The sequence below is a fragment of the Sorangium sp. So ce693 genome, from assembly GCF_051521375.1.
Classification (GTDB): Bacteria; Myxococcota_A; Polyangia; order Polyangiales; family Polyangiaceae; genus Sorangium; species Sorangium atrum.
Genome location: NZ_CP150347.1, coordinates 2,592,239 through 2,649,613, shown reverse-complemented (window position 1 = coordinate 2,649,613; position 57,375 = coordinate 2,592,239). Strand labels below are relative to the sequence as shown.

Annotated in this window: 45 protein-coding genes and 1 tRNA gene (2 of these 46 only partly in view); 17 read left to right on the top strand and 29 right to left on the bottom strand. The window is 72.3% G+C overall.

Features of this window, described 5'->3' with window-relative positions:
• Together WMF14_RS10165 and WMF14_RS10160 are read right to left on the bottom strand one after the other, a co-directional pair.
• Positions 1-37, bottom strand: the 5' portion of a protein-coding gene (locus tag WMF14_RS10165; RefSeq protein ID WP_272101433.1) for a rubrerythrin family protein. The gene continues 392 nt to the left of window position 1, outside the view; the window shows 37 of its 429 coding nt (coding positions 1-37); it begins with the start codon at positions 35-37; the stop codon falls past the left edge of the window.
• Positions 38-119: 82 nt separating this feature from the next.
• Entirely contained in the window at positions 120-806 is a 687-nt protein-coding gene (locus WMF14_RS10160) for a Fur family transcriptional regulator (RefSeq protein ID WP_437800420.1), read from the bottom strand.
• Between the two features lie 309 nt (positions 807-1,115).
• Between WMF14_RS10160 and rpsU the strand changes: the two genes are divergently transcribed.
• The 3 genes from rpsU to WMF14_RS10145 all read left to right on the top strand — a co-directional run bounded on the left by rpsU (position 1,116) and on the right by WMF14_RS10145 (position 2,970).
• Entirely contained in the window at positions 1,116-1,340 is a 225-nt protein-coding gene (gene rpsU, locus WMF14_RS10155) for a 30S ribosomal protein S21 (RefSeq protein ID WP_012234386.1), read from the top strand.
• 217 nt (positions 1,341-1,557) lie between these two features.
• Positions 1,558-2,688, top strand: a complete 1,131-nt coding sequence (locus WMF14_RS10150) for a glycosyltransferase (protein ID WP_437800418.1) — start codon at positions 1,558-1,560, stop codon at positions 2,686-2,688.
• 207 nt (positions 2,689-2,895) lie between these two features.
• Positions 2,896-2,970: transfer RNA gene (locus WMF14_RS10145), tRNA-Pro, on the top strand.
• Positions 2,971-3,117: 147 nt separating this feature from the next.
• Here WMF14_RS10145 and WMF14_RS10140 read toward each other — a convergent pair.
• Positions 3,118-4,722 (bottom strand): amidase, encoded by a 1,605-nt coding sequence (locus tag WMF14_RS10140; RefSeq protein WP_272101430.1) that lies wholly within the window; start codon positions 4,720-4,722, stop codon positions 3,118-3,120.
• A gap of 89 nt (positions 4,723-4,811) precedes the next feature.
• Between WMF14_RS10140 and WMF14_RS10135 the strand changes: the two genes are divergently transcribed.
• Positions 4,812-7,535, top strand: coding sequence for an ATP-dependent RNA helicase (locus tag WMF14_RS10135; protein WP_437800416.1), 2,724 nt, complete (start codon positions 4,812-4,814; stop codon positions 7,533-7,535).
• Between the two features lies 1 nt (position 7,536).
• Here WMF14_RS10135 and WMF14_RS10130 read toward each other — a convergent pair whose 3' ends face one another.
• From WMF14_RS10130 to WMF14_RS10120, 3 genes are all read right to left on the bottom strand, one after another.
• Positions 7,537-8,574 (bottom strand): hypothetical protein, encoded by a 1,038-nt coding sequence (locus WMF14_RS10130; RefSeq protein ID WP_437800414.1) that lies wholly within the window; start codon positions 8,572-8,574, stop codon positions 7,537-7,539.
• Positions 8,574-9,671, bottom strand: coding sequence for a bifunctional chorismate mutase/prephenate dehydratase (locus tag WMF14_RS10125; RefSeq protein WP_437800412.1), 1,098 nt, complete (start codon positions 9,669-9,671; stop codon positions 8,574-8,576). The genes WMF14_RS10130 and WMF14_RS10125 overlap by 1 nt, the downstream gene beginning before the upstream one ends.
• 123 nt (positions 9,672-9,794) lie before the next feature.
• Positions 9,795-10,136: an FmdB family zinc ribbon protein gene (locus WMF14_RS10120; protein WP_272101426.1), complete on the bottom strand. Its 342-nt coding sequence runs from the start codon at positions 10,134-10,136 to the stop codon at positions 9,795-9,797.
• Between the two features lie 263 nt (positions 10,137-10,399).
• On the opposite strand from WMF14_RS10120, the gene smc reads away from it, so the two are divergent.
• The 3 genes from smc to WMF14_RS10105 all read left to right on the top strand — a co-directional run bounded on the left by smc (position 10,400) and on the right by WMF14_RS10105 (position 16,415).
• Positions 10,400-14,005 carry a chromosome segregation protein SMC gene (gene smc / locus WMF14_RS10115; RefSeq protein WP_272101425.1) on the top strand — a complete coding sequence of 1,202 codons (3,606 nt, stop codon included), beginning with the start codon at positions 10,400-10,402 and terminating at the stop codon, positions 14,003-14,005.
• Entirely contained in the window at positions 14,002-14,583 is a 582-nt protein-coding gene (locus WMF14_RS10110) for a hypothetical protein (RefSeq protein WP_272101424.1), read from the top strand. The genes smc and WMF14_RS10110 overlap by 4 nt, the downstream gene beginning before the upstream one ends.
• Positions 14,584-14,765: 182 nt before the next feature.
• Positions 14,766-16,415 (top strand): ATP-binding protein, encoded by a 1,650-nt coding sequence (locus WMF14_RS10105; protein ID WP_437800409.1) that lies wholly within the window; start codon positions 14,766-14,768, stop codon positions 16,413-16,415.
• A gap of 68 nt (positions 16,416-16,483) precedes the next feature.
• Here the strand turns inward: WMF14_RS10105 and WMF14_RS10100 are convergent, their stop codons facing one another.
• The 4 genes from WMF14_RS10100 to WMF14_RS10085 form a co-directional block, all read right to left on the bottom strand.
• Positions 16,484-19,732, bottom strand: coding sequence for an error-prone DNA polymerase (locus tag WMF14_RS10100; protein ID WP_437800407.1), 3,249 nt, complete (start codon positions 19,730-19,732; stop codon positions 16,484-16,486).
• Entirely contained in the window at positions 19,729-21,594 is a 1,866-nt protein-coding gene (locus tag WMF14_RS10095; protein ID WP_437800405.1) for a DinB/UmuC family translesion DNA polymerase, read from the bottom strand. Before WMF14_RS10095 ends, WMF14_RS10100 begins: the two co-directional genes overlap by 4 nt.
• A gap of 13 nt (positions 21,595-21,607) precedes the next feature.
• On the bottom strand, positions 21,608-22,408 hold the full coding sequence (locus WMF14_RS10090) for a recombinase A (protein ID WP_272101420.1): 801 nt from the start codon (positions 22,406-22,408) through the stop codon (positions 21,608-21,610).
• A gap of 273 nt (positions 22,409-22,681) precedes the next feature.
• Positions 22,682-23,830 carry a citrate synthase gene (locus tag WMF14_RS10085; protein WP_437800403.1) on the bottom strand — a complete coding sequence of 383 codons (1,149 nt, stop codon included), beginning with the start codon at positions 23,828-23,830 and terminating at the stop codon, positions 22,682-22,684.
• Positions 23,831-24,045: 215 nt separating this feature from the next.
• Between WMF14_RS10085 and WMF14_RS10080 the strand changes: the two genes are divergently transcribed.
• Entirely contained in the window at positions 24,046-25,335 is a 1,290-nt protein-coding gene (locus WMF14_RS10080; protein ID WP_272101418.1) for a citrate synthase family protein, read from the top strand.
• Between the two features lie 132 nt (positions 25,336-25,467).
• On the opposite strand, the gene WMF14_RS10075 is transcribed toward WMF14_RS10080, so the two are convergent.
• Positions 25,468-27,414: a potassium transporter Kup gene (locus tag WMF14_RS10075; protein ID WP_437800401.1), complete on the bottom strand. Its 1,947-nt coding sequence runs from the start codon at positions 27,412-27,414 to the stop codon at positions 25,468-25,470.
• A gap of 57 nt (positions 27,415-27,471) precedes the next feature.
• Positions 27,472-28,134: a UdgX family uracil-DNA binding protein gene (locus WMF14_RS10070; protein WP_437800399.1), complete on the bottom strand. Its 663-nt coding sequence runs from the start codon at positions 28,132-28,134 to the stop codon at positions 27,472-27,474.
• A gap of 149 nt (positions 28,135-28,283) precedes the next feature.
• Here WMF14_RS10070 and WMF14_RS10065 point away from each other — a divergent pair, with 149 nt between their 5' ends.
• The 4 genes from WMF14_RS10065 to WMF14_RS10050 all read left to right on the top strand — a co-directional run bounded on the left by WMF14_RS10065 (position 28,284) and on the right by WMF14_RS10050 (position 33,857).
• Entirely contained in the window at positions 28,284-29,015 is a 732-nt protein-coding gene (locus WMF14_RS10065) for a TetR/AcrR family transcriptional regulator (RefSeq protein ID WP_437800397.1), read from the top strand.
• A gap of 475 nt (positions 29,016-29,490) precedes the next feature.
• Positions 29,491-29,874, top strand: coding sequence for a hypothetical protein (locus WMF14_RS10060; protein WP_272101414.1), 384 nt, complete (start codon positions 29,491-29,493; stop codon positions 29,872-29,874).
• Between the two features lie 54 nt (positions 29,875-29,928).
• Positions 29,929-30,606: a hypothetical protein gene (locus WMF14_RS10055; RefSeq protein WP_437800395.1), complete on the top strand. Its 678-nt coding sequence runs from the start codon at positions 29,929-29,931 to the stop codon at positions 30,604-30,606.
• 155 nt (positions 30,607-30,761) lie between these two features.
• Entirely contained in the window at positions 30,762-33,857 is a 3,096-nt protein-coding gene (locus WMF14_RS10050; RefSeq protein ID WP_437800393.1) for a CheR family methyltransferase, read from the top strand.
• Positions 33,858-33,862: 5 nt separating this feature from the next.
• Here the strand turns inward: WMF14_RS10050 and WMF14_RS10045 are convergent, their stop codons facing one another.
• The 3 genes from WMF14_RS10045 to WMF14_RS10035 all read right to left on the bottom strand — a co-directional run bounded on the left by WMF14_RS10045 (position 33,863) and on the right by WMF14_RS10035 (position 35,479).
• The gene (locus WMF14_RS10045) at positions 33,863-34,222 is read right to left on the bottom strand and encodes a gamma-glutamylcyclotransferase family protein (RefSeq protein ID WP_272101411.1); all 360 of its coding nucleotides are present in this window, start codon (positions 34,220-34,222) and stop codon (positions 33,863-33,865) included.
• Positions 34,219-34,590 (bottom strand): response regulator, encoded by a 372-nt coding sequence (locus WMF14_RS10040; RefSeq protein WP_012234363.1) that lies wholly within the window; start codon positions 34,588-34,590, stop codon positions 34,219-34,221. Before WMF14_RS10040 ends, WMF14_RS10045 begins: the two co-directional genes overlap by 4 nt.
• Positions 34,591-35,083: 493 nt before the next feature.
• Complete coding sequence (locus tag WMF14_RS10035; RefSeq protein WP_272101410.1) at positions 35,084-35,479, bottom strand: response regulator; 396 nt, start codon at positions 35,477-35,479, stop codon at positions 35,084-35,086.
• A gap of 507 nt (positions 35,480-35,986) precedes the next feature.
• On the opposite strand from WMF14_RS10035, the gene WMF14_RS10030 reads away from it, so the two are divergent.
• Complete coding sequence (locus WMF14_RS10030; RefSeq protein WP_437800390.1) at positions 35,987-37,693, top strand: B12-binding domain-containing radical SAM protein; 1,707 nt, start codon at positions 35,987-35,989, stop codon at positions 37,691-37,693.
• A 40-nt stretch (positions 37,694-37,733) separates the two neighbouring features.
• Here WMF14_RS10030 and WMF14_RS10025 read toward each other — a convergent pair whose 3' ends face one another.
• From WMF14_RS10025 to WMF14_RS10010, 4 genes are all read right to left on the bottom strand, one after another.
• Complete coding sequence (locus tag WMF14_RS10025; RefSeq protein WP_437800388.1) at positions 37,734-39,143, bottom strand: adenylate/guanylate cyclase domain-containing protein; 1,410 nt, start codon at positions 39,141-39,143, stop codon at positions 37,734-37,736.
• Positions 39,140-41,146 (bottom strand): hypothetical protein, encoded by a 2,007-nt coding sequence (locus WMF14_RS10020; RefSeq protein WP_437800386.1) that lies wholly within the window; start codon positions 41,144-41,146, stop codon positions 39,140-39,142. The genes WMF14_RS10025 and WMF14_RS10020 overlap by 4 nt, the downstream gene beginning before the upstream one ends.
• On the bottom strand, positions 41,143-41,364 hold the full coding sequence (locus WMF14_RS10015) for a Franean1_4349 family RiPP (RefSeq protein WP_272101405.1): 222 nt from the start codon (positions 41,362-41,364) through the stop codon (positions 41,143-41,145). Before WMF14_RS10015 ends, WMF14_RS10020 begins: the two co-directional genes overlap by 4 nt.
• 121 nt (positions 41,365-41,485) lie before the next feature.
• A complete protein-coding gene (locus tag WMF14_RS10010; RefSeq protein WP_437800384.1) occupies positions 41,486-42,553 on the bottom strand; it encodes a geranylgeranyl pyrophosphate synthase in 1,068 nt (355 codons plus the stop codon).
• Positions 42,554-42,690: 137 nt separating this feature from the next.
• Between WMF14_RS10010 and WMF14_RS10005 the strand changes: the two genes are divergently transcribed.
• Complete coding sequence (locus WMF14_RS10005) at positions 42,691-44,694, top strand: C1 family peptidase (protein ID WP_437800382.1); 2,004 nt, start codon at positions 42,691-42,693, stop codon at positions 44,692-44,694.
• Positions 44,695-44,705: 11 nt separating this feature from the next.
• On the opposite strand, the gene WMF14_RS10000 is transcribed toward WMF14_RS10005, so the two are convergent.
• The 6 genes from WMF14_RS10000 to WMF14_RS09975 all read right to left on the bottom strand — a co-directional run bounded on the left by WMF14_RS10000 (position 44,706) and on the right by WMF14_RS09975 (position 50,992).
• Positions 44,706-45,503: a TetR/AcrR family transcriptional regulator gene (locus WMF14_RS10000; protein ID WP_437800380.1), complete on the bottom strand. Its 798-nt coding sequence runs from the start codon at positions 45,501-45,503 to the stop codon at positions 44,706-44,708.
• Between the two features lie 162 nt (positions 45,504-45,665).
• The gene (locus WMF14_RS09995) at positions 45,666-45,950 is read right to left on the bottom strand and encodes a hypothetical protein (protein WP_437800378.1); all 285 of its coding nucleotides are present in this window, start codon (positions 45,948-45,950) and stop codon (positions 45,666-45,668) included.
• Between the two features lie 196 nt (positions 45,951-46,146).
• The gene (locus WMF14_RS09990; RefSeq protein ID WP_437800376.1) at positions 46,147-46,593 is read right to left on the bottom strand and encodes an NUDIX hydrolase; all 447 of its coding nucleotides are present in this window, start codon (positions 46,591-46,593) and stop codon (positions 46,147-46,149) included.
• A complete protein-coding gene (locus WMF14_RS09985) occupies positions 46,590-48,239 on the bottom strand; it encodes a transglutaminase-like domain-containing protein (protein WP_437800374.1) in 1,650 nt (549 codons plus the stop codon). Before WMF14_RS09985 ends, WMF14_RS09990 begins: the two co-directional genes overlap by 4 nt.
• A 134-nt stretch (positions 48,240-48,373) precedes the next feature.
• Positions 48,374-49,624 (bottom strand): polynucleotide adenylyltransferase PcnB, encoded by a 1,251-nt coding sequence (gene pcnB, locus WMF14_RS09980; RefSeq protein WP_437800372.1) that lies wholly within the window; start codon positions 49,622-49,624, stop codon positions 48,374-48,376.
• Positions 49,625-50,029: 405 nt separating this feature from the next.
• Entirely contained in the window at positions 50,030-50,992 is a 963-nt protein-coding gene (locus WMF14_RS09975) for a serine/threonine-protein kinase (RefSeq protein WP_437800370.1), read from the bottom strand.
• Between the two features lie 443 nt (positions 50,993-51,435).
• Here WMF14_RS09975 and WMF14_RS09970 point away from each other — a divergent pair, with 443 nt between their 5' ends.
• Complete coding sequence (locus WMF14_RS09970; protein ID WP_437800368.1) at positions 51,436-52,470, top strand: site-2 protease family protein; 1,035 nt, start codon at positions 51,436-51,438, stop codon at positions 52,468-52,470.
• 11 nt (positions 52,471-52,481) lie between these two features.
• On the opposite strand, the gene coaD is transcribed toward WMF14_RS09970, so the two are convergent.
• From coaD to WMF14_RS09955, 3 genes are read right to left on the bottom strand one after another with little or no spacing between them, the layout of a single operon-like run.
• Positions 52,482-52,979, bottom strand: a complete 498-nt coding sequence (gene coaD, locus WMF14_RS09965; protein ID WP_272101394.1) for a pantetheine-phosphate adenylyltransferase — start codon at positions 52,977-52,979, stop codon at positions 52,482-52,484.
• Between the two features lie 5 nt (positions 52,980-52,984).
• Positions 52,985-54,478, bottom strand: coding sequence for a tetratricopeptide repeat protein (locus WMF14_RS09960; protein ID WP_437800366.1), 1,494 nt, complete (start codon positions 54,476-54,478; stop codon positions 52,985-52,987).
• Between the two features lie 7 nt (positions 54,479-54,485).
• Positions 54,486-55,382 carry a 3'-5' exonuclease gene (locus tag WMF14_RS09955; protein ID WP_437800364.1) on the bottom strand — a complete coding sequence of 299 codons (897 nt, stop codon included), beginning with the start codon at positions 55,380-55,382 and terminating at the stop codon, positions 54,486-54,488.
• Between the two features lie 318 nt (positions 55,383-55,700).
• Between WMF14_RS09955 and WMF14_RS09950 the strand changes: the two genes are divergently transcribed.
• The gene (locus tag WMF14_RS09950; RefSeq protein ID WP_437800362.1) at positions 55,701-56,369 is read left to right on the top strand and encodes an HNH endonuclease; all 669 of its coding nucleotides are present in this window, start codon (positions 55,701-55,703) and stop codon (positions 56,367-56,369) included.
• A 96-nt stretch (positions 56,370-56,465) separates the two neighbouring features.
• On the opposite strand, the gene WMF14_RS09945 is transcribed toward WMF14_RS09950, so the two are convergent.
• Positions 56,466-56,936: a hypothetical protein gene (locus tag WMF14_RS09945; RefSeq protein WP_437800359.1), complete on the bottom strand. Its 471-nt coding sequence runs from the start codon at positions 56,934-56,936 to the stop codon at positions 56,466-56,468.
• A gap of 95 nt (positions 56,937-57,031) precedes the next feature.
• Between WMF14_RS09945 and WMF14_RS09940 the strand changes: the two genes are divergently transcribed.
• On the top strand, positions 57,032-57,375 hold the 5' portion of the coding sequence (locus tag WMF14_RS09940) for an AgmX/PglI C-terminal domain-containing protein (RefSeq protein WP_437800357.1). The gene runs 328 nt beyond the window's last position; only the first 344 of its 672 coding nucleotides appear in the window; the start codon lies at positions 57,032-57,034; its stop codon lies off the right edge, out of view.

The window sequence follows — 57,375 nt, the reverse complement described above, 5'->3', positions numbered from 1 at the left end:
GGTGCGTCTTCGTGCCCGTAAGCTGCTTGGTTGTCATGGGTCGCTCTCCTTCGGTTGAACGGCTGCGATGATAGGTCCCTGATGCCCGCGCAGGTCAGCTCGGCGGTGCGGTGGATCCGCTAGACACGTCCAGGGCGCCGCGCCCCCCGAACCCCCGCGGGGCGAAATCGACTGTTCGCCGCGCTTCGCCCGGCGTCCTGCGCCTTGCCCCGCGCATTTTCGCCACCCCGGGTGTCCTTCGCGCAGGCAGCGCAGAGCCCCCGGTAGATCCGCTCGACGGCGCGGACCTCGAAGCCGGGTGCGGCCGCGAGGGGCGCGGGGACGATCTCGTCCGAACGCTCGGCGGACGGGTCGCTCGGCTGGCACGGCACATCGCGGACGAGCCCGCAGCGATCGCAGACCGCGTGATGATGCGCCGCCATGTTCGGGTCGAAGCGCGAGGCGCCTGGCGACAGCGACAGCGCGACGCACAGCCCCGCGGACGCCAGCGCGTCGAGCGTGTTGTAGACGGTGGCGAAGCTCATGGTCGGCAGCGCCGGCCGGAGCCGCTCGAACAGCTCCTGCGCCGTCGGATGCGTCGGATCGGCCGCGAGCTCGCGCACGATCGCCAGGCGCTGCGGCGTCAGCTTGAGCCCCGACGCTCGCACGCACGCCAGCATGGAAGCGATCCGGGTATCCTCCTCGACCGCCCTGCGCTCGAAGCCGACCGCGCGCCCCCGGGCATCGCGGGGCGCGGCCCCCTTTGCAGCAGCTATCCGCGAGGTAGCCACAGCGAGATGTGTACTTAGAAGGTTTCTCAGCTGCAAGTCCTAATAATTGCCGACGGACCACCAGAAAAATCCGGGGCTGAGGCGGATTTGGGCGAAGCTTGGCGAGCCGGATGAGCTTGGCGAAACTGTCGGGGCTGACGAAACTGTCGGGGCTGACGAGACCGACGAAACCGACGAAACAACCCGGACGTCGCGCCGCGACGCGATGCTCTGCGGCCGCCGGGAGGTCTTGCGAGGCTAGAAGGCCTCTGCCATAGTGCGCGCCCCGCGCTGCCGGCCCCCGCCGGCTTGCATTCTGCCCGCCAACTGGGCCAGTTTTTTTCCCAGCAGAGGACGCTTCTAGACATGCCGACCGACGCCATTCAGTGCAAACCGCTCGAGGTCGCCGTGGGCGACAAGGGCATCGAGCGCGCCATCAAACATCTCAAGAGGAAGATGGCTGCCGAGGGGATCCTCCGCGAGCTGAAGCGGCGTCGGCACTACATGAAGCCGTCCGTGAAGCGACGGAAGAAGGCCTCGGAGGCCGCTCGTCGCCGCCGGAAGCGGTCCAAGATGGACATGGTCGCCTAGCGCGACTGGAGCGACCAGAGCGACCGCCCCGCGCGAGAGCAGCCGGCCAAGACGCAGAAGACGCACACGGACGCTTGATTCGAGCGTCCGCGGCGTGCTCTGCGTCTTGTCATTTTGTTCGTCCAGCCGTCGCCCCGGCGGCATGGTGCAACCGCGGCTGTGCGCCTGAGCGACGCGGAGGCGGTGCCCGCGCCGCGTCCAGCCTGGCGAGGTCCCGATGCGCGCCGTGGTGCTCACGACGTCCTATCCGGTCAGCGACGAGGATCCTTCCGGCCACTTCGTGCGGTCGTCGGCGGAGGCGCTCACGCGCAGCGGCGACGAGGTCCACGTGATCGCCGCCGGGGGCTCGGTCCTCGATCCGCCTTCTCGAGAGGGCCGGCTCGTCGTCCATCATGCAGGCGGGGGCGCGCTGTTCTCGTGGCCCGGCGCCGTGGCCCGCGCGCGCGAGTCGCCGCTCCGGCTGCTCTACGCGGCGCCGTTCGCGGCCGGCGTGCTCGATCGGCTCCGTGAGATCGGGCCGGTCGACCGCGCGGTGGCGCACTGGATCATCCCGTGCGCGTGGCCGCTCCTGCTCGCCCTGCCGCGCACGCCGCTCGAGGTGCACGCGCACGGCGCCGACGTCCGGCTCCTGCTCCGCGCGCCGCGCGCGGCTCGCGCCGCGGTGGTGAGCGCGCTCCTCCGGCGTGACGCGCGCTTCGTCTTCGCCGCGCGCGCGCTGCGCGATGCGCTCGCAGGCTCGCTCGCCCCGGAGCAGGCTCGCGCGCTGCACCTCGCCTCGCGCGTCGAGCCCCCCGTGTTCGATCTGCCGCCAGTCGCCGGGCGTGCTGCCGCGCTCCGTCGCGAGATCGTGAAGGGCCCCGGCGAGCGCCTCGCCGTCGTCGCGTGCCGGCTGATCCCGACGAAGCGGGTCGAGCTCGCGATCGAGGCGGTGCGCGCTGCGGGACCCGGGTTGCGCCTCGTCGTCGTCGGAGACGGTCCAGAGCGCGGCGCGCTCGAGCGCCTCGCGAGCGGCGGTGCGCTCGAGCGCCTCGCGAGCGGCGGCGACCTCGACGCGGGTAGCTCACGCGGCGCGGGCGTCACGGCGACCAGCGAGGGCAGCGCGGCGGTGCGCTTCACCGGCATGCTCCCGCGGAGGGAAGCGCTCGCGTGGATCGGCGCAGCAGACGTGCTGCTGCACCCTTCATCGCACGAGGCCGCCCCCACGGTGATCCGCGAGGCGCGCGCGCTCGGCGTGCCCGTCATCGCCTGCGACGCGGGCGACGTGGTCGCATGGTCCAGGAGCGACGACGGGATCCTGGTCGCGGAAGGCACCGCGCAGAGCCTCGCGGCCGCGCTCCGCAGCATCTGACCGCGCCGCTCGGATCGCGCGCCCGCGGCGTCGCGCGGAGAGCCCCGGCGTTCTCGCCGTGCGATCCGCGCCACGCGCCCCGCTGCAGCCGGCCAAACGCCCCATCTGGAGCGAGTCTGCGATCCTCGGTGCGATCCCCTTGCAATTCCCAAGGCTTCGACTACGGTGCGCCCTCGCTCCGCAGCGAAACGAGGCGGCGGAGTGGCTCGGGGCGTAGCGCAGCCTGGTTAGCGCACTTGACTGGGGGTCAAGGGGTCGGTGGTTCGAATCCACTCGCCCCGACTGGTCCGGCGGAGAGTTCTCCGGCGGACCTTTCGGCTTTGTAGGGCTTCAGCTTTGTCGACTGTGAACGCGCCGGACAGCGGCCGCGCGGCGGCATCATCGAGTTCCGGTGTCGTCCTGGCCAGCCGGCTCCCGGCGTTCACCGCGTCATCCGGCGAGCGAGGGCGGTGAGACAGGCGTGACGGGCCGATCGGTCTCGCCGGCGAGCTCGTCCTCGATGGCGATCATGGCGGCCATCACCAGGTGTTCGCTGAACGGGAAGCCGACCACCTGCACCCCGACGGGCAGCCCGACGCTCTTCGCATCGATCTCGGCGGCCCGCTTCTCCAGCCGGTCGCGCGGCCGCTCGCGGCGCGCCTCCTCGGGCCGCACGCGGGTCACGGGGACGACGCCGGCCGGGAACTGCGTGAGGTTCCAGAGCATCGCGGCGCTGCCCGCGAGGACGAAGTCGCGCGACGCGGTGTGCGGCAAGGCCGGCGTGGCGTACGGCGGGCAGAGCAGCAGGTCGAGCGCTTCGGCGCGCATCGCCGACGCGATCGCGGCGCGCGCCTCGCGCAGGGCGTGCGTGGTGCGCCAGAACTCCGAGACCGACTTCGGCCCGGTGACCTCGAGGAGGCGCTGGAGCCGCCGCTCGCCCGCGAGGCCAGCGACGCGCGCGGCGGCGCGGCGCGCGAACGGCGGGAGCGAGGCCATCGTGCGGAGCGAGCGGAGCGAGACGTCGATGTCCGTCCGCTCGCTGCCGTCCTCGCCGGCGTCGAGGAGCGACAGCGCCGTCGCGCCGCCGTCCGCCGAGAGCGCCGCAAAATACGCGTAGACCGCGTCGGGGATCCCAGGCGGCGTGAACGGCACGACCGTCGCGCCCCGCGCGCGCAGGGCCGACGCCGCCTTCGCGACGGCGCGGGCGACGGCGGTCGAGGGCGGGACCAGCCCGTCGTCGCAGTAGAACCCGACGCGCAGGCGCGCCACCTCGACGCTCGCCGGCTCGACCATCGGGAGCGGCGGCACGCGCACGTCGAGCTCCGCCATCGACGCGGGATCGAGCTCGGACATGACGAGCGCGACGTCGCGGGCGCTCCTGGCCATCGGTCCGATCTGCGCACGGATCGCCTCCTGCCCGAGGAGCGCCGTGTTGCTCCCCTTGTTGGTCCAGCGATCGAGCGTGGGCTTGAGGCCGACGATGCCGCAGCAGTGCGCGGGGACGCGGATGCTGCCGCCGATGTCCGTCCCGATGCCTAGCGGCGACATCCCCGCCGCGATGGCGGCCGCCTCGCCGCCGGACGAGCCGCCCGGGCTGTGATCGAGGCTCCACGGGTTCGCCGTCTGCCCGAAGAGCGGGTTGCGCGCCTCGTTGTACAAGAGCAGCTGCGAGACGTTCGTGCGCCCCAGGATCACGGCCCCGGCGCGGCGGAGCAGCGCGGTGACCGTCGCGTCGCTGGTCGCCCGGTGCCCCCTGCGGGAGGCGACGCCGAGCGTGGAGGCCATGCCGGCCATGTCGAGCGACTCCTTCACGGTGATCGGGAGCCCGTGGAGCGGGCCGCGGATGTCCCCGCGACGGCGCTCCTCGTCGAGGCCGCGGGCGGCCGCGAGCGCCTCGTCGTGGAGCACCTGGGTGAACGCGTGGAGCCGCGGTTCGAGCGCGTCGATGCGCGCCAGGTGCGCCCGCGTGAGCTCCTCGGAGCTGATCTCGCGCGCCGCCAGGAGCGCGGCGAGCACGGTCACTGAAAGATGGGTCGGATCGGTCGATGCGCTCACGGCGATTCGACGAGTATCACAGGTCCGCGCGCGCCAAGGATTGCTAGGCTCCGCTGCCGCGCGCCCACCGCGCGGAGAGCGCCGAAGCCATGCAGCCGCTGCCGATCGATCCGATCCTCCCCGATCTCTGCGCCGCCCTGCGCGCGCGCCCGAGCGTGGTGCTCGAGGCCCCACCCGGGGCGGGCAAGACGACGCGCGTACCGCGCGCGCTGCTCGACGCGGGCTTCGCGGAGCGCGGCGAGATCCTGGTGCTCGAGCCGAGGCGGCTCGCGGCGCGCCTGTCCGCGCGGCGCGTGGCCGAAGAGCTCGGCGAGCGCGTGGGCGAGACCGTGGGCTACACGATGCGCTTCGAAGAGGCGTCCAGCCCGGCCACGCGCGTCCGCTTCGTGACCGAGGGCGTGCTGACGCGGCGGCTCCTCGTCGATCGCGAGCTCCGGGGCGTGAGCGCCGTCGTGCTCGACGAGTTCCACGAGCGGCACCTCGCCGGCGACGTCGCGCTCGCGCTGCTGCGGCGCCTGCAGCGCGGCGCGCGGCCCGATCTCCGCCTCGTGGTGATGTCCGCGACGCTCGACGCCGGGCCGATCGCGGCGTTCCTCGGCGGGCCGGAGGCGCAGCCCGCCCCGGCGGCCGAGGCTGGACGCGGCCACGACGCGACGGCCGCCGGAGCCTCGGTGGCCCCGACCCTGCGCGCCGAGGGGCGGATGTTCGACGTCGCGATCGAGTACCTGCCGAGCGCCGGGGTGAGCGCGTCGACCCACGCCGCGGGCGACCGCCGCGCCCGGGCGCACTGGGGCGACAGGACGCTCGAGAGCCTGGTCGCGTCGTCGGTGCGGCAGCTCATCGAGGAGGGGCTCGACGGCGACGTGCTGGTGTTCCTGCCCGGCTCCGCGGAGATCAGGCGGGCGATGGACGCGTGCTCAGCCATCGCGAAGAGCGAGGACCTGCTGCTCCTGCCGCTCCACGGCTCGCTGTCCGCGGCGGAGCAGGACCGCGCGGTGCGCCCCGCGGATCGGCGCAAGATCATCCTCTCGACCAACGTGGCCGAGACCTCCGTGACCATCGACGGCGTCGTCGCGGTCGTCGACAGCGGCCTCGCGCGCGTGGCCGCGCACGCGCCGTGGTCTGGGTTGCCGACGCTCCGCGTCGCGTCCATCGCCCGCGCCTCCGCGGCGCAGCGCGCGGGGCGCGCCGGGCGGACGCGGCCCGGCCGCTGCCTCCGGCTCTACACGCGCGGGGATCTCGCCTCGCGGCCGGAGCACGAGGCGCCCGAGATCCGCCGGCTCGACCTCGCGGAGACGGTGCTCGAGCTCTGCGCCGCGGGGGTCACGGATCTCGAGGGGTTCGGGTGGCTGGAGGCGCCGCCCGCCGCCGGGCTCGCCGCGGCCGAGGCGCTGCTCGTGCGGCTCGGCGCGCTCGACGAGGGGCGGCGCGTGACGCCGACCGGACGGCGGATGCTTCGATTCCCGGCGCACCCGCGCCAGGCGCGGATGATCGTCGAGGCCGAGCGGCGCGGCGTCGCCGACGACGGGTGCACGCTCGCGGCGCTCGTCGCAGAGCGCGACCTCGGCGCGCCGCCGGGCGCGCGGGAGCCCCACGGTCGGAGGAGCGACGCGCGGCACAGCTCCGACCTGCTCGCCGCGCTCCAGGCCTTCGAGGAGGCGGATCGCGCGCGCTTCGCGGCGGACCGCCTTCGATGGCTGGGCGTGGACCCGGCGCGCGCGCTCACCGTGGAGCGGACGCGCAAGCAGCTCTCGCGGCTCGCCGATCACCGGAGCGCCGCGCCGCCGGAGACCGTCGAGGCGCGCGAGATCGCCCAGCGCATCGCGATCCTCTCCGGATACCCCGACCGGGTCGGGCGCCTCCGCCGGCCGACCAGCGCGACGGGTCGGACCGGACGGGAGGTCGTGCTCGCCGCCGGCGGGACGGCCGCGCTCTCCGAGGCGAGCGTCATCGACGACGTCGATCTCGTCGTCGCGGTCGACATCGAGGAGCGCAGCGAGGGGCGCTCGGCGCGCACGGTCGTCAGGGCGGCGAGCGCGATCGAGGCCGACTGGCTGCTCGACCTCTTCACGGACGCGATCCGGGACACGACGGAGGCGACGTGGAACGCCGCCGCGGAGCGCGCCGAGGTCGTGCGCCGGCTGTCGTACGACGCCCTCGTGCTCGACGAGGCGCGGCCGGCGGCGGGCGCGGGCGGTCCGCTGGCGGAAGCGGCGGCGCGGGAGCTCGCGGCGCAGGCGAGGGCGAAGGGGTGGCGGGCGTTCGTGAAGGGCGACGCCCTCGAGGGCTGGCTCCTGCGGGTCGCGTTCGTGCGCGCGCACTGCCCCGACGCAGCGTTGCCCGACGTGGACGAGGACGCGGTGCTCGCCACGCTCGAGGCGCTCTGCGACGGGCGCAGGAGCTTCGCCGAGCTCCGCGACGCCGATCTCTCGAGCGCCGTGCAGGCCTCGCTGAGCCCCGCAAAGGCGCGAGCGCTCGCCGAGCTCGCCCCCGAGTCGATCGTCCTGCCCGGCGGCCGACGGGCGCGCCTCGAGTACGCGGCGGGCGCGCCGCCGTCGCTCGCCTCCCGCCTGCAGGACTTCTTCGGCATGGCGGAGGGGCCGCGCGTCGCCGGTGGCCGGGTGCCCGTGGTGCTGCACCTGTGCGCGCCGAACCAGCGCCCCGTGCAGGTCACGACCGATCTGTCGGGGTTCTGGGCGCGCCACTATCCCGCCATCGCGAAGGAGCTCCGCCGCCGCTACCCGAAGCACGCGTGGCCGGACGACCCCGCCCACGCCGCGCCGCCTTCGCGCGCGCCGCTCCGCAAGGCTTGAGTCAGCGCACGACCGCCACGCTCCGCGCCGTGTCGGCGACCGTGCGGAGGAGCATGCGCACGATCCCCTCGCCGAGGGGCAGCGTGAACGCGACGTCGCTCTCGCGCTGCGCGACCTGCATCGGAGGGACGGAGCCGTAGCCGAAGCCCCACGAGGAGAGCACGCTCGCGATCCTGGCGATCTGCTCGAGGTTGCGGAGCGCGACGGCGCCGTTCGCCGCGCTCTGCGGGTCCGTGTACGTGAGGGCGCCGGCGAAGTTGACCCCGGGCGGCTGGAAGTTGCCGATGACGCGCACGTACTGGAGCCCCGCGAGGAAAGGGAGCTGCCCCGCCGCAGACGAGACCGCCGCCTGGCTCGAGAGGTCGCCGGCCACGGCGAACGACGCGCCCTTCGTCCCGAGCAGCTCGACCATCCACGAAGGCACGGAGCGCTTCAGCTTGCCGGAGCGGAGCCGATCGAGGGCCCGCCGCATCCCGGTCTCGTTGCCGGTGAGGATCGTGTGCGGCGTGAGCACGACGAAGCCGACGTTGCCGGCCGTGAAGAGATCGTTGTCCGCGTAGCGCGTCTTCACGAGCGGCGCGCCGATGACGGTGACCGACCTGGCGTCGGCGGAGCGGCGGATCGCGTCGACGTCGAAGTTGCCCTGCATCACGGCGCAGAAGTCCGCGCCCTGCATGGCGTAGAGACCGCCGTAGACCTTCACGATGTCGCGCGACGGGACGAAGTTCGACTCGGGGCCCAGCGGGAGCAGGCTCGTGACGATCTGGTTGACCTCGCCTCCCAGGCCGGAGGTGAACATGGCCGCCGCGTCGAGGTAACCGAGCATCACCGCCCCGCTCGGAAGGACGGCCAGGGGGTCGCGATCGATCGCCGTCGCGTCGATCTTCTCTCCGCCGACCAGCGCGAGGCTGTCGTCGGCGCCGCCGCAGCCGCCGAGCGCCGGGAGGGCGAGCGCCGCGATCGCGATCGCGCCCGCCGCGCGGCGCAGGACGGCAGCGCCTCGGGAATGGAACAGCGTCCGCACCATCGCGCTCGCCATCAAGCTCGCTCGTGCGGCGGGTCGGGGCGCTCCAGCGGGAAGGAGCCGATGATCTTCAGCATCTTCGTCTCGCGCTTCACGCCCTCGAGCGCCGCGACGAGCGCCCGATCGGTCGTGTGTCCGCTGACCTCCACATAGAACACGTAGTCCCAGCCCTCGCCGGGGACGGGGCGGGAGTGGACCCGACGGAGGTTGCAGCTGCGCTCCTTGAAGTGCTGGAGGATGTCGTGGAGCGCGCCGGGCCGATCGTGGACGCTGAAGAGGACCGCCGTGGCGTCGTGGCCCGAGCGCGGCGAGGGGAGCCGGGACAGCACCGCGTAGCGGATCCGGAGCTCCCCCTCGTCGCCGACGTTCTCGCGCGCGACCCTGAGCTCCTGCCCGCCGCCCGCGAAGCCGCGGGGGACGATGGCGGCGCTGCCCTCGTTCTCCGCCGCGAGATCCCAGGCGGCCTGCGGGCCCCGCACGTCGAGCACCAGGGCGCGCGGGTGCTGGAGCTCGAGGTAGTTCACGCAGGCCACGTGGTCCTGGGGCGAGGAGTACACCCGCTCGACGTCGGCGAGGCTGCCCGTCCGGTTCACGAGGTCGAGCGCCTGCACCAGCTGGCGCTCGCCGACCACCTTGAGGTCAGCGCCGCCGATCGCCTGGATCGTCGGGAAGATCGGCCCTTCCTTGAACGATTCATACGGGACCACCGCGAAGTCTGCGCGCGAGCGCGCGACCTCCTCGATGGCGGCGAGGGGGCTGTCGGCGCGGACGAACTCGCCGCCGATCCCGAAGTGATCGTGCGCCGCGGTCCAGCCATAGTCGCCCTCGGCCCCCAGGTACGCCACCCGCGGCGCGACCTCGAACGCGCGCGAGGCCGCGTCGATGGCCACGAAGATCGGCCGCACCGCGCGCTGCGGGAACGGCGGCGTCACGGCGCGCTCGAGCGCCTGCACGTGGGCCGCGTCGGCCGTGGGGGCGAACCGGGCCGTGCCCGTCCTCAGCTTGGCGAACTCGTGCGCGATGCGGGCCCGCCGCTCGATGCTGCGAAGGATTTCTTGATCCAGCTCCGTGAGCTGCCGGCGGAGCTCCTCAAGTCGCTTTCTCTCATCCATCCAGGGCACCCTAGCACCGCGCCCGGCGCCGGTGGGCACGCAGCACGGCCGACGCACCACGACGGCGCCGCTGCGCGCTGCGCCGCGCTGGCCACACCCCCGTCGCTGCTCGCCGAGCTGGCGTCAGGCCGCCGCGGAGGAGGCGGACGACGCGCTGGAGTCGCTCTTGGTGCCGCCGCTCGCCGACGAGGCGCTGCTCGACCCCGAGTCCGAGCTCGCCCCTTCCGACCCTGACGAGCTGCCCGACCCGCCGTCCGACTTCGCGGGCGGCTTGTTCGAGCCCGACGCATAGAGGTCGGAGTACCAGCCGCTGCCCTTGAGGATGAAGCCCGTGCCTCGCGAGATCTGCCGCCGGGCTGTCGCGTTGTGACACGACGGGCACTCCGAGAGCGGCGCCTCCTTGATGGACTGCTCGGCCTCCCATTCATGCGCGCAAGATGTGCAGGCGTACTCGTAAGTCGGCATGACGTTTCTACTCCTCGGAACAACCCGAGGAGTATGGTCACGTTAGCCACCTGTCAAGGCGGCTGCCAAAAGCCCACCTTGCGCCGTGGACATCGCACCACCCCCGGGATGCGCAAGACTTGGTCCTCGGTGCGCGGGTGGAGCCAGGATTCCGAGCTTGCCGCGCGGCGCCAGCCCACGTAGACCCCGAGACGCCAGTTGTGACGGTACGTGGCGTGCTGTGACGATACGTTTAAGCCCGCCCGGTCGGTCCCAGGGACGTCATGCGCATTCGTAAGCTCGAGATCAGCGGGTTCAAATCGTTCGTCGACCGGACGGTGGTCCATTTCGACACGGACGTGGTGGGCATCGTCGGTCCCAACGGCTGCGGCAAGTCGAACATCGTCGACGCCATCCGGTGGGCGATCGGGGAGCAGAGCGCCAAGCACCTGCGCGGCAAGTCGATGTCGGACGTCATCTTCAACGGCTCCGAGACCCGCGCCCAGCACGGGATGGCCGAGGTGACGCTCACCTTCGACAACAGCGAGCCGACGGCGGCGTCGCAGCTGCCGCTCGAGTACCGGGACTACGCGGAGATCGCGGTGACGCGGCGGCTCTTCCGCGACGGGACGAGCGAGTACCTCATCAACAAGACCCAGGTCCGCCTCAAGGACGTGACCGACCTCTTCCTCGGCACCGGCGTCGGCACGAAGGCCTACTCCATCGTCGAGCAGGGCAAGATCGGGCTCATCGTCTCGGCGCGCCCCGAGGACCGGCGGATGCTCATCGAGGAGGCCGCCGGCATCACGAAATACAAGGCCAGGAAGAAGCAGGCCGAGCAGAAGATGGACCAGACGCGGCAGAACCTGCTCCGCGTGGGGGACATCGTCTCCGAGATCCAGCGGAACCTCGCGTCCTTGAAGCGCCAGGCGGCCAAGGCCGAGCGGTACGTCAACTACCGCAAGGAGCTGGAGGACCTCGTGCTCCACGAGGCGTCGCACAAGCTCCTGGAGCTCACGGTGCTCACGCAGCACGAGTCGCTCGGCAGGGCCGCGCACGCGGAGCGCGAGCAGGCGTCGCGCACGGCGCTCTCGGCGCGCGAGGCCGAGATCGAGGTCACCCGGCTCGAGGCCCTCGCCTGCGAGGAGCGGGCCGAGCGCGCGCAGAACGAGGCGTTCGCGGCCGACAACCAGGTGCGCACCCACGAGGCGGAGATCGCGCGGGCGCGCGACCGCCTGCGGCACCTCGAGGAGCGGCTCGTCACCGCGGCCAAGGAGCAGGGAGAGCTCGAGAAGACGGTCGAGGAGCTCAGCGCAGAGAAGGCGCAGCTCGAGGCGCAGCTCGCCGGCGTCGACGAGGAAGAGGCGCGGGAGAGCGAGCTCGCGCTCGAGCAGCACGAGCGGCTCGAGGAGCTGCGCCACGGCGAGCGCACCGCCGAGCACGAGGTCGCCGCCCTGCGCCGGCGGGCCGCCGAGGCCACCGCGGCGGTCGCGGCCGCCGAGGCGTCGCTCGCCGGGTTCGATCGGCGCATGACGGAGATGAGCCAGCGGCGGGCGAAGCTCGAGGACGAGCTCGGGCGGCTGATGTACGAGTCGGAGGAGCTCGAGCGGCGGCGCTCGTCGCTGACGCGCAACGTGGCGGAGCTCGCCGAGGGGAAGCGGCTCTCGGCGGAAGACCGGACTCGGCTCGACGTCGAGATGAAGGCGCTGCGCGAGCAGGCGGTCTCGAGCGATCGTGCCGTGGAGCACGCCAAGAACGAGCTCGGGCAGCGGCGCAACCGGCTCCGCGCGCTCGAGGAGCTGCACGCGCGGCTGGAGGGCGTCGGCGCCGGGGTGAAGAACCTCCTCAAGACCAAGGACCCGGCGCTGCTCGGGCTCGTGGCCGACCGGATCGAGGCGCCGGCCGAGCTGACCGCGGCGTTCGCGGGGCTGCTCGGGGACCGGCTGCAGTGCGCGGTCGTGAGCGACGCCGAGCGCGGGATCGCGCTGCTCGCGGATCTGTCGAAGAACAACCGCGGGCGGGCGAGCGTGATCGCGGCGCGGCCCTCGTTCGTGGCCGGCGCGACGCGGCGGCCGCCGCGCGGGGAGGGCGTGCTCGGGCCGCTCGTCGACCGGCTCGTCTTCGCGCCCGAGGACGAGGCGCTGGCGCGCGCGCTCGTGGGGGACGCGGTGGTCGTCGCCTCCGCCGAGGTCGCGGCGCGGCTCGCGGCGGAGGGCGCGGGGTGCACGCTCGTGACGCTCGACGGCACCGTCCTCCGCGAGGACGGCGTGGTGAGCGGCGGCTCGGGCGACGCGGTCGCGGCCGGCATGATCGAGCAGAAGCGGGAGATGCGCGCGCTGCACGAGTTCGTCGCGACCAAGTCGGAGGAGGTGACGGCGCTGCTCGACGCGCAGCAGAAGCTCCGCCTGCGCATCACCGAGGTGGGGACGGCGCTGGAGCGGGCGCGGAGCGAGGCGCACGAGGGAGAGCTCGCCCTCGTGACGGCCGAGAAGGATCTCCGCCGCGCCGAGGAGCAGCTCGCCGCGGCGCAGAAGCGCGAGGGCGTGGTGCGCTCCGAGCTCGAGGACCTCGCCGACAACCTCGACGCCGGCGGGAGCGAGCAGCAAGCGGCCCGCGACAAGCTCGAGGCGGGGCGAGCGACGCGCGAGGCGGCGGCGGCCGGCCTCGAGCACGCCGAGCAGGTCGCGGCCGAGTGGCGCGAGCGGGTGCTCGGGCAGCAGTCGGTCGTGACCGAGCGCAAGGTGAAGCTCGCGCGCGTGCGCGAGCGCGCCGCGGCGGCGCGGGGCACGGTCGAGCGGCTCACGCGGTCGTGCAACGAGCTCCGGGGCCGGATCGCCCGGCTCGACCAGGAGCGGACGGAGAGCGCCGTGGGCGCGGGGAAGGCCGCGGCGACGATCATGATCGCGCGGGAGGCGCTGGTCCGCGCCGTCGCGGAGGCGCACGCGGCGCAGGCCGCGCTGACCGAGGCGCGGCGGTCGCTGGACGAGGCGCGGCAGGCGCACGGGGTGCGCGAGGCCGACCTGCGCGGGCTGCGGCAGGAGCTGTCCGAGGTGTCGGAGCGGCTCCGCAAGCACGAGCTCGCGCTGGAGCGGCTGCGGGTCGAGCACGACCACCTCATCGAGGGGGTGCGCGAGCGCTTCCGCGGGCTGGAGCTCGCCCGCGTGGTCGGCGACTACCACAAGCGGCCGCCCGCCGACGCCTCGCACCGCGCGCGCATCCAGGAGCTGACGGAGCTGCTCGACCGCATGGGCCCCGTCAACCTCGACGCCGTGCGCGAGCACGCCGAGGCCGAGGAGCGGTACACGTACTACTCGGGCCAGAAGGCCGATCTCGATAAGGCCCTCGACGACCTCGAGAAGGCGATCGCCCAGATGAACCGCGAGTCGAAGCGGCTCTTCAAGACGACGTACGATGGCATCAACGCGCGCTTCAAGGCGCTGTTCCCCAAGATGTTCCGCGGAGGGCAGGCGGAGCTCAGGCTGACGAACCCCGACGACATGCTGGAGACGGGGATCGAGATCCTGGCGCAGCCGCCGGGCAAGAAGCTCGGGAACATCGAGCTCATGAGCGGCGGCGAGAAGGCGCTCACCGCGGTGTCGCTCATCTTCGCGATCTTCCAGTTCAAGCCGTCGCCGTTCTGCATCCTCGACGAGGTCGACGCGCCGCTCGATGAGGCGAACGTGGCCCGCTACAACGAGGCGATCCGGAGCATGACGAGCCACTCGCAGTTCATCCTCATCACACACATCAAGCGCACGATGCAGTCGGTCGACGTGCTCTACGGCGTGACGATGCAGGAGCCCGGCGTCTCGAAGCTCGTCAGCGTGAAGATCAACGAGACGGCGAAGCGCCCGGAGCGCGAGGCGGCGCCGGCGGCGGCGGTGGCGTGAGCGCCGAGGGAGCGGCCGCGCTGCGCCTGTCGCGCGGCGCCTCGGGGCTCCGGCACCTCCGCTGGGCCCGCGAGGTGCTGGCGACGCTCGAGGCCCACCTCGAGCACAACCCGGCGCTCTCCGGCGCCGATCGCGAGGCGCTCCAGGGCGAGGCGAGCGCGCTCGCGGCGGCGGTGCAGGCGCTCAGCGGGGCGGTGAAGCCGTACCGGGATTTCCTCGAGCGGACGCGGGTCCGCCACCGCGGGCGCGTGCGCGTCGCGGAGTACCTGGTCCGAGAATCTGACGCGGGCGAGGCGGGCGGCGCGGCGCGCGCGCACCTTGGTGCGGCGCGCGCGCACCTTGAGGAGGCGCTTGTGGAGCTCACCTGGATGGAACAGGCGCAGCGCCAGCCGCTCAAGGCAGCGCTCTCGGCCGAGATCGATCGGCTGCGCGAGGCGATGGCGCGGATGGATGCACACCTCGCGGGGCGGCTCTCCGAGAAGTTCGTCGAGAGCCTGTACCCGCCGCTCACGGACGACGCGACGAGGGTCGTCGACGACGGCGATCCGGACGACGACGCGACGGCCAGCCCTCGATAGCCACGCGAAGCGGGCGAGCCGATCGGCTCGCGAGCGGCTCGAAGGAGACCGGCGACGCGACGAGGTCGCCTGGCAGGCGCAGCGGAACGGATCACCATGCCTGCACGCCGGGGTGGAGATGCGGTAAGGATCCTCGAAGGACTCCTGAAACGGGTCTTCGAAGGACAGCTGAGAGGACGTCGATGGGCTGCGCGGAGCCGGCCGCCATCCTGCTCCTCCGCGGGTGCGCCGCGGCGAGCGAGCGATTCGAAGCGCTGATCCGACGCCATGTGCCGGACGTCGGCGTCACCTCCGATCCCGCGCACGCCCTGGAGCGGTGCCTGGGCGAGGCGCCGCCGGTGCTCGCCGTCGATTGGAGCGAGCCCGCCAGCGCCGCCGCGCTCTGCAGCCGCGTGCGGGCGCAGCCCGGCGGCGATGCGGTGTTCGTCCTCGCGATCACCGAGCGCGACGCGGACATCGACGGCATCCTCGCGGCCGGCGCGAGCGATTTCCTGCTCGCGGGCGGCGACGGCGCGGGCCACCGGGCGCGGCTCTCCGTCGTCCGCGAGCGCGCCGCGCGCGACGCCGTCTCGCGCCGGACGCTCGCGCAGACGCAGGTCCGCCTCGTCGGCGCCGGTCGCATGGCGAGCGTCGGCACGCTGGCCGCCGGCGTCGCCCACGAGATCAACAACCCCCTCGCCTTCGTCATCACGAACGTCGACGCGGCCATCCGGCGCATCGGCTCGCTCGATCGGCGGAATAGCGCTGCGCGCGGCGGCCCCTGGGCTCGCTCTCACGGCGACGGCCGCGCGTCATCGAGCGAGCTCTCCGACGTGCTGAGCCTGCTGGAGGACGCGCGCGAGGGCGCCGAGCGGGTGCGGATCATCGTGCGCGATCTCCACAGCTTCTCGCGCGCCGAGGAGGACCGCCGCGGGCCGGTCGACCCCCGGCGGGTGCTCGACTCCTGCATCCACATGGCGATGAACGAGATCCGACACCGCGCCCGCGTCGTCCGGAGCTTCCAGGAGGTGCCGCCCGTCCAGGCGAACGAGCCGCGGCTCGCGCAGGTCTTCCTGAACCTCATCGTGAACGCCGCGCAGGCCATCCCCGAGGGGCTCGCCGAGCAGAACGAGATCGAGCTCTCGACGCGCTGTGACGCCGAGGGGGCGGTCGTCGTCGAGGTGCGCGACACGGGCGCCGGGATCGCGCCCGAGTCGCTCGGGCGGATCTTCGAGCCGTTCTACACGAGCAAAGAAGCTGGCGAAGGGCTCGGGTTGGGGCTCGCGATCTGCCACTCCATCGTCACGGCGCTGGGGGGTCGGATCGAGGTGGACAGCCGCCCCGGCAAGGGGAGCACGTTCCGCCTCGTCCTCCCCGCCGCCGCGGCCAGCGAGGCGCACGCCTCTGCGGCGCCCGGCTCCGGCGCGTCGAGGTGGCCGCGCGAGAGCGGCAGCCTCGACGCGCTCGCGCCGAAGGCGGCGCCGCGACAACGGGTCCTCATCATCGATGACGAGCCGCTGCTCACGCGGGCCATCGCGGGGACGCTCGAGCCACGGCACGAGACGACCGCGACCGCGAGCGCGCGCGACGCGCTCCGCCGGATCCGCGCCGGAGAGCGGTACGACGCCATCCTGTGCGACCTCATGATGCCCGACATGACGGGAATGGACTTTTACACCTCACTTGCCGAGCACGCGCCCGAGCAGCAGCGCCGTGTCGTGTTCCTGACCGGCGGCGCCTTCACGGAGCGCAGCAAGGCGTTCCTGCAGCAGATCGACGCCCGGCTGCTCCTGAAGCCGTTCGACGCGGCGACGCTGCTCTCGCTGATCGACGAGGTCGTCGCCGCCCGCTGACGAGCGCGTTGGTCGACGAGGTCGTCGCCGATCGCCCTGGGCTCCGGGAGCGCGACGCCGGCGCGCCCTCAGCGGTAGTCGCGCGACTTGAGCGCGATCTCCTCGCCGCTGGGCAGCTCCAGCCGATCGAGCTCGCGCGCGAGGACGTGGACGACCTGGCCCTGCCGCTCGACCCGCCCGGCGACGAGCAAGAGCGCCGCGTTCCTCGCCACGTGCTCGTACTCCGCGAAGACCTGCCTCTGGACGATGACGTTGACCACGCCGGTCTCGTCCTCGAGCGTCATGAACGTCACGCCGCTCGCGGTCGCCGGCCGCTGGCGTCCGACCACCATCCCGGCGACGCGCACGCTCTCCCCGTCGCGCGCGGCCTTGATCTCCTCGGCGGTACGCACGCGCCCGGCGCCGCGCCGCCGCTTGAGCGCCCGCCGCACGTGCCGCATCGGGTGGTCGTGCAGCGACAGACCCACGCGCCCGTAGTCCAGCGCGAGCTGCTCCAGCGGCCTGAGCGGAGGGAGCCCGACGTCCCGGTCCTGCTCGATCGGAACGCCCTCGAACAACCCCTCCACGCGGGGGGCGCGCGCGCGCCAGAGCGCCTCTCTCCGGGCAGGTACCAGCGCGGCGAGCGCGCCCGCCTCTGCGAGCGCCTCCACCTCGTTCTTCTTCAGCTCCGTGCGCCTCACGAGATCCGGGAGGCTCGTGAACGGCGCCTCCTCGCGCGCCGCCACGATCGCCGCCACGGCCGCCTCGCCGAGCCCCTTCACGAGCCGCATGCCGAGCCGCAGCGCCGGGCCCGCCGAGGGCTCGGCGCCGGGCTCGAGGGCCGCGTCCCACGCGCTCTGCACAACGCACACCGGCCGCACCTCCACGCCGTGCCGCTGCGCGTCCTGCACAAGCGCCGACGGGCTGTAGAACCCCATCGGCTGCGCGTTGAGCAGCGCGCAGGTGAACGCCGCCTGGTGGTGGACCTTGAGCCAGGCCGACGCGTACACGAGGAGCGCGAAGCTCGCCGCGTGCGACTCCGGGAAGCCGTACTCCCCGAAGCCCTGGATCTGCTGGTAGAGCATCTCCCCGAACTTCGCCGAGATCCCCTGCTCGGCGAAGCCATGGATGAGCCGCCCGCGGTGCCGCTCCAGGCGCCCGTGCTTCTTCCACGCCGCCATGTCGCGGCGCAGCTGGTCGGCCTCGCCCGGCGTGTAGCCCGCGCCGACCATCGCGATCTGCATCACCTGCTCCTGGAAGAGCGGAACGCCGAGCGTGCGCTCCAGGATGGGATCCAGGCACGGGTGCGGAGACACCGGCGGCTCCTGCCCCGTCCGCCGGCGCAGGTAGGGGTGCACCATCCCGCCCTGGATGGGCCCGGGGCGCACGATCGCCACCTCGATCACCAGGTCGTAGAACTTGCTCGGCTTCAGCCGCGGGAGCATCGCCATCTGCGCGCGGCTCTCGATCTGGAACACCCCCACCGTGTCGGCCCGGCCGATGGCCTCGTAGACAGCCGGATCTTCTGGCGGGATCTGCGCGAGCGCCGCGATCGGATCGAACGCGGCGCCTCGGCCCGCGTGGAGCGAGGCCCCCGCGGGCGCAGGGGCCCCTGCAGCGTCAACCGAGGGAGCCACGAGCCCGGCGTACCGGTCCGAGTGGATCAAACCGAGCGCCTTGCGGATCGCCGTCAGCATGCCGAGCGCCAGGACGTCGATCTTGAAGAAGCCGAGATCGTCGAGATCGTCCTTGTCCCACGGGATCACCGTGCGGCCCTCCATCCGCGCAGGCTCGACCGGGGCCACCTTGTGCAGCGGCTCCGACGACAGCACGAAGCCGCCCACGTGGATCGAGAGATGACGCGGGAAACCCTCGAGCGCGCTCGCCATCATGACGGCCTGCCGGACGCGCACGTCATCCGGATCGAGGCCCGCCTCGCTGACCCGCTGCTCGGTGATGTCCGCCTCGTGGTGGAGCACGAGGCCGCTCAGCCGATCGACCTGATCCGCCGAGAAGCCGAACGCCTTGCCGACCTCGCGGAGCGCGCTCTTGCCGCGGTAGGCGATCACCTCCGAGACCATCGCCGCCCGGTCGCGCCCGTACATCTCGTAGATCGCCTGGATCACCTCCTCCCGGCGCTCGTGCTCGAAATCGACGTCGATGTCCGGGGGCTCGTGGCGCTCCTCCGAAAGGAAGCGCTCGAAGAGCAGGCTCGACCGGGCCGGGTCCACCGCCGTCACGCCGAGCACGAAGCACACCGCGCTGTTCGCCGCGCTCCCGCGGCCCTGGCAGAGGATCTGCCGCGCGCGCGCGATCTTCACGACCTGCTGCACGCTGAGGAAATAAGGCGCCACGCCGAGCTTCGCGATCAAGGCGAGCTCCTTCTCGATCTGCGCGCGCACCGGAGGCGGCGTCCCCTCCGGGTAACGGTCGCGGCAGCCCTCCTCGGTGAGGCGGCGCAGCGCCTGATCCGACGTCTCCCCCGGCATGCAGAGGGCGTCGCTCGGGAAGCTGTAGCGGAGCTCGGACAGCGAGAAGCGGCAGCGGGACGCGACCTCCACCGTGCGCGCGATCCAGGCCGGATGATCGCGGAACAGCGCCGCCATCTGCGCGCCGGACCGCACGTACGCCTCCGCGTTCGGCGCGATCCGCGTCCCCGCTTGATCGAGCGTGGTCTTGGTCCGGATGCACGCGAGCACGTCCGCGAGCGGCTTGCGCGACGGGTGATGATAGAGCGGGCGCGCCGTCGCCACCACGCAGGGGCCGTAGCGGCGCTCCGCCGCGAGGGCCGCCGCGACGCGCTCGCCGTCACGGCGGTCGAGGTGCTTCCAGGTCGCGACGAGCGCGCGCTCGCCGAACGCGTCTCGCAGCGCGCCGATGAGCGCGCCGGAGACGCCCGCGGGCACGAGAGGATCGAGCGGCACGATCGCGGAGAGGCCCCGCTGCGCGGCCGCGATCGCCTCCGCCGAGATGCTCGCCATCCCCTTCTCGCACTCGGCGTGCGCGATCGTGAGCAGGCGGCAGAGGTTCGCGTAACCCTCGCTGTCCTCGACCAGGAGGACCACCGACGGCCGGACCTCCGGCCCGCGCTCGCCGCCCCCGCGCGGCGCGCCCAGCGTCAGCTCGGCCCCGACGATCACCCGCTGCTCGACCTTCTTCGCCGCCGTGTGCGCCCGCACGCTGCCGTAGATCCCGTCGCGATCGCAGAGCGCGAGCCCCTCGAGGCCGAGCTCCTTGGCGCGGTGCACGAGCTCCTCGGGGTGCGAGGCGCCCTCCAGGAAAGAGAAGCAGGAGCGGCCGCAGAGCTCCACGAACGGGACCGACGCGCCGGCGCTCACTCGCACCACCCCTGCAGGAAGGCCTCGCCCGTCGCGCGGTCGACGTAGATCCACGCTTCGCCGCAGGAGCTCGCGCTCGCGCCGTCTCGAGGAGGGCGCAGCTCGCCGAGGCGCGCCGGGGCGGCCTTGCCGGACGGAGAGCCCGAGACGAGCCAGGCGCGCGCGTAATCGCGCGACGCCGGCGTGGGCGTCCACCACTCCACCGCGTCGATCCGCATCACGAAGGAGAGCCGCTCGATCGCGTAGAGGTGCCGATCGACGGCCACGATCGCCCCGCGCCCCACCCGGCCGAGCGGGATCGGCTGCGCGAGGAGCCGCGCGGGCTCGAGCGCCGGCGCGTCCGCGCCCTCCGCCTGCTCCGCCGCGCCCCGATCCGCCGCGGCGCGCGCGCGGGCCGCGGCGGACGCGCGCGTCATGGCCGCCTCGCCGGAGGCCGGCACGAGCCGCGAGCGCGCCTCGGGGCGGTGCGCGTCGGCGATCTCCAGGATGCCCACCCGCTCCTGGCCGATCTCCGCCGAGAGCTCGGCCAGGAGCGCCGGCAGGCTGTCGGGATCGACCGACCGGTCGCGCGACAGATCGAGCTGCACCCGACGAGCCCGCGCGATGCGCGAGGCGATGACGTGGACCCCCACCGCGGGCGCCGCGAGCTCGATCCGCTCGAGCTTCGCCTTCAGCGGGCGGAGCAGATCGCCCGCGTCCGAGAGGGGCACCGGCATGTCGACGTGGAAGCGCAGCGAAGGGCCGCGCCCGTCGTCTTCCAGGAGCGCCGCGGCGCCGTCGTCCTCGCGCTCGCCGAGGCGGAGCCGCGCGATGGAGCGATCGTAGGCGATCGCCACGTTGAGCCGCCCACACGCCTCCCCGCGCGCGGCGAGCCGCGAAGCGATCCGCGACGTCATGCCGCGCAGCACGAACAGGAGCGACTCGGCGCTCTCGATCGGCTCGTCGAAGAGCACCTCCTCCTCGAGCAGCCGGGGCACCTCGAACGGCAGGAGCGGCACGGGATCGCGCCCGGCGAGGAGCTCCATCACGTCGGCCGTCCGCGGCCCCAGCCGCGCCGCCACCTGCGCCCGCGGCAGGCGCGCGAGATCCTCGACGCGGAGCACGCCGAGCCGGACGAGGAAGCTCGCCACCTCGCGCTCGACCGGGAGCGCCTGCACCGGCAAGGGCCCGATCGCCTGCGCCCCCTTGCCCGGCGGCGCGATCGGGGCCTCCGCCCCTCCCCCGCCGTCCGCGTGCGCGCCGAAGCGCGCGAGCGCCTGCGCGAGCCGCGGTCCGTCGGCGATCGCGAGCCGCGCCCGGTGGCCGAGCGCCGCGACGCGCTCGCCGAGCTCGCCGAGCAGCGCCTCCTCGCCGCCGACGAGGTGCGACGCCCCGGTGATGTCGAGCCACACCGTGTCGTACGGGCCGTCGCCCCAGGGGCTCCTCGCCTCGCTCGCGGCGCGCTCGGGAGCGCGGCTCGCCCGCGACGCGCCCGCGCGCGCGGCGCCCTGCTCGCCGAGCTGGATCGCCGCCGTCGCCCCGAGCCCGAGCGCCACCTCGGCGACCCGGCCGAGCGCCGCGTCGATCTCGGCGAACGTCACCCGGTGGATCGCGAGGTGGGCGACCAGCGCCGCCGCCTCGACGACCTTCTGTCCCGGCCTCACCCCGTACCGCCTCGCCTCGTCGTCGACCACGTCGATCACCGCCGCCGGCGCCTGCGGCTCGCGCTCGGGCCGCGGCGCGGCCGCCGCGCGGCGGTCCTCGTCGCCCCCGAGGATCACCGCGAGCGGCGCCTTCCCGCTCGGCGAGACCGGCCCACGCTGCTTCACCAGCTCGCACGCGAGCTGCGGGAGCACGATCGCCACAATGCGCTTCACCGCCATCGCCTCTCCTCCCTCACGCCCGCGACAGCGCGGGCCGCGGCTCGCCGCCCGCCGTCCGCTCTGCCCTGTCCCCGGGCCGCTCCCCGAGCACCACCGGCGTCGGCGAGGTCACGCGCCCCCGGCGGTCCTTGGCGACGCGGACCATCAACCGGTTCTCGGCGACCTGCTCGAGCTCCAGCCGCATCGCGACCGGCAAGGGCATCGGCCGCGCCGCCTGGCGATCGGTGAGGAGCAGGATCGTCCCGTCGCTCCCCTCGATCGCCAGGGCGAGCTTGCGCACCACGTTGACCCAGCGCGCGAGGTCCTCCTCGCGGCGCCCCGCCCCGGGCGCGCTCCGCTCCCCCTTCCCCGCGCCCTGGCCGAAGGCCCCCGGGACCCCGGCCACGTCGATCACGAGCACCGCAAATGCCCGGCTCATCGCCATCCGGACCGCGACCTTCGCGAGCACCTCCGGCGGGGGCCGCACCACGAGCAGCCGGCTCAGATCGACCTGCGCGCGCGCGACCGCGGGCGCGAAGAGCGAGCCGCTCGGGTCGATCCACGCGCACCACGCCCCCGCCGTCGCGCTCGTCCCGCGCAGCCGCGCCTCCGCTTGCGCCGACGCGCACGCGGAGAGGGCGAGCGAGGTGGACCGCCCCAGCCCCCGCGGCGCGGCGAGCTCCACCACCCCCCCGCGCGGCAGCCCCCCTTCCGGGAGCGCGTCGTTGATTTCCCGCAGGCCGAGCGGGAGCGTCTTGGCGCGCGCTTCGAACTCGGGGAGGGTATGGCGCAGGAGGTCCCGGGCAAGCGGAGCGGCAAGAGCGGCGGACGACATACTGAACACGATAACAGTGCCCCGCGCGGCTGCCAACTTTGCAGGACGAACAACGTCCTACCTGCGCCCGTGGCGTTCTCCTTTTGCCCTCCCAGGGCTCTGGAGCGGCCTCTCCGGCAATTTCTGTGCAGATAGGATGGCAGGACGACGGGGATGAAGCGAATGCCGTCACGGGCTCTTCAATAAGTCCGACCTGGGCAGGTCGACCTCATGGCCGGCGATGACCAGCGCTCCTGCCAGCAGCCTCGCCGCGCGCGCGGCGGGCCCGACGCCTCAATGCGGCGGAGCTGCCGCTGCGGGGACGCCCCCGATGTAGCGTGAGCTCGGGCGAATGAGCCGCCCCGCGCGCCGTTGCTCGTCGATGTGCGCGCACCAGCCGGCGACCCTGCCCACCGCGAAGGTCGGCGCGAAGAGCGCGCGTGGCAGCCCGAGCGCGTCGAGCAGCACCGCCGTGTAGAACTCGACGTTCGCGCGCAGCGGGCGATCCGGGTGCCGCGCGCGGAGCGCGGCCTCCGCCGCCCGCTCGACCTCACGCGCCAGCGCGAGCCGGGCGCTCTGCGCGCCGCCTGCCGTCCGCCCGAGCCGCTCGATCGCCCGCTCGAGCACCGCCGCCCGCGGATCCCTCACCCGGTAGATCCGGTGGCCCATGCCCATGATCCGCCGGCCCGCCGCGAGCTCGGTCTGGATCCAGCGCTCGGCGCAGCCCGGCAGCGGCGCGCCGCCCTCGCCCGCCTTCGCCGCGACCGCGTCCAGCATGTCGAGGACCGGCCCGGGCGCGCCGCCGTGGAGCGGCCCCTTCAGCGCGCCGATCGCCGCGACCACCGCCGAGATCGCGTCCGACCCCGTCGAGGTGACAACGCGCGCGGTGAAGGTGGACGCGTTCATGCCGTGATCCGAGACCGTCACGAGGTACGTGTCGAGCTCGCGCGCCTCGGCCTCGCTCGCCGCGGCCCCCCGCGCCATGCGCAGGTAGTCGGCGGAGAGCCGGAGCGCCGGATCGGGCGCGACCGGCGCCTCCCCCGCGCAGCGCCGCGCCCACGCCGCCGCGAACGTCGCGACCGCCCCGGCGATCGCCGCGGGCGGGACGTCGGCCGAGAGGTGCGCGACCGCGGCGCGGAGCGCATCCATCCCGTCGCTGGCCTGGAGCGCGTCCCCGAGCCGCCCGAGCAGCGCGAAGGCCCTCGTCCGCCCCTCGGCGATCGCTCGCCGGAGCGACTCCCGCTCCGCCGCCCCGGGCAGCGCGCCGCCCCAGAGCAGCCCGCACATGTCCTCGAAGGTCACCCCGCCGCCGCCGGCGAGCTCCTCGACGTCGTGGCCCGCGAGGGTGAGCCTCCCCCGCTCTCCGTCCACCTCCGAGAGCCGCGTCTCCGCCACCACCACGCCTTCCAGGCCGCTCGCGAGCGGCGCCGCCACATCCCTCATTCCGATCACCTCCGCTGACGACATCTTGGGCACCTCACGAGGTTGATCAACCTTGATTGTACAATCAACCATGCACGGCCTCGAAGCGCGTCGAGGAAGAATCCCGGAGGAAGCCGTGGAAGGGGGGTGCTAGGAGGGATGGGTGTCGTCGGCGCGCGCGACGCCGGCGCCTCGTGCATCGGAAGACAGGATGGATGCAACGTTGATGGGCGCTCATGGTGGATCTACCTGACTCGGGGCAACGGCCGTCGGCGTACGTGACCGGCGCCGAGGCGGCGGAGCTGCTCGGCGTGAAGCGGGAGACGCTCTACGCGTACGCGAGCCGGGGCGTGCTCCGGGGGGTGCCCGGCGGGCGAGGGCGCGCGCGGCTCTACCTCCGGGCGGACATCGAGCGGCTCAAGGCGCGGCACGACGCGCGCGCCGGCCACGGCCCTGTCGCCGCCGAGGCGCTCCGGTGGGGCGAGCCGGTGCTCGAGTCGGCGCTCACCGCGATCGGCCCGCGCGGGCCCGTCTACCGGGGCAAGGAGGCGGTCGCGCTGGCGCTCGACGACGTGCCCTTCGAGGCGGTCGCCGAGCTGCTCTGGACGGGCGAGCTGCCGGCGGAGGGCGCGCCGGCGGCGCGGCCAGGCCGGCTGAGCGTCCGCCCGGCCAAGCTCGCGGCGCTCCTGCCCGAAGGCGCGCCGCCGTTCGTCGCGCTCGCGCTCGTGGTGCCCGCGCTCGGCGCGCACGACCCGACCCGCCACGTGGGCGCGCCTTCGGGCGATGGGCGCATCCCCACGGGCGACGCGGAGCGCACACGGGCGCGGGCCCTCGTGCGATCGCTCGCGGCGCTCGTGGGCCTCGGGCGGGACGCGCGCAGGGCGACCGACGCCCTCGAGGCCGACGGGGCGGCGCGGCGGCTGCTCATCGCCCTCGGCGCGAACGCCTCGAAGAAGGCCGAGCGCGCCGTGAACCGGGCGCTCCTGGTCTCGGCCGATCACGAGCTGAACGCCTCGACGTTCGCGGTCCGGGTGGCCGCCTCCACCGGCGCCGACCTCTACGCCTGCGTCAGCGCGGGGCTCGCCGCGCTCTCCGGCCCGAGGCACGGCGGCATGACCGACCGGGTGGAGGCCCTGGTCGCCGAGGCGGGCCGGCCCGAGCGCGCCGCCGCCGCGGTCCACGAGCGGCTGCGCCGCGGCGAGCCCATCGCCGGCGTCGGGCACAGGCTCTACCCCGAGGGCGACCCCCGCGCCCAGCTGCTGCTCGACACGGCCCGCGCGCTCGCCCCGCAGAGCACGGCCTTGCGCACGGTGCTCGCGCTCGTCGACGCGCTGCGCGACGCCGGCCTCGATCCGCCGTCGCTCGACCTGGGCCTCGTCGCGATCGCGGCCGCGCTCGGCCTGCCGGCCGGCACGGCGGCGGCGCTCTTCGCGGTGGGGCGCGCCGCCGGCTGGATCGCCCACGCGTTCGAGCAGCGCGAGGCGGGGTACATGCTCCGGCCGCGCGCCCGGTACACGGGGCCCTGATCGCAGCCTCCTGACGCCATCGACGTCAGGCCCGAAGCGGCGCCGCGCGCAAGACGGCAAGCGTGGTTCGCGGGGTGGTGGGGCCCCGACGAGCTTCGCTCGGCGGGGCGGCGGGGGCGCGCGCCCCCGCCGTCAAAAATCGACCTGCATTCCGAGCTCGACCACGCGGTTCGGCGGCAGACCGAAGTACGCCGTCGCCGGCCGCGCGTTCCGCGAGATGAAGGCGAAGAGCCCCTTGCGCCACCGGGACATCTTCGAGCGCCCGGTCGTCAGCAGCGTCTCCCTGCCGAGGTAGTAGCTCGTCCTCCCGAGATCGATGTCGAGCCCGTGCCGCTTGCACCCCTCGAGCACCGACGGCGCGTTCGGCGTCTGCATGAAGCCGTAACACGCCGTGACCTGGTAGATCCCCTCGCCCCGCGGGATCACCGTCGTTCGCCGCTCCGCCGGCACCTCCGGCACGTTCGTCACCTGGATCGAGAGGAGCACCACCTGCTCGTGCAGCACCTGGTTGTGCTTCACGTGGTGCAGCAGGATCGGCGGCGTGCCCTCCGGGCTCGACGCCATGAAGACCGCCGTCCCGCGCACCCGGTGCGGCTTCACGCGCTTCACGTCCTCGAGGAACATGTCGAGCGGCAAGATCGCCGACTTGATCGCCGCTGCGAGGTGCTTGCGCCCCGTCTTCCAGGTCGTCATCACCGTGAAGATCGCCGCGCCCATCACGATGGGCACCCAGCCCCCGTGGAAGAACTTGGCGCTGTTCGCCGCGAAGAACGCGAGATCGATCACCAGGAAGAGCCCGGCGAGCGGGAGCGATTTCCAGATCGGCCAACCCCACGTCTTCCGGGTGACCACGTAATAGACCACCGTGGTGATCCCCATCGTCCCCGTGACGGCGATGCCGTAGGCAGCCGCGAGCGCGCTCGAGTTCTTGAACGTGAGAACCAGCACGATGCACGAGATCAGGAGCCCGCTGTTCACCTCGGGGATGTAGATCTGCCCCGCCTCGTCCTTCGACGTGTGGACCACCGTGACGCGCGGGAAATACCCGAGCTGCACCGCCTGCTGGGTCAGCGAGAAGGCCCCGGAGATGAGCGCCTGGGACGCGACGACCGTCGCCGCGGTGGCGATCGCCACCGTGGGGTAGAGGGCCCATGACGGGACCAGCGCATAGAACGGGTTCGCCGCCGCGGTGGGGTCCGCGAGGAGCTTGGCGCCCTGGCCGAAATAATTGATGAGCAGCCCGGGCCAGACGATCGTGTACCAGGTGTACTTGATCGGCACGCGGCCGAAATGCCCCATGTCGGCGTACAGCGCCTCGCCGCCCGTGATGCAGAGGACGACCGCGCCGAGGATCAGGAAGCCATGCAGTTGATTCTCGACAAAGAAGCTCACCGCGTAGGTCGGTGAGACGGCCCGGAGCACTCCGGGGCTGCCGATGATCTCCTTGGCCCCGAGCAGCACGAGCGTGACAAACCACACGAGCGTCACAGGCCCGAAGATCGACCCGACCCCGGCCGTGCCGCGCTTCTGCACGAGGAACACGGCGAGCAGCACGCCGCAGGTGATGACCGGCACGACGGAAGGGTCCAGCTTCGGGATCGCGACCTCGAGGCCCTCCACGGCCGAGAGCACCGAGATCGCGGGCGTGATCACGCCGTCACCATAAAGGAGCGCCGCGCCGAAGAGGACGAGGAGCACGAGGAGGCCGCGGCCGTCGCCCTTGCGATCGCCGCTCGGGACGAGCGCGAGCAGCGCGAGGATGCCGCCCGCGCCCTCGTTGTCGGCCCGCGTGATGAACGTCACGTACTTGATGGTCACCACCATCATCAACGACCAGAACATCAGCGAGAGCACCCCGAGCACGTTCTCGGGCGTCGGAGCGACGTGGTGCGGGCTGCTGCGGCTGAAGCACTCCTTCATCGCGTAGAGCGGGCTCGTCCCGATGTCGCCGTAGACGACCCCGAGCGCGGCCAGCATCAGCGGCCACATCTTCTTCGAGCTCCCCATGTGGGCGCGCTCGGCCATCGGAGAGGGCGCGGGGCGCTCTGCGGCAGGGACCGGTCGTGGGCTCATCGTCATCGGGGCGGATCCTACTCCATCGAGAGCGCGCCTCGCGAGGAGGCGGAGCGCGACGGCTCAGCCGAGCGCGCGCGCCGCCACGGTGAGATCTTCGATGAAGCGGGAGAGCTCGGCTCGCCTCGTCGCTTCGTCCGGCATGCGGAGGATCGACGCGGGGTGCACGGTCGCCAGCACGCGCGGCGCGAGCGGCGAGGCGACGATCCTGCCGCGCTCGCGCGTGACCCGGAACGAGCCGCCGAGCAGCGCCTGCGCCGCCGTCGCGCCGAGGCATACCACGATCGCCGGCTGCACCACCGCGATCTCCGCGGCGAGCCACGGCAGGCACGCGCGGATCTCGCGCGCGTCCGGCTTCACGTGGATGCGGCGCTTGCCGCGCGGCTCCCACTTGAAGTGCTTCACCACGTTGGTCACGTACGCCCGGCGCCGCTCGATCCCCGCCGCCTCGAGCGCGCGATCGAGCAGCTGCCCCGCTGGGCCCACGAACGGTTTACCGGCCAGGTCCTCCTTGTCGCCCGGCTGTTCGCCGACGAGGAGCACGTCCGATCGCGCCGCGCCCTCGCCGAACACCGTCTGCGTCCCCCGCTCCCAGAGCGGACACGCCTGGCACCGCGCGGCGGCCTCGCGCAGGCTCGGCAACGAGGGAGGGCTGGGGACGAGCGCCGCCGCCGTCGCCTCGCCGACGCCGCGCCCTGCTGCATTTCGTCTCGCCACGGTCGCCATGACCGCCTCCGCAGCATCGCTCGTGCCATGGGCAATGCGGCGCGGTCGAACGCGCCGCGTCGCGAGGAGCGCGGCCGACGAGCGTCTTGACGGCATCCGGCAGCCTTCCCATAGTGCCACGGTCCTCCGACGTTGACCGACCAGTCAGAATGCCCCGCCTCGCCGATCGCCGCGCCAGGATCGAGCTGCTCCGCGCCGCCGAGGCTGCCTTCACCGAGCGCGGCCTGGCCGCCGCGAGGGTCGAGGACATCACCGAGCGCGCGGGCGTCTCGAAGGGCGCGTTCTACCTGCACTTCCAGAGCAAGGACGACTGCTTCAAGCAGATCGTCGAGACCTTCATCGCGCGCCTCGCCGACTGCGTGGAGCCGCCGCCCGTCGTCTTCGAGGCCGAGCGAGCGTCGGTGAACGAGTACTTCAAGCGCCTCCTCGCCCACGACATGGAGGTGCTCGAGTTCTGCTGGCAGAACCGCGCGCTCCTCAGGATGATGCTGGCGGGCGGCGGTGGGACTCCGTACGCTTACCTGATCGACGAGTTCGCCCAGCGCGTCGCCCGGCAGGTGGAGGGCCGCCTCCGGTACGCGATCGACATCGGCCTCTACCGGCGCGATCTGGATCCCGGCGTCATCGCCGCGCTCATGTCCGGCGCCTTCGATCGCCTGGTGCGCAAGCTCATCGACGCGCCGTGCAGGCCAGACATCGCGGCCTGGGCTGCGCAGGTGCTCCAGCTCTTCACGCACGGCCTGCTCGCCCCGGAGGTGCGCGCCGTCGCTGACCAGTCGGTCATGGAAGCACCCCCGCGCAGCGCGCGGCAGACCGCCGATCCGGCGCCTGCCTCGGCGTCGAGCAGCGAGCGCCGGCGCTCCAAGGCGAAGGCGACGTAGGCGACCTGGCTGACGAGGGCGCACCGCGCTCCCGCGGTCGTCGGCGCACTCCGCCTTCATCGGAAACATTGGAGCCGTCGGAAGCGCCGATACAGCAGGAGCCTTGGAAACACGATCCAGTCCGCCGCCAGCCGTAGGGCTTTGCCTGAATGAAATGGTCGGAAACCCGGCGGTATTTGGACAGCTTACAGGGAATCCCTGACGAACGATTCCACATCGCCCTAGCGGTCGGTCGGGCAGCAGCTGAGCTACAGCTGACAGTCAACGGGATTTTCGGCAGGAATTTTCGGCAGGACAGTGAGGGGGTGGATCGGGGGCCGGAGGGGAACCGTTCAGGCAACTCGGGAAGAGCGCAGCCTTGGGGAGCGGTCCTGCCCGTTCCATCGCGCCAGGCTGACCGTCGCGCGCTCTGGCCGGTCACGGACACTCTCTGGACGGCTCTCCGCAAAGGAACGGAACTGTCGAGGGGGGCGGAATGGGCATACAGACGGGTCGTGATAGACGGTTAATCCACGAGCTGCTCCGGCAGACCTGCCGGTCGATCCAATGGCGTGCGGACACCGCAAGGTCGATTGCAGAGAGGATCGAGATCGCCCTCGCCGAGCACGCGCTCCACGTCTCCACGCCGGACGTCGACCTGCGCGTCCGGCTGACCAAGGACTTTGCGCTCGCCATCGCGATACGCGTGCTCTCCTTCGGCGACGACGCCGAGGAGTCGCTGAGCAAAGCCCTGTGTCAGGACAGATCGCTCATGGCGGAGCTCGTTAAGGAAGAGTGGCAGCTCGTGCGCACCGCCTGCAGAACGGCCGAGCAGACCGCCGGGAGGCTGGTGCTCCTGACGGCGGTACCGGGGGCGTGAGACCGCGAGCAGGACGCACGCCGAGAACGCGACCGGGCCCACGAGGCGATAGAGATGGCGCCCCAGACCAGCTACAGCATTTACGTTCGCTTCCGGGGCAGGCGGCTCGCGCTCATGAGGCACATCCGCTCGCTCGAGACGGCGCGGTTCCAGCTGCGGTCCTTCCGGGCAGAGCGGTTCCACGACGCCGATCAGGTCTTTCTCGTCAACGACGCGACGAGGCAGATCGTCGACGAACGGGGGTGGGAGGACGCCGGAGAGTCCGGGGAGGATCGGCAGATCAGCGCCGACGTCCGCCTTCCGACCGATGGCAAGCGCGCGGAGCGCACGCACGACGCGGGGAGCGAGGCAGATCGATCGCTGGGAGGGGCGCAGGCTCCCGCGCTGCTCGCGGCGCCCGAGGCGCCGGCGCCGCCGCTCGCGGCGCCCCTCGATCACCTGGCGCGATCCGACGGCGAAGCCCGGCACGTTCCACCGGAGAGGAGATGGTCCGGCGTCGAGAACCCGGAGCCGCCGCGCGCACGCCTGCGCCGCGCGATCACGGCAGCCCAGGTCGCCCGAGCGCGCCACGACGCCGCGCTGGAGGCCCTGACCAGGCTCCAGCCCGGCGGGAGGATGGATGAGATGACCCTGAGGAGGCTCAATGATTCTGCCCGAATGGTATCCGACCGATCCGCACACATCATCGAGCGGCTCGAGCAACTCCTGAAGCGCCTGGAAGGGGCGCGCTGATATGGTGAGATGACCGTGAGGCGCCGTGTCCCATGCGCGACATGGACGACGACAGCCATCGTTGACCGACCGCCCACCGGAACCCTGGCTTAGTCCCTGTCAGGCTCTCGCCATAGCGAGACGCGTGAGAGAGCGCCCAACCGTTCAAGCCGACAATGCCCGAACAGAAGAAGTCACGCCGGACGCAACTCGGGGCACCGGGCCAGAGCGACGCCGCGCCCCAGGCCGGCAGGGCATCCGCGCCGGGGCGAGCGCCGGTCCCGCTCCCGGGCGCCGGCGAGGGCGCCACAGCGGTCGAGCCGCGCCCCGAGGGCGAGCTGCGCTTTCCCGTGGTCTGTGTCGTCGCTTCGGCCGGCGGACGCAACGCGATCGCGGAGCTCCTCCGGCGGTTGCCCAGCAGAGATACGAGCCTTTCTCTCGTCCTGATCTACAGCGCAGATCCAGGGGAGCTCCCCCTCCTCGAGCTCGTGGCGCAGAGCAGCCCTCTCCCTGTGACCGAGCTCCGATCGGGGATGAAGCTCGCGCCTGGTCGTGTCCAGGTCCTGCCCCCGGAGGCGCAGGCGACGCTGGCGGGGCTCCGCGTCGACCTCGCGCCGCGGGGCGAGGGCGGCCCGGGCCCTGGCGATCTCTTCCTGCGCTCGCTCGCGGGCGAGCTCGGGTCGGGCGCGGTGGCCGTCGTGCTGTCCGGCGCCGGGAGCGACGGCGCGCTGGGGCTGAAGGACGTGAAGGCCGAGGGCGGGGTCACCTTCGCGGAGAACCCGCGCGGCGCCGAGCGGCCGGCGCTCCCGCGGAGCGCCATCGCGGCCGGAGGCGTCGACTTCGTCCTCAGCGTCGAGGAGATCGCGGCGGAGCTCGTGCGGATGGGTCGCCCCGGGCACGTGCTCGCTCCATGGCTCAGGCAGGGCGCGCCCCTCGGAATGGACCCCGATCTCAGCAAGCTCCTGAGGCTGCTTCACGCCGCGGTGGGCGTCGACTTCAGCCAGTACAAGAAGAGCACGCTGAGGAGGCGCATCCAGCGGCGAATGACGCTCCACAGGCTCGCCACCCTCCAGGACTACCTGGAGCACTTGAAAGCGCACCCCGGCGAGATCGAGGATCTCTACCAAGACCTCCTCATCAAGGTCACCACGTTCTTCCGCGATCCGGGCGCCTTCGCCGCGCTGAAGACCCACGTGTTCCCGGTGCTCATGCACAGCAGGCCGCAGGACTCCCCTGTTCGCATCTGGGTGCCGGGCTGCTCGACGGGCGAGGAGGTCTACTCTCTCGCGATCTCGTTGCTCGAATTCCTCGAAGCCGACGCGACCGATCATGCCATCCAGATCTTCGGCACCGACCTGAGCGAGGCCGCCATCCAGCAGGCGCGGGCCGGGATCTACATCGAGAGCATCTCGATGGACGTCTCGCCCAGCCGGCTGCGCCGCTTCTTCGTCAGGGTACAAGGCGGCTTTCAGGTCAACAAATCGGTCCGCGATCTGTGCGTCTTCTCGCGCCACAACGCCGCGGCCGACCCGCCCCTGTTGAAGCTCGATTTCACCAGCTGCCGCAACCTGATGATCTACCTGGAGCCGAGCCTGCAGCGCCGGCTGCTGCAGACGTTCCACCAGGCCCTCAAGCCCACCGGGTTCCTGCTCCTCGGCTCGTCCGAGAGCCTCACGACGACGCCCGATCTGTTCGGGGTCGTGGACAGGACCCACAGGATCTTCTGCAAGCGCGCCGCGTCGGAGGCGGCCCACTCGCTCGCCCTCGCCGCGCCCGCTCTGCCCGGCGTGCCGGTGGTCGCCCTGGCGACGGAGAGGCCGCGGGAGCCCGAGGGGCTCGGCATGGATGCGGTGCGCAGGGAGGCCGACGCCATCGTCATGGCGCGCTATGCCCCCGCCGGCGTGGTCGTGGACGAGGAGATGCAGATCGTCCAGTTCCGGGGCAAGACGGGGCCCTACCTCGAGCCGTCACCGGGCGACGCTAGCCTGCACCTCTTCAAGATGGCCCGAGAGGGGCTCGTCCTCGGCATCCGGGCCGCCATCGACGCGTCGATGAACTCGGGCGCGATGGCCCGCAGGGAGCAGATCAAGGTCAGGCAGGACGAGAAGATCCGGTACGTCGACGTCGAGGTCTGGCCGCTCAAGGTGCGGCTCCCGCAAGGGCGCTGCTTCCTCGTCACCTTCTCCGAATCGGGCGCCGCGAGGCTGGACCGGCCGGGCAGCGACCCGGCCCCGAGCGACGCCCAGAAGGATCTGGAGATCGTCCAGCTCCGCAGGGAGCTCGTGACCACGAGGGAGTACCTCCAGTCGCTCATCGATGAGCTCGAGGCGACGAACGAAGAGCTCCTGTGCACGAACGACGAGCTCCTCGCGAGCAACGACGAGCTGCAGAGGGTGAACGACGCGCTCGAGGGCGCCCACGACGAGCTCCAGTCGGCGAACCAGGAGCTCACGACCATCAACGAGGAGCTCCGCAGCAGCAACGTCGCGCTCGGCCTCGCCAACGACGAGCTGCGCAAGCTCCTCGGCGACATGAACATCCCGATGCTGATGGTCGACGCGGACCTGCGGATCCGCCGCGTCGCCGGCGCCGCCGACAAGCTGCTCGGCCTCGCCGCGAGCGACGTGGGCAGATCCATCCTCGAGGTGAAGTCGAGGAGCGTGGCCGACATCGCGCCCGTCGTCGCCGAGGTGCTCGGCAAGAGGAGCACCGTCGAACGGCACGTCGAGGACCGCGACGGGCGCTGCTATCTCATGCGGGCGCGCCCCTCCCGGACCACCGACGACGAGGTCGACGGCGCGGTGATCTGCTGGCTGGAGAGCGAGGCGCCGAGGAGCGCCGCGCGCGAGCTCGCGGGCACGCGCGACGGCCTCTCCGCCGTCTTCGAGGTGCTGCGCCATCCGTTCCTCCTGCTCGACGGGGAGCTCCGGATCCGGGCGGTCACCCGGCGCTACTGCGAGCAGTTCATGGTCCCTCTCGGCGACATCGAGGGACGATCGCTCTCGGCCATCGATGCCGGATGGAACACCCCTCAGCTGGAGCAGCAGCTCCGGGACGTGCTCCACCGCCGCGCCGCGCTCGTCGACTTCCACCTCGAGGCCGTGCTCGCGCACGCCGGCCGCAGGACGCTCTCGTTCTCAGCCTTCCGGCTCCAGGCCGACGAGGGCGAGCTCCCGGCCCTGCTGCTCGTCGTCGAGGACAGGACGGCGCCCGAGATCGACCCGGCCGCTCCACCCGGGGTGCGGCCAGCGCGCCGCTCCGGCCCCGGCTGACGCGCTCATCGCCGCCGTGTCCGCCAGTCCCCGGAGGCGATCCGAGGCCACCCCATCGCCTGCCCGGCGGGCATCAGGTAGGCCTCGCAGAGCGCGCCCCCGTGGAGCTCGATCGGCTCACGCCTGAAGACGTCGGGGCAGTCCTCGTAGAGGTCGAGCGAGGGCAGCGCCTCCGGGTCCGGCTCGTACAGCTCCCCGAGGACCGCGACCGAGCCCCCGCGCACGAGCGCCGGGTAGGCGCCGAGATCGGCGAGCTCGAACGACGGGGCGGTGCGCGCGTCCCCGAGGCAACGCGCGCGCCCGAGCAGCGCGTGCGCGCGCTCGCCGCGCATCAGCGTGCCGTAGACGAACAGGCGCGCCGTCACCGGCAGTGCTGTTCGACCGCGGCGAGCAGCTGCTCGAGGTTGATCGGCTTCTTGAGGAACTGCGCTGCGCCGAGCGAGGACACGAACTCGTCGCGGCCCGTCGCCGAGATGATCACCACCGGGATCGCGGCGAGCTCCGGATCCTTCTTCTGCTCCGCCCTGAACTGCCAGCCATCCATGATCGGCATCATGAGATCGAGCAGGATGAGCCCGGGTCTCGGATCCGTTCTAAGCGCGCTGAGCGCCTCGCCGCCGTGCGCCGCCGACGCGACGGCGTACCCCTCCTCCTGCAGGAGCTCGGCGAGGGTCTCTCGAATATCCGGATCGTCATCGACAACGAGGATCCTCTTCAAGGGAGTGGCAGGCACGGTGCATCAACCACTATGCGAAAGCCTGACGTCACGGCGAAACAGGGAAAGCCCTGAATCCCTGCTCGGGTTCCGCTTGATCGGGCTCGTTCTGCGAGGAAGGGGGCGCATGAAGGTCTCTCTACGTCTCTCTCCGGCAATCAGCGCCGCAAAGGCGCCTTGGAGCGGAGCCCGCTCCCGCGTCGCTCGTGCCGCCACGCAGGGGCGCGAGGTCGACGTGGGTTGAGCCGGGCAGCTCTGGCAGGCGGGTTCGGGCGTACGCATCACGGGGATCGATCGTCGGCGGTCGAGCCCGATGTTACAGCACGGTCGCGCTCCGGCGAAGCCGCTCTGTACCCGATCTGCGGCCAGCCAGGGTGAGCGCAGCACGGCTTGGTCGCCATCCACCACGTCATGAGCTGCGATCCTACCACCGACGCCGAGGGGCGCAGCAGCCTGGCGTCCGCCGGAACGACGGCCCAAGGCGCTCGCGGCGTGGTCCGAACGGGCAGCGTCAACGGTCGATGTCTGTCGAGCCGAGCGAGCCGAGCACCACCTTCGAGAGGGTGCCCAGCAGGACGTCGATGTCCACCGGCTTCGGGAGGAGCGCGGCCGCATGCAGCCGCTCGGCGATCGCCTGCATCTCGTGGGGGAGGCGGGCCGAGAAGATCATGAGGGGCGAGGGCGTGCCGAGCCCCTCGATCTCGGAGACGAATCGGTCCGTCGTCATGCCCGGCATCGTCAGATCGAGGAGAACCGCGTGGAAGCGCCGCTCCGCGAGCGCATCGAGCACCGCGCGCGCGGTCGCGGTCAGCTCGACCTCGTACCCTTCCAGGGTCAGGAGCTCTTCCAGCATCGTCGCAGTGTCAACGTCGTCCTCCGCAACCAGGATCACGTGCTTGCCACACATGGCTCCCCTCGGCTTTCTTCAGTAGCGGGGGTCGCTCGCCAGGGCAGCGCGCCCTCTCTTCCCCATGCTGGGGGAGGACTGGATGGGCGCTCGACGCAGCCCGAGCCTCCGCTGGCCAGCGCAGCGCAACCAACCTCGGTGATGCGCCCGGGGTGACGGATCGCCCGGACACACCGGAGCGCTCGCCGCGGTGCGCCACCCCGACGACCACGCCGCGAAGTGCGCAGCCCGACAGTCCGCCGCTGTCCGCCGATCCGGTACGTTCCGTTCCCCCTCTCCCGCCCAGGGCAGTATGAAAGCCCGACTGCGCGCCGGATGCAACTCCGGGCAGAAGGAGCAACTCCGGGCGCAAGGAACCGACCGGGGGGCACCGGGGGGGCACCAGGGCGGCGAAGAGCGCGAGCAGACAGAGAGCGCGAACGGACTCCCCGACAGGGGAGACACCCTGGTAGACTCCCATGGATGCCTGGCGAACGCCGCGTCGCGCTACTCGCGATGGAGCCAACCATGCCGGACGGTGGGGGAGCGCCGTCCAGCCATGGAGTCCGTCGTGTCGAGGCCTCTTTGCTCGCCGATCCGGACCTCGCCGGCGTGCCGATCCACGTGATCGACGCGCAGACGAGGGATCTCGACGCGTGGGTCGCGGAGGTCGAGACCGTGGACGCGGACGTGGTCGGCCTCGCCGCGCACGTCTGGTCGTTCCCCACGTTCATCGAGGTCGCGCGCCACCTGCAGCGCAACCGGCCGGGGCGCACGATCGCGCTCTGCGGGCCCCTCGCGCGCCCCGCGATGTTCGCGCTCGCGCCCTGGCGCGACGCCACCGCTTGCATCGACGCCCTCGTGCACGGCAACGAGCTCACGTTCCGGAACATCGTCCGGCTGAGCGAGCGCTCTCCCGACGCGCTGCGCGCTGTGCCGGGGCTGCACGTCTCCACCGCCGGCGGCTGGGTCTCGACAGGCGAACCGCCCTACGTGGCGCCCGACGAGCTCCCCTCGCCGATCCGGATGAAGCTGCTCCCGAGCGATCGCATCGTCCCGCTCGAGATCTGCCGCGGGGGCGCCATGAGCTGCGCGACGTGCGGCGTCTCCACGGGCGACGCTGGCAGCGTCTTCTCCGAGGCCTACCTCGTCGAAGAGCTGAGCGCGCTCCGCGCCGCCGGCGCGCCGGGCGCGCAGATCGTCGACGCCCCGCTCAACCTGAGCGCGGAGGCGTTCCGGAACCTGGTGGCCGCGGAGAAGCAGGTCGGCTTCTTCAAGCAGGCGACGCTGACGGCATCGATCGATCCGGAGCACGTGCACGACGAGCACCTCGAGTTCCTCCGCGGCGTCGCGCGCGTCTCGCTCGACGCGCGGCTGCCGCCGCTCAACAAGGAGACGGGCGACGGCACGCAGCGCCCCTTCAGGGAGTCGAAGTTCGCGAAGGTGATCGAGGAGCTCTCGACGTTCACGGACATCGAGGTGGACATCCTCCTCGGCCTCCCCGGCGACGGTCCGATCACGTTCCGGCGCACGCTCGAGCGCGCGCGCGAGCTCCCGTGCAAGATCCGCATCTTCCACAGCCTCGTCCTCCCGGACGACCTCATGGTCCGCGCGCCTGCCTCGTTCGAGCTCCGCTTCGACCCGTTCACGCTGATGATGCGCTCCTGCCTCGGCTGGTCCGAGGACGCGCTCTCTCGCGAGCGCAGCCGCCTCATCGAGATGGCCTACCGCGAAGGCGGCGAGATCACGCCGGACATGTGGTCGTTCCCCGGGCCTCGCGAGATGCGGCGGCCCGCGATGCCGCTCGGCAGCGGCGTGGTCCCGCCGGGCGCCGAGATCCGGGTCGAAGGCGCGACGACGCTCGCGCCTGCAGGCCAGGACTTGCAGCGCGTGCTCGAGCTCGGGATCAAGGAGGCGACCTCCGGCGGGTGGACGTTCGTGGAGGCCTCGGCGCGCCCGGGCGAGATCGTCGTCATCATGAAGACGCGCGACGGCGCGCTGGTCGTCGAGATGCGCCCCGCCTCGCCCACGGAGAACGCGTACAAGGTCGTGGACGGCGTCGCGTTCGGCTACCGCTCGCCGCGCGGCGTGAAGATGAGCGACGGCGCGCTCCGGCTGCTCGATCGCGTCCTCCAGCGCCTCCACGCGCCGGCGCGCACGGCGCTCGGCCTGTCGACGCAGGACGGCGGCCCCGGCTCGGCGCGCGTCCGGCGCTTCCGCGCCACGCCCTCGTGACCCCCTCGACCCGATCGCGGAGCGTGCCGCGAGCCTCCGGCTATTCCTTGCTGCGAAGGGCGGCCGGCGCCCGCGGCGGCATCGAGTCCATGGGACGGGCCCGCGAGAGGAGCTCTCGCCGGAGCTCGCCCAGGCGCGCCGGAGAGAGATCCATGTGGTCCACGATGTACGGGTGGACCTGACGGCTCTTGCCTCGGATGCTCAGCGCGCCGGTCGGCTGCGCCGGGATGGAGTCGTCGAGGGTCGCGTACGTCGTCTGGCAGATGATGATCTTGGAGCCGAGCTCCTTGTTGAACTGCTCGAGGCGGGCGGCCGTGTTTACCGTATCCCCGATGCAGGTGTACTCCATGCGCTGGAGCGAGCCGATGTTGCCGGAGATGACGGTGCCGGTCGCGATCCCGACGCCCATCTGGATCTCGCCGCCGCCGAGGAGCTTCCGCTGGTTCATGCGCTCGAGCGCCTGCACCATCTCGATCGCCGCGATCACGGCGCGCTTCGGCGCGTCCTCGACCGAGAGCGGCGCGCCGAACACCGCCATCAGGCCGTCGCCGATGTACTTGTCGAGCGTGCCCCCGTAGCGGAACACGATGTCGACCATCTCCGTGAAGTACTCGTTCAGGAACGAGACCACGGCCTCCGGCTCGACCGACTCGGTGAGCGGGGTGAAGTTGCGGATGTCGGTGAACATCACCGAGACGTGCCGCCGCGTTCCTCCGAGCTTGAGCCGCCTCGGATCGGACAGGACGAAGTCGACGAGATCCTTCGATAGATACCGGCCGAGCTCCTGCTTCTCGCGCTCGAGCCGGAGGCGGGCCATGGACTCCACCTCGGCCCGCACGACCAGGTTGCGCGACATCCGCGCGATGATGCCGGCGACGACGCCGGGGAGCGCGATGAAGAGGATCTGCTGGCACTGGTCCGCGATGTTGATGGCGTTCTTCCCGTAGACGGACACCGAGCTGATCGGGACCGCGCCGGAGCCGACCGTGACGGCGAGCACGATCGAGTTGAAGACGGCCGACAGCCCCGCCGAGTACAGGCACGCCGCGAGGCTGTAGCGGAAGCCCGACATCAGGTTCCAGAGCACGTAGACGGTCGCGAGGTAGCTCGTGAAGTACTCGATGATCCCCGAGTGGTTCCTCGCCGTCCCCAGGGCCGTGAGCGTCAGGAGCGCGAGGTCGACGAAGATGCTCACGTACTTGAGCCAGCCCACGTAGACGCCGGGGCGCAGCCGGAAGAACGTGTAGAGCACGAGCGAGTAGGCGAGGTACCCGCCGTTCAGGATCGCGAAGATCTGGTTGGCGGCCGGGGTGTTGATCCGCCACACGTGCATGAAGGTGGCGGCGCTGAGCAGCGCGAACGCGAACCGGATGTGGTTCACGATCTGCTCCCCGCGCATCTCCTGCGCCTCCATGATCCGCACGATCTCGGGCGACTTCTCGATGCTCATGTGCGCCGCTCCCCTCCGCGCCGCAGCCGAGACCGCGCCGCGGCGAACCCACGCGCGCAGAGCGCGGTCGTCAGCGCCCTGCCCTGGTGGAGCCCCTCGCGACCGCGCTTCATGGGCACCCGGTAGAGCGGCTCCGCAGGCCAGGAGCCGTCCACGAGCTGGCGCTCGCCGAGGTAGCGCAGCCCTCGCGTGAGGAGCAGCGGATCGGGCCGCTCCCTCATCGCCGCTCCCTCGAGGCACGCGGCCGTGCGGAGCGGCGCCCCGAAGCCGCCGTCGAGCCGCTGCGATCGGAGCATCCGCGACAGCGTCGCGGCCTCGACCGCCGCGACGTCGTCGGCCCACCGCGCGTCCCCCGCCCTCTCCCGGTAAAGCCGCGCGAAGCGAAGGAACGCGAGGTCCGTGTACGAGGCATCGTAGAAGCAAGCGCCCTCGATGCCGCCCTCCGAGGCGGCGTCGAGCACGCGCCGCGCGTTCGCGTCGATGAGCCGCGCGAACCGCTCCGCGTCGAGCGAGAGCAGGCCCACGAGGAGGTTCAGCCGGACGGTCGCGCAGTCGTCGCCGGCCCACGCCACGCCCGGCGTGGTCGGCCCCGCGGGCCCGCGGTAGAACCAGGTCGGAACGACGCCGTCCTCACCCACGTTGGCCAGCATGACCTCGATCCACGACTCTGCCCGCTCCTTCGCGGCGCCCGTCTCGGCGACCAGCTCGAGCACGACGCCGAGGAGGTCGGCGTCCGGCGGGACGTCGCGGAACCCGCCGAAGTAGCGGAGCTCTCCCGCCGGGATCTCATCGAGCAACGCCGCGGCGTCGGCGCGGACGTCGCGCCCGACCTCCCCGATCTCGAGCAGCGCTCTCAGGATCGTCGCCCGGACGAACCAATGCCCGACCGGCTGCTCGCTCGACCCGAGCACGCCGAAGCGCTGCACTTCCCAGGACTCGCGCCACGGCGCGGCGTCCAGGAGGAACGCGACCGCCGCCTGCAGATCCGCGCGCGCCTCGTCGGGCGGCGCCCGCTCGCCCTGCGCGCGCGGCGGCCCGAGCGCCGCGCCGGTGCCGAGGAGATCGCGGAAAGACATCAGCCCCTCGAAGAAGCGGAGGCGCTCGCCGAGCGCGTCGAGGAATTCGCGCTGCGCCTCGGCGAGGCCGCGCGCGCTCGGGCTCGTTCGAGGAGAGGCGGCCACGACCTCACGGGCCGACGCGAGCGCCTCCTGCATGCGCGCGGCGAGCGCGGCGCGGTACGGGCGGGTCGCGAGCAGGCTGTGGATCTCGCCGCGGCGCACGCGGGACGCGCGCTCGCCCGAGAGCGCGCGGAGCAGCGGAGGAGCGAGCCCCGCGCCGCGCAGCCAGAGCGCGAAGAGCGGCGTGAGCGTCGGCGCCGCGAGGTCAGGAGCGATCGGATCGATCCAGAGGCGCACGAGCCCGTCCAGCAGCCAGATCGGCTCGGCCACGGCCTCTCCGAAGCGACGGGCGGGCGCGAGATCGTCGCCTGCGACGAGCGCGGGCGCCGTCCAGAGGGCCACGGCCTCGCGCACGCCGGCGGCGGTGGGCGCAGCCAGGGCGCCGGAGCCGTCGATCTCGATCACCGGGTTCTCGCGCCACGAAGCCTCCGCCAGCTCGGCCAGCCCCAGGAGCCACCCGTGCGCGCGCGTGTCGTCCGCGTGCTGCGCGAGGAGACGCGCGGCGATCGCGCCCCGCACGAGCGCGTCCGGAGCGCCTTCGATGCCCCCGGCGGCCACCGCGGCGACCGCCACGGCGGCGTCGGCGGCCGCGTCGGGCGCAGACGCCCGCCCGCAAAGCCGCAGCGCCCAGCTGGCCCACGGGATGCTGTACCCGGGCGGTGCGCCCACGCCGCGCTCGATCGCGAGCGCTCCCCACGCCGCTTCACCGCGCTGAAGCGCCCCCCCCGGTAGAAGCGCCGACCAGGCGCGCTCGCACGCAGCCCGGTCACCCGGGTCGAGCCATGGCCAGGCGGCGGTCACCCCTCCAGCAGGGGACAACGTCACATACCGACTCCGCCCTCACGCGCCGCGGCCGCGATGGCCGCATCGACCGCTTCGGGCGTCGAGGTCGCGGCATCCCGGATGCGCTGGAGCGTCTCCGCCCCGACGTCGTATCCCTCCGCCTGGATGGTGCGCTCGGGATCGGCAAGGAGCTGCTGACGGAAGCTCGAATCCACGACGGCACGACCGATGAGCTCTGCCTCTGATTTCTTCGACGTCACGACTCCTCGCTTTCTCGCCTGGGAGGCTAGGAGACCTCCAAACGGCTAGCAAGTACAAGCAGGCGCGTCCGCGCGTCCGCGCGTCCTCGGGGGGTGTTGCGTCCGCGCGCGGCATACCGGTTCATCGCGCGTCGCCAGCGAGCGCGCTGAAGAACGCGAGGAATACCCGCCGCTGGATCGCGACCATGTACTGCTCGCGCTCCCTGCAGAAACGCGCAGCCTCCGGTAGCCCGAGGGCCCCGGCGGCGACCTCGGCGCGAGCGAGCTCACAACGCGCCTCCTCCAGGATGGCGTCGAAGCCGCCGCGCGCAAACAGCCGCGCGCGCAGCGCCGCCGCGCTGCGCACTTCCTGATCGCGACGAGGCCCGCTGGCAGAGACGACGGCCCCGCTCGGCGGCGCCGCATCCGCCGCAGCGAGCGCCCAGATCCTGGAGAGCACATACGTCGTGTTACCAAAATCACGATCTTTCTCGGCGTGCAGCAGGTCCGCGAACAGCTGATGCGCTGCCACGAGGGCGGAAACGAACTCCTCGAGGGCGGCCAGGTGCTCGGCCTGCGAGAGCGCGAACAGGGCCGCCGCCGCCGGGAGCACGAGCGGGCGCGAGCGGGCGAGCACCCGGCGGAACGTGGCGCCGTCCTGCGGGCCTGCGCCGCGGTGGAGCCGCCGCTCGAGGAGCATCGCCTCGCCGTACCCGAGCCAGACCTCTTCGAAGAGGCCCCAGAATGCGCTTCCGCCGGGCAGCACGCGGGCGAGCAACGTCTGATGACGAGCGAACAACGCCCCGGACAGGAGCACCGTCGCTGCAGGCTCACCGACCCCTTCGTCCAGCAGGTCGTCCTCGATCCGGACGTGCAGGTACCCGACCGCTGCCGCCTCGGCGAGATCGACGGCGAGCGGCGGAAGCGCCGGCGATCCAGCATCCCGCGCGAGCGCCGGCCCGCCGGGACGCGTCGCGACCCAGAGCGGCAGCTCGAGCACCGGGAGCGCCGTCGGGTGCGAGAAGTAGCCGTCGCCCGGCTCACCCTCGAACAGCCTGAGGCGCGCGGCGAGCTCATCGAACAGCGCACCGAGCCCGCTCCCCAGCCGGGCCCGGAACGACGCGAGCCGCCGCAGCACCTCGGCCTCGAGCGCCGCCTCGACGGCGCCTCGCGCGCCCTCGCCTCCCCCTGCGCGGCTGTCCTCGCTCATCCCACCTCCGGACGGCGCTGGCGGCGCCGACTCGGGCGACGCTAGCACGAGCAGCCTCGTCCGAGGGGGCGGGCGCCGCCGACTTTGCCCCGCGCGCCGCCCGTGCGACACTCAGCGACTTCACGAGATCAGAGACCATGATCGATTCCGAGCGTTTCGCTGGGCGTCACGGGGACATCACGACCGACGCGCGCGCTGACGTCCTCGATTTCCGGGACACCCTCTATCGCCCCACGATGGTGGAAGTGCCTCCGATCATGCCCCCGGAGCGCTTCGTCGAGTACGGCGTGCCCGTGCTCGACCAGGGCAAGAACAACGGCTGCACCGGCTTCACGGTCGCCACCGTGGCGCACTACCTGCTGCGCGGGCGCAGGGTCTCGCCGGACCGCAGCCTCGTGAGCCAGAACATGGTGTACACGATGGCGCGCCGCTACGACGAGTACCCCGGCGAGGACGACGCGAGGGGATCCAGCCTGAGGGGCGCCATGAAGGGCTGGCACAAACACGGTATTTGCTCCTATGAGCACTGGCCGTGGGACGCGAACGATCTCCACGGCACGCTCACGCCGGAGCGCGCGGTGGACGCGATGCTCCGGCCGCTCGGCCTGTATCAACGGGTGAACCACAGGGATCTCCCGGCGATGCACAGCGCCCTCGCGGAGGTCGGGATCATCGCGGCCTCCGCGCTGATCCCGTTCAACGGCTGGTATTATGGGACCCAGAGGAGCGGCATCATCCCGACGGTCGACAGGACGAATCCCTTCATCGCCCCGTGGGGAGGTCACGCGTTCGCGATCATCGGGTATGACGCGGAGGGCTTCTGGCTCCAGAACTCGTGGGGTGTCGGCTGGGGCAAGGGCGGCTTCGGTCGACTCTGTTACGACGACTGGCTCCAATACGGCTTCGACGCGTGGGTCGGGCGGCTCGGCGTCCCGATCCGCCTGAACCAGGCGCGCTCGCTCCGCCCGCTCACGTCCACCAGCCGGACGTTCGCCAGCCTGCGGCCGCACCTCATCAGCGTCGACATGCACGGCCAGCTCCAGCAGCGCGGAGCCTACGGCACGTCGTCGGAGGACGTCCGCATCATCATGGAAGAGGATTTCCTGAGCGCGACCGCGACCTGGAAGCGCCGCCGGCTCGTCCTGATCGCGGGCGGCGGGCTGCGCCGGCAGATCGACGCGATCAACCGGATGTCGCGCCTCCGGCCGAAGCTGCTCGGGCACGAGATCTACCCCATCGAGCTTCTCTGGGAGACCGACCACTACCCGCGCCTCCTCGAGATCCTCCATCGCGCCACGGAGGGGCGCCGCCACGACGGCTACGATCCCAGGGCGTTCGGGTTCATGATCGATCGGCGCGACGACGCCCTCGAGCCGCTCGTCCGCCGCATGGGCGGCAAGGCCGAGTGGGACCGCATGAAGCTGGCCGCGGGCGACGCGACGATGGACGCCGACCACGGCGGCGTCCGCGAGATGATCGGCCGCCTCGCGTCGCTGATGGACACCGATCCGAGGATCGAGCTCCACCTGGTCGCCCATTCGAGCGGCACGTTCCTGCTCGCGCCGCTGGTCCAGCTGGTCACCTCGGAGAAGGGCAAGAAGATCGAGGGCGGCCCGATGCGAGGTCAGCTCGGGTTCGGGCTCCCCATCGAGTCGCTCTCCCTGCTCGCGCCGGCGAGCGCCCTGGACGCGTTCCGCGACACGTACATGCCGCCCATCAAGAGCGGCATGGTGCGCCGGTTCGCCCTGTTCACGCTCACGGACGAAGCGGAGCTCCAGGACCACTGCGAGGTGTACGGCAGGTCGCTCCTCTACCTTGTGTCGAACGCTCTCGAACGGCGCCCGCGGGTGCCCGGCACGAGCGGCGTCTCGCTGCTCGGCATGGAGGCGGGGCTCCTCGATCCGGAGAACGCCGACGTCCTCTCGCTCCTCACGGAGACCAAGGACGATCGGCCCGTCGTGTTTCCGAGGGCGGAGTGGATCAAGGGACCCAACACGAGGCCTCCTCCCCACGGCTCCGAGGCGCGGCGGCATGAGGACTTCGAGAACGACGCGACCACGTGGAAGTCCGTCATCGCCCGCATCCTCAACCAGCCGTTCGCCGATCACCTGCCGCCCATGTCGGCGCGGGATCCGTGGTGAACGCGCGCCCCTCACCCCTCCGGGCGGCGCCGCTCCGCTGAGCTCAACCCGGGGAGGGCCGGGGCGCCGAGCCGCCCGGACGCGAGCGGCGGCGCGCTCGCGCCGCTCAGGAGGAGCGCGAACGATGCCCGGATCTCCTCGCCGAAGTTGATCCGGAAGAGGCCCATATCGGGGCGGCTGCGGATATCGCGGATCACGTCGCTGGGATCGCAGACCTGGCGCATCCCGATGAGCAGGGCGTACATCCGGATGAGGGTCGGGCCGCCATGGCCAGGAGCGAGCGACGGCAGGCACCGCTCGAGCAGCACCCCGGTGCGCTCGACGTGACCCAGGAGAGAGAGCTTGAAGCGGAGCGCGGCCTCGTAGCTGACGTTCTGCTCGAGCACGCTGTGGAGGATGCCGAGCAAGCGTGTCATCGCGTCGCGCGCGGCGAGGGTCGTCGACAGGATCGAGGCGACGCTCGCCGAGGCGTCCTCGGCAGGCGCCCCGGGCGCGTCGCGGCGGGCCCGCGAGGGCCGAGGGCGCGCCGGGCTCGCGTCGCCGCGGGAGGCGCAGAAATGCGTCAGATGGATATCCACATCGTGGAACCACTTCGCGAGCTCTTGATCGACGACCGCGAGAAAGAGCTCTTCTTTCGTGGTGAAGTAGAGGTAGAGCGTGCCCTTTGCGAGGCTGGTGCGCTCGGCGACCTGAGCCATGGTGACCTCGGAATAGGCGGTCTCCTGGAACAGCTGCCAGGCTGCGTCGATGATGAACCGCCGCCGCTCCTCCTTCTGCTCCTCCTTCCTCGCCCTCCGCGTCGAGCTCATAGACTCCCCGGTCTACGATGTCTCCAGAAGCGCCGCAATCCAGACTCAACGGTCACCACAGCGCGAATTCGAGCCGACGGGCGCGACCAGCGCTCGTCGCGATCGGCGCGCTCACTCAGCGGAGCAGCAAAACGCATGTTGCAGCCGCGGTAGCTGCATTCATCACATTTCGCCGGACACGGTCACACCGAACCCGTGCAGGCCAAGGAACATCGGGGCGATGCCCGAACGCGCCACCCGCGCGACGGTCCTTGAGAAGGCGCGCGCGACCCGCGCCGGGAGCCATCCTGAGCCATCGGGTACGGCGGGAGGCGCGGCGGCGCGCGAGACGCGCGAGACGCGCGGCGCAGGCAGCGCGAACAGGCCAGCGCCATCATTGCAGGGCAGCGCGAAGCAGAGAGGAGAACAGACCAGGGTCGCCACCGTGACGACCACCAATCCCCTCATGATCGCCGAACCAGCGCTCACCGCGACACCCACATCTAATGTAGCGCTGCCACCGACGATTGTCGTGAGCGACAGGGCAGCAAAATAACGTCGCCGCTGTCCAACACTGGAAGTTCGACATGGAGAGTCGCTCTTTCTGCGACATCCCACCTCCGCCACGGCCGCGCCAAGTCGGGCGCTCCCTGGATCGCGCTGTTCAGCCGGCGGCCGCCATCGCCAGCGCCTTGTGGATCACGCGGAGCGCGACGTCGGTGAGGCCGTAGGCCGGAAGCTCGGGGACGGGCACGAGGGCCGCCTCGGAGGCGTCGTCTCCTGGAGAGAGGGCGCCTCCGATCGACTCGCACAGATAATCGAGGATCACATAATGATAGGGAGTCGCCACGATCTCCACGACCTCCACGAGGGGGCCGACGCGGACGTCGAGGCCCGTCTCTTCGCGGATCTCGCGGGCAACGGCGTCCGCGAGCCGCTCTCCGGGCTCCACGCGCCCACCCGGGAGCGACCAGGAGCCCGCGAGGGGAGGACGAGCGCGCTTGACGACGAGCACGCGCGGCGCGTCAGGCGCATCGGGCCGGCGATCGATGACGACGGCGCCCACCGCGACGCGCGGGGGCGAGAGGGCGCATGCCGGCGCGTCGCTCACGGGGCGGCAGCTTCCGTGCGGCCGGCCTTGCAGCGGACGTCGCCCGGCGTCGCGACCGCGAGGTCGTACTCGCCGAGCGCGAAATCGCCAGGGATGACGACGGCCCCGTCGTACCGCCCTCGGTCGTCGGTCGACAGCGAGCCGACCGTCACGCCCTGCGGCGCCGCGGTCCCCGTCAGGACCACGTCGACGCGGACGTGCCCGCACGGCGCCCCGGCGCTGCTGACCTGTCCCTGGAGGTGGAGGGGAAAGCCGCGGCGGATGTCCTTGTCCAGCGCGGTCACGACGACGTCGGTGCTCTCCGCCGCGCGCCCGGCCGCGTCGCTCGTGGGCGTGGGCGCAGGGGGCGGCGGCGGCACGGCGGCGCCGCTGCTCCCGGCCCCCGGGCCAGCGGGCCCCTGCTGCGTCTGCTCGGCGCGCGTGCGGTCGGCGAGATCCTGGCCCGAGTCGCGCTGCTCCGGCCAGCTGTAGGGATCCGGCGGCGGCACATGGGGCGGTCGGCTCGGATCGACCTCCTCGTCCATGTTGAGGGCCGCCCCCCCGAGGTCGATGCGGTGCCAGAGCGAGCCATCGAAGACCTCGACCCAGGCGTGCGCCTCGTTGACGACCATCCGCGCGGGGATCCCGATGTGCAGGGCGGTGACGAGGAACGCGAAGGCGCGGTGGCGGCAGACGCCTTTTCGCGAGAGCGCGAGATCCAGGTAGATGTCGCCGTTCCCCTTGGGCGGGTCGTCCGACGGGGCGAACGACCGGAAGTACTCGACCATCTTCTGTACGACGTCGCGCGGCCGCATCGCAGACGAGATGCCGATCGCCTGCGCGACCTGCCTGAACGCCGCCTCGTGGGAGGCCTCCTGGGGCGCGCGGAAGGGCTCGAGCTTGCTCCAGCTGACGTCGGCGAACTCGCTGCCGAAGGTCGCGCGGGCGATGGCGAGCTGCACGATGAGCCGGACGCGCGCGCTCTTCGCGCTGCGCACGAACCAGTTGTCGGCGCCGTCACGCAGGACCACGACCGGGGTATCGGGGTTCACGTGCATCCGCACGAGGCGCGTGTCCGGTCCCACCGTCGGGATCCGGACCGGCTCGTTGGGCACGAGATCGACCGCGATGTCCCCGTAGAACGCCTCGTCGCCCGCCGAGACGGCGCCGTCCGCCTTGACGGTCTTCAGGCTCCGATCTCGGACGACGAGCGAGTAGTCCGCCCTCACGGCGTCATACGCTTGCAGCCGCTTGAACGGCGCGGTCGCTGGAGAGAACGGATCGTCGTAGCGCTCGACGTTCGGCCGGCGGGTATCTCGATCCGGCTCGTAGGACGCGTCGGGGCCGGCGTCGGAGCCGACGTTGCTGTAGACCTGCTGCTGGTTTGACGGCGGGCGCTGCGGATCGGGCGCCGTTGCCAGGCCGCTCGGCGTCTGGATCGCCGCGGGGAGCCCGCCGTCGAGCGTCGTCGTGGCGAGCGAGACGTCCTCCGCGGGATCCGGCGCGATGAACTCGTGCAGGAGCGACGCCTGCGCATCGGCGAGCCGCGATACGGCGCAGGCGAGCGCGAACACGAGCAGGCCGCGCGCCGAGCCGCCGAACCGGCGCCTGGACACGGGGACAGCCGGCGGAGCAGCAGAGCGCAGGCGTGCGACCGGAGAGGACATCAGGGGCCTCTTATGAAACCAGAAACCCCTGTGATGTTCCACGGCGGCGGGTCGGTCGCCGTCAGCTACCGTCAGCTACTTGCCCGACGGCCGCCTCCGATCGCGCCGCCGACGTCGGCGACGTTTATCACCGGTCAGCGCCGGAACTGCGCGGCGTCGGCGTGCTGGCGCCGCGGGTGCGGGGCGGAGCGCAGCCTGTCGATCGCTTCCGTCGACTCTCCGCGCGCGGTGAGCTCGGCGGCCAGCACGTCGAGGGCAGGCTGGAAGATGTCCGTCCGCGCGAAGCGGCCAGCGCGACCGCCCGCGAGCCTCGGCAGGACGGCGACGATGCGCCGCATGCCGTCGGCGTAACGGCGAGAGATGGCCAGCCGATCGATGAGGGGCTCGAGGAAATCGGCGACCGCCGCCGCGCGGTCGCGGACGCCGTCGCAGGCCTCCTTCATCGGCTCGAGGAGCAAGAGCGTCCAGAGGACCGTGTCGTCGAGCGGCCGATCCGCCGCGGTGCGCCGGTCGACGTAGTCCAGCACGCGCCAGAGGCGCTGCCCGGGGCCGTCATCGCCGCGATCGTCGTAGAGCAGCGCCGAGACCTCCGGCAGGAGGACGTCGAGCACCCCGGTCTCCCACGCGAGGTAGATGGTGCGGCGCGCCTGGCCGCCGCGCAGCAGGCGCAGGATCTCCTCCGAGAGGCGCGGGCGCGCCGCGAGCGCGAGCGCGTCCCGGCAGTAGACGACCGCATCGTAGACGTCGGGGGTGATCCCGAAGCCCAGCCGACCCGCGAACTTGAGCGCGCGCAGGATGCGGATCGGATCCTCGCGGAAGCGCGTCTCCGGATCGCCGATCGTGTGGACCACCTGGCGGCGCACGTCCTCCATGCCGCCGACCCAGTCGAGGATCTGCCGCGCCTCGACGTCGTAGAAGAGCGCGTTGATCCGGAAGTCGCGGCGGAGCGCGTCCTCGTGCGCGACGCCGAACGCGTTGTCGCTGCGGATGAGCAGCTCGCTCCCGTCGTCGGAGTCCTCTTTCGGGTTGCGGCGGAAGGTCGCAACCTCGATGACCTTCCCGCCCTGGAAGAGGACGTGCACCAGGCGAAACCGCCGGCCGATGATGCGCGAGTTGCGGAACAGCTCGCGGACCTCCTCCGGCCGCGCGCTGGTGGCGACGTCGAAGTCCTTCGGGCGCCGATCGAGCAGCAGATCCCGCACACAGCCGCCTACCAGGTAGGCTTGAAAGCCGTGGCGCACGAGGCGTCGCACGACTTTCTGGACATCCGGATCGATCCGCGCCTCGTCGAAGACGACCTGGTAGCGGCGCGGGGTGGGGATGTCTTCGTCGACGAGCTCGACACGGAACGGATCGTCGTCGAGGGCGCCTGTGTCCGTCGGCATGAGGTCGCCTTCGGGCCCAGCGCGTGGCCCGGAGGCGCTGCGGCTCTCGTACATCGGGAGTTCGGCGTCTTGAAACGCCGCTGTACCGTTATCAGGTGATGGGGTCGCGCGACCCATAGTCAGCAACCGAGAAAGCACCAGGCAGCGCCTGGAGGGAGTGGAGGACGACTGGCGCGCGATTCTGGGATCCCAGTACTCGCTGGAGAACCGACCCGCGCAGACGAGGCCCGCGCCCGCGGACCTCCGAACCGAGCCGGGTCGCTCGCCGCGGCCAGCGTCGGCCTGACGAGCGGATCCGGCTGTCGCCCGGAACAAGAGATGGTAACGGCCGTCTAGCAGGGCTTCGCCGTGAGAGCAAAGCCGAGGCGCAGGGAGGGCGACGGAAGCCTCCGGAGCGAGCGGGCTTCACGGTTTGGTGCCCCAGTGCCCGACGCCGGGGGGCGGCGGCGCGCCGGCGTCGGGCGGAACCGCGGACGACGTCCCGACGCGGGCCTCGGGCGTCGCGAGCAGCGCCTGCCGTAGCTCCGCCATCGAGGCGAACCGGCCGCGGGGGTCCTTCACGAGCGCCTTGCGCACGACGGCGTCGAGCTCGCGCGAGATGAGCAGCCCAGGGTGGACCCGGTGCAGCGGCGGCGGCGGCTCGCGCCCGTGCTTCTCTGCGATGGCCGGGTACGGGCCCTGAAAGGGGACACGTCCCGCGAGCATCTCGTAGAGCACGATGCCCAGGGAGTAGACGTCGGCGGCGGGCGCAGCCGGCGCGCCCTGCGCCTGCTCGGGCGCCATGTACTCCGGCGTCCCCACGACCCGGGGGAGCGGCGCGCCTTCGTCGCCCTGGCTCTGGATGTACGAGAAGCCGAAGTCGAGCAGCTTGACGATCTCGCGCCCGTCGGCCGCGTGCACGAGGAACACGTTCTCCGGCTTCACGTCGCGGTGAATGACGCCGGCGCGGTGCACGGCATCGACGCCCGAGGCGAGGTCGGCGGCGATCCGGACCGCGCGAGACGGGACGAGCGCTCGGGTGAACGTCAGCGTGTCGGCGAGATCGAGCCCGACGAGCAGCTCCATCGCGAAGCACGGCGCGTCGCCGGCGCGCTCGAGCGCATCGACACAGAGGACGTTGGGATGACGGACGCGCGACGCCGCGCCGGCCTCTCGCTCGAACCGCGCGACGAGCAGCGGATCGTCGCGGAGCTCTGCCCGGAGGACCTTGAGCGCGACGCGCGACGTCGCGGCCTCACGCGGCCTGCCGACGCGCTCCGCGAGGTAGACGTGCCCGACCCCGCCGCTGCCGAGCAGCTGCACGACGCGGTACTTGTCGCAGAGGAGCTTGCCCACGAGCGCTTCAGCGGCGACGCGAGCGGGAGGCATGGGATCGATCGTAGCGCAGTCGCGCCTGCCGAAGGGCACGGAGGGCACACGGACGCGACGGCGGCGCAGAAGACAGCGCTGGCCAGCCGGTGCGCAGCCAGGAGAGGTTCGCGCCCGTACCATCGGGCGGCCGCATCGCGCGCTCCGCGGCAGCACAGAGCTCCGGCCGCGACCGCTTCCAGCGACCGGGCCGGCGCCACGGGAAGACCGTGGCGCAGGGGGATGACGCGCAAAGTCATCGTGTGCGCGCAGACCTCGTCGTGCCTGCGCGGGCGTGGTCGAGGGTCCCGGGGCCAGGCGAGCATCACGCCGCCACGGCAGGGCCGCGCCGCCGGCCAGCAGCGCGGCGTGCGCTCCGAGGGCGCTGCGAGCTGCCCGCCCTGAACGCAGGCGCGCGTGGATCGCTTGAGCGGCGACGAGGAGGCGGCCACGCTAGGCGGCGCATGACCGACGACCGTCGATCCTCCACCCCGAGCACGCTCGACCTCGACGCCGAGCTGGCCCCCGCGGCGCCGAGCTCCGCAGAGCCGAGCGCAGCAGCCGCTTCGCCCCCGCCCCCGCTGCGATGGAAGAAGAACCTCGCGCTCTTCTGCGTGACGGTCATCTCGGTGTTCGTCGCCGGCACCCTCTGGGCTCCGATCACGCCGGACGACGACAGCGCGCTCTCGTTCGTGAAGGCGCTGCCGCAGACGTGGCCGTTCGCGGTGCCGTTCCTGTCGATCCTGCTGGCGCACGAGTTCGGGCACTACTTCGCGGCGCGCGCGCACGGGGTCGAGGCGTCGCTGCCCTACTTCATCCCGCTCCCTGTGGTGAGCCCGCTCGGCACGATGGGCGCGGTGATCTCGATGAAGGGCAGGATCAAGTCGCGGAACGCGCTGCTCGACATCGGCGCCTCCGGCCCGCTGGCCGGCCTCGCGGTGGCGCTCCCCGTCCTCTTCGTGGGCCTCATGCGCTCGGACGTGCACGCGAGCTCCGGACCTGCGCTGCAGGAGGGGCGCAGCCTCCTCTATCTCCTGCTGAGGCGGCTCGCGGTCGGCCCGATCCCGGAGACCCATGACGTCTTCCTCGGCCCCACGGCGATGGCGGGCTGGGCCGGGCTGCTCATCACGGCGTTCAACCTCTTCCCCGTCGGTCAGCTCGACGGCGGGCACGTCGCCTACGCGTTGTTCGGCAAGCAGCAGGACCGCTACAGCCGCGCCGCGCACTTCCTGATGCTCGCGCTCTTCGTCGGCAACGTCGCCTATTTCACGCGGCGCTTCATCGCGGAGGGGCTGTCCGACGCGCTCAGCTCCGCGGTCGCGAACGGGATGCCGTGGCTCACGTGGTTCGGCGTCGTCTACCTGATGCTGCGCGTCGGCGGGCGGGAGCACCCTCCCACGGAGGCCGGCGAGCTGTCGCCAGCGCGCAAGGCGATCGCGGTGGTGACGCTGCTCTTGTTCGTGCTCCTGCTGATGCCGACCCCGTTCGGCACCTACTGAGCGCGCGAGCGTCAGGTCTTCGCGGCGCCGAACTTCGACCGGAGCGCGTCGCAGACGGCGGCGGGCGCGTAGTGGCTGACGTCGCCGCCGTGGCTCGCGATCTCGCGCACGAGAGACGCGGAGACGAAGCCGTAGTGAGTGCGCGTCGGCAAGAAGACGGTATCGACGCCGGGGAGCATGTCCGCGTTCGCGTGGGCGATCTGCAGCTCGTACTCGAAGTCGGTCGCCGCGCGCAGGCCGCGGACGATCACCCGCGCGCCGACGCGCTGGCAGTACTGGATGAGGAGCCCCTCGAACGAATCGATCCGCGCGTTCGTCACCTCGCTCGTGGTCTGGCGCAGCAGCTCCAGCCGCTCCGAGTACGTGAACAGCGGGTGCTTCGTCGGATGCCTACCGACGGCGATGATCACCTCACCGAACAGCTTCGACGCCCGCTGGATCAGGTCGAGGTGACCGAACGTGATCGGATCGAAGCTCCCCGCGTAAACAGCCAACAGATCCTTGGACATGATGCTCACTGGTCCGGCGTCCGCTTGGGAGCGCCCGCGGGCGGCGCCGACTTCGGAGCGGCCGCAGGCGGAGTCGACTTCGGAGCGGTCGTGGGGGGGGCCAGCGGCGCCTGGAGCGCGGGCTCCTGGAGCGCAGGTGAGCCGGGCGCGCCTGCTGGACCGGCGCCCTCTGCTGGCGGCGCGGCGGGAGCCTGCCCTTCGTTGACGGGCGCCGGCGCGCTGCCCCGGAGCACCTTGTTCACGGCGGTGTCGTCCTCGATCCACATGAGCCGACCGCCGTCGCCGAAGGTGACACGGAAGTAGGCGAGCAGCCCCGCGCCGATCACCCCATCCAGATCGAGCTGGAGCTGCTTCTCGACCGCCTGGAGCGGCGCCCCGTACACGCCCGGGACCTTGGGGATCTCCAGCGCGCCCAGCCGCAGCATCGGCACGACGCCCTGCTTCAGCTTCTGCTCTGGATCCTGCTCGACCCGCTTCAACCCATCGGCCTCGAAGCCGGCCTTCTTCCAGCCTTCCTTGTCGAGCGCGATCGGGAACGTCATCGACGTGTCGATGAGCAGCGGCCCCTGCACCGACTTGTCGGGGCCGAGGCTGCTCCGCAGCACCATGCCGCCACCTTTGATGAAGGCGACGTCGACGCGCGTCGCGTCGGGCGGCGCCGGCGGAGAGAAGCTGCGCACGACGAACTGCCAGCCGCTGTAATCGATGGTCGCGTTGAGGCGCCGGAGCAGGTTCACCCCGAGCAGCGCCTTGACCGGCGCGCCGATCTGCTTCGAGACGCCCGAGAGGTCCTGCGTGAGGGCGGGCACGTCGTTGATCTCGAGCTTCTTGCCGAAGCGGAGGGAGACCCAGCTCGGCTCCTTGCGCGTGCTGCTGTCGAGGACCACCTCGCCCGTGCCGGTCGACACCATCGCGAGCGCCGACTCGCCGTCGATCTCGAGCGGGACGACGAAGAACGGGGCCGCGGCGCTGACGTGCTGCATCTCGATCGCCGCGAGGAGCGCGCCCGAGACGGTGAACGGCGCGCGCCCCGCGCCGCGCCTCGCCAGCTTGGCGATCGACTTCGCCCACTCATCGACGACATCGGGATCGTCGAGCATCGCCTCGAGCTCGTCGGCGGCGGCGTCGAGATCGCCCTTGTACCAGAGCGCGCGCCCGCGGAGCCCCGCGGCCTCGGAGCCGGCGACGCCCTTGAGGAGGCGCAGCGCCTCGGCGTAGTCGAGCCGGGCCAGCGCGATGCGCCCCGCGAGAAGCCGGGCCTCGGTGTCGGTCGGGACGATCGTCAGCGCCCTCGAGACCGCATCGCGCGCGTTCTCGACGTCGGCGGACTGGAACTCCTGTCGAGCGCGGGCGAGCCATTTCTCGGCCGCCGGCGGGCGGGCGGACTCCGGGCCGATCATGCTCGAGCACGAGGCGAGGAAGGTCGCGGTCAGGAGGCCGCCGAGGCGGACAGCGAGGGAGCTTCTCGTCGGCGGGTTTCGGTTCGAATGGATTCGCACGTGGATCTCAGGCCCTTTGCGGCACACCGTCCGGCCCGAGCTCTCCCGGCGAAATCGGCTCGATCGCCAGGATGCGATCGGCCCGTAGCTCGCGACGGCTGCGCGACGGGAGCAGATAGCCGAGAACCCGGGGTGGGTCGAGGTCCGTTCGCACCCCCGTTATGCGCACGACGAGCTCCTCTGGCCCCCGGCGCGCCGGACGGTACCGCACGCGCACGGTGGCGGCATGCTCGGCCGCGCGCACCGCCGCTGCCACCAGCGCCGGGCGAGCGTGGCGCTCGCCGATCCGGACGTGCCACAGGTCGCGCGGCGTCCGCGGCGCGAGGACCTCCACGACCTTGCGGAACACGGAGCGCAGGGCATGGACGTCGTCTTCGGCCCGGTGAGCACGCTCGCGGTGCACGCCGAGCTCCCTGCAGAGGGAGGCGAGGCTGTGGCTCGGCAGGGCGAAGGCCCGGCGGGAGAGGACGAGCGTGTCGAGGTAGTACGGGAGGCGCCTCGCCCTGCCCGCCCGCGCGAGCTCGGCCTCGAGGAACGCCACGTCCCACGCGGCCGCGTGCGCGATGAGCACCGCGCCCTCCGTGACCTGGTCGATGCGATCGCAGAGCTCGGCGAACGTGGGCGCGCCCGCGAGCTCCCGCGGATCGATGCCGTGCACGTGCGCGTTGCCGAACACGCCCGGCTCGGGGCGCACGAGCGACGTGATCGCGTCCTCGCACGCGTCCCCCCGCGTCCGCTCGGCGCAGACCTCGATCACGCGATCGCTCTCGGGGCGGAGGCCCGTCATCTCGAGATCGAGGAACACGAGCGGCGCGCTCTCGATCGGATCATCCCAGGGCGAGCCGGCAGGGGGCTCCGCGCCGGTCGCCCGCTCGGGCGCCACCCCTTCGCGCTGCTCCGTCATCCGACCTGCTTCCCCACCACGGCGGCTCGACCCAGGAGACGACCGTCCCTCGACATGGACGCGTCTTAGCGAATACGGCGCCCGATCGAAAGCGATCCGCGCGGAGCGTCGAGCGCGGCACGCCCGGCCCGTGACGTCCGGGCTCCGGCGTCATGGCCTCGCGCAGCCCGAGCGTCGACGGGGCGGGCGCGGGGGGGTTCGAGACGATGCCCTGACGGCGCAGGGGGCCGCGCCGCGCGGCAACGGCAGAGATCCAGCAGAAACGCTGCCGTGCAGCACTGGATGTTCACCGGAGCTTTCGTTGCTACACTGCCCAGCGTGCCGGACGGGGTAGCTACAGTCCCGGGGGGCTCTCCTCACGAGGAGCTCGATCTCGGCGACGGTTTTTCGGGGTTCCGCTACGAGCGTAGGACGACCGAGCCGCTCGATCTCCCGGTCCTCGTGGTGAACCGCTTCTTCCAACCTGTGCAGATCACGACGGCGCGTCGCGCATTCCTGCTGCTCTTCGGCGGGGCCGCCCTCGCCGTCGACGAGGTCGGCGATCTCCACGATTTTTCGGCGTGGCGAAGCTTGCCGGTGCGCGACAAGGACGATGGCCTCCCCGTGGTCGGCGGCTCGCTCCGCGTGCCGCGCGTCCTCCACCTCCGCCGTTACGACCGCATGCGGCGCCCGACGATCCGGCTGACGCGGAAGAACGTGATGCTCCGCGACACGCACCAGTGCCAGTACTGTGCGCGCCGCCCGCCCGTTCGCGATCTCAACATCGACCACGTGCTCCCCCGGTCGCGCGGCGGCGAGGACACCTGGGAGAACCTCGTGACCGCGTGCCGCACGTGCAATCTCCGCAAGGGCTGGCGCACGCCGGACGAGGCGAGCATGCGGCTCATCCGCCAGCCTCTGCCGCCGCGGTGGTCGGCGACGATGCAGATCCTGATCGGCTTGCCGCATTCGTTCGACGAGTGGAGCCCCTTCCTCAGGGCTGGCTGACGGTTCCCCCGTGGGTCTCTCCTCGGCGCCGAAGGCAAGCGCAGACGAGCCGACCGTTCACCTCCGAGCAGCCCCGGGCGCCGACCGGCTGATCGTTCACGGCGCCACGGTCAGTCGCCCCTGCTCGTCGCAGTAGGCGATCGCTCGCCACCCCTCCTCGGTGCAGAGGAAGAAGTCGATGCAGCCGGTCCAGCACGCGGTATCCACGCAGGTCTCCGCGGCTGCCGCCGGGCAGTCCGGCTGCTGCAGGGCGGGCGTGCAGCCCGCGGCCTCACCGCTGCGATCGAGCGTCACGACCTCGCACGCGCCGGGGCCGCCACCCACGCCCGCATCCCCGTCCCCGGCGGGCGCCTCGGGGGAATCGCAGCGCGCGACCTCCGTCCAGGCCCCCTCGAGGCAGTCGTAGAGCGCACGACACGCGGCATCGCCGCAGGTGCCCCCCCGGCCGACCGGGCACCCTCCCTGCGGGATCTGGCCGCACAGCCGCGGCTCCGCGATGGGATCGCAGCCTGCCGGGGCGAGGACGGCGACGGCGGCGGCCGCGATGAAGCACAGCGGGATCTTCAAGACGGCCGTCGAGGAGAGCTCAGGTTGCCGGCGCGAGGCGAGAAAAACGCAAGGCGCCTCGCCTCCGCTCGGCCGAACCGTTTAGTATGCGCGCCATGCGTCCCTGCGCCACTGCCAGCGCCGTGTTCACCGGAGTCCTCCTCGCCGCGGCCCTGTTCGCGGCCTGCTCGAGCGGCACCGCGCCGCCGCCTTCACCGCCTGACAGCGCATCGCTCAACGCTTCGCCTTCGCCGCCGCCTGCCTCGCAGCCGGCGTCCCCTGGCGCCGCGGACCCGGGCGCCACGGCCCCTGGCGCCGCGGACCCGGGCGCCACCGCGCCCGCGCAGCCGGACCGGCCAGCGAGCCGCAAGAAGGCCCCTGAGTCCGTCGAGGACTGCAAGGTCATCGCCTCCGAGATCACGAACGAGCCGCCGGACGGCGGGGTCGTGATGAACAACGC

Bases quoted from the DNA above. Each gene is read 5' to 3' on its own strand.
- rpsU (WP_012234386.1), top strand. From the start codon at position 1,116: ATGCCGACCGACGCCATTCAGTGCAAACCGCTCGAGGTCGCCGTGGGC.
- WMF14_RS10150 (WP_437800418.1), top strand. From the start codon at position 1,558: ATGCGCGCCGTGGTGCTCACGACGTCCTATCCGGTCAGCGACGAGGAT.
- WMF14_RS10135 (WP_437800416.1), top strand. From the start codon at position 4,812: ATGCAGCCGCTGCCGATCGATCCGATCCTCCCCGATCTCTGCGCCGCC.
- WMF14_RS10130 (WP_437800414.1), bottom strand. From the start codon at position 8,574: ATGGCGAGCGCGATGGTGCGGACGCTGTTCCATTCCCGAGGCGCTGCC.
- WMF14_RS10125 (WP_437800412.1), bottom strand. From the start codon at position 9,671: ATGGATGAGAGAAAGCGACTTGAGGAGCTCCGCCGGCAGCTCACGGAG.
- WMF14_RS10120 (WP_272101426.1), bottom strand. From the start codon at position 10,136: ATGCCGACTTACGAGTACGCCTGCACATCTTGCGCGCATGAATGGGAG.
- smc (WP_272101425.1), top strand. From the start codon at position 10,400: ATGCGCATTCGTAAGCTCGAGATCAGCGGGTTCAAATCGTTCGTCGAC.
- WMF14_RS10105 (WP_437800409.1), top strand. From the start codon at position 14,766: ATGGGCTGCGCGGAGCCGGCCGCCATCCTGCTCCTCCGCGGGTGCGCC.
- WMF14_RS10095 (WP_437800405.1), bottom strand. From the start codon at position 21,594: ATGGCGGTGAAGCGCATTGTGGCGATCGTGCTCCCGCAGCTCGCGTGC.
- WMF14_RS10090 (WP_272101420.1), bottom strand. From the start codon at position 22,408: ATGTCGTCCGCCGCTCTTGCCGCTCCGCTTGCCCGGGACCTCCTGCGC.
- WMF14_RS10085 (WP_437800403.1), bottom strand. From the start codon at position 23,830: ATGAGGGATGTGGCGGCGCCGCTCGCGAGCGGCCTGGAAGGCGTGGTG.
- WMF14_RS10080 (WP_272101418.1), top strand. From the start codon at position 24,046: ATGGTGGATCTACCTGACTCGGGGCAACGGCCGTCGGCGTACGTGACC.
- WMF14_RS10075 (WP_437800401.1), bottom strand. From the start codon at position 27,414: ATGACGATGAGCCCACGACCGGTCCCTGCCGCAGAGCGCCCCGCGCCC.
- WMF14_RS10070 (WP_437800399.1), bottom strand. From the start codon at position 28,134: ATGGCGACCGTGGCGAGACGAAATGCAGCAGGGCGCGGCGTCGGCGAG.
- WMF14_RS10065 (WP_437800397.1), top strand. From the start codon at position 28,284: ATGCCCCGCCTCGCCGATCGCCGCGCCAGGATCGAGCTGCTCCGCGCC.
- WMF14_RS10060 (WP_272101414.1), top strand. From the start codon at position 29,491: ATGGGCATACAGACGGGTCGTGATAGACGGTTAATCCACGAGCTGCTC.
- WMF14_RS10055 (WP_437800395.1), top strand. From the start codon at position 29,929: ATGGCGCCCCAGACCAGCTACAGCATTTACGTTCGCTTCCGGGGCAGG.
- WMF14_RS10050 (WP_437800393.1), top strand. From the start codon at position 30,762: ATGCCCGAACAGAAGAAGTCACGCCGGACGCAACTCGGGGCACCGGGC.
- WMF14_RS10035 (WP_272101410.1), bottom strand. From the start codon at position 35,479: ATGTGTGGCAAGCACGTGATCCTGGTTGCGGAGGACGACGTTGACACT.
- WMF14_RS10030 (WP_437800390.1), top strand. From the start codon at position 35,987: ATGCCGGACGGTGGGGGAGCGCCGTCCAGCCATGGAGTCCGTCGTGTC.
- WMF14_RS10025 (WP_437800388.1), bottom strand. From the start codon at position 39,143: ATGAGCATCGAGAAGTCGCCCGAGATCGTGCGGATCATGGAGGCGCAG.
- WMF14_RS10010 (WP_437800384.1), bottom strand. From the start codon at position 42,553: ATGAGCGAGGACAGCCGCGCAGGGGGAGGCGAGGGCGCGCGAGGCGCC.
- WMF14_RS10005 (WP_437800382.1), top strand. From the start codon at position 42,691: ATGATCGATTCCGAGCGTTTCGCTGGGCGTCACGGGGACATCACGACC.
- WMF14_RS10000 (WP_437800380.1), bottom strand. From the start codon at position 45,503: ATGAGCTCGACGCGGAGGGCGAGGAAGGAGGAGCAGAAGGAGGAGCGG.
- WMF14_RS09995 (WP_437800378.1), bottom strand. From the start codon at position 45,950: ATGAGGGGATTGGTGGTCGTCACGGTGGCGACCCTGGTCTGTTCTCCT.
- WMF14_RS09985 (WP_437800374.1), bottom strand. From the start codon at position 48,239: ATGTCCTCTCCGGTCGCACGCCTGCGCTCTGCTGCTCCGCCGGCTGTC.
- pcnB (WP_437800372.1), bottom strand. From the start codon at position 49,624: ATGCCGACGGACACAGGCGCCCTCGACGACGATCCGTTCCGTGTCGAG.
- WMF14_RS09975 (WP_437800370.1), bottom strand. From the start codon at position 50,992: ATGCCTCCCGCTCGCGTCGCCGCTGAAGCGCTCGTGGGCAAGCTCCTC.
- WMF14_RS09970 (WP_437800368.1), top strand. From the start codon at position 51,436: ATGACCGACGACCGTCGATCCTCCACCCCGAGCACGCTCGACCTCGAC.
- coaD (WP_272101394.1), bottom strand. From the start codon at position 52,979: ATGTCCAAGGATCTGTTGGCTGTTTACGCGGGGAGCTTCGATCCGATC.
- WMF14_RS09955 (WP_437800364.1), bottom strand. From the start codon at position 55,382: ATGACGGAGCAGCGCGAAGGGGTGGCGCCCGAGCGGGCGACCGGCGCG.